Below are 43,310 nucleotides of genomic sequence, written 5' to 3'. Positions count from 1 at the left end.
GAGGGTTGGACGAGGATAATTTGGCATTTGACAAGTGCACGCTGTTGAGTTCTCAAGGATCGGACGCACCCGCACACCTACCCCATCAGGGCAAGAAGCGCAGGGCAACTTCACAATCGTATGTCTCCCCGACCAGGCAGTCAAATCCGACACGCCGAAAGGATCAAGGTGAAGACATCCACCGCCTCGCACGAGGCAGCCGCTCCAGCCTATCCCATCCGACGAGCTTGTCAAATCGACGAACCCGAACCGGGAACCACACTCCCCGGGCCTAACAGCCCCTCCAAACCAACAAGTGATCCGAAGCGGAGGTGGGTGGTTCGCTACTTGGAGGGGAGCCAGGCCCTTCAGGCCTTCCGCTCAACCGCTTGGGGCGAACAAGTAATAACTTACGCGCCACCCACCCACCCCGCAAATCCCCACCACACCCCGGGCGTGTCGCACCCCCGAGGCGGCAGCGCCCACCCCGGCAACGCAGAAACCCCCGCACCTCAGTGCGGGGGTTTCTGCTCACGGTGTGGACCTAAGGGGATTCGAACCCCTGACCTCCTCGATGCGAACGAGGCGCGCTACCAACTGCGCCATAGGCCCGTGAACAGGATTCAGGTTATCACGCTCAGCCGGCTGCTCGACGCGCGAGCAGCTGACGCACATGCGCCTCGATCTCCGCGTCGTCGACGACACCCATCCGAGAGTACGGCGAGGAGTCCGCCGCAGCGGGAGCCACCGGCAGCGGGGCAGGTGCGGCAGGTGCCAGCTCCTCCGCGCGGCGACGCAGCTCGGCGCGGCGGGCGGCGCGCTCGCGCTCGGTGCGGGCATCGATCTCCGCCTGCGCGGCCTGCGCCCGAGATCCGGACACGGTCACGAGCTGCTGCGGCACCGGACGCGGAGTCCAGACCGCGGGCCCCTGGTCGTGCAGCGGGGGCGACACCCGCTCGACGACCGGCTCGACCGCAGGTCGCGCGACCCGGGCGGCACCGCGGCGGGCGACACGTGCCATGCGCGAGAGCACCATGACGCTCAGCGTGCCGAGCACGAGACCGCCGGCGGCGAGCAGCCATCCGCCGGTCGTGACCAGGTCCCAGGCTCCGAATCCGAGCATCCCGAGGGCCACCACGATGGCACCCGTCGCAGACAGTCGCACTCGTCGGCGGGCACGCGCGCGACGGATCACCGGATCGCGGCGGGTGGCCGCGAGCTCTTCGCGGAGGCGCTCGAGCTGAGCACTCTCCTTCTCGGCCTGCACGCGCTTGGCGAGACGCTGCTGGGCGTGCGCGGTGCGCGTGGTCAGCTCGAGGCGCACCTCTTCGGGGGTCTCACTCGTCTCGGCGAGCACGCGAAGCGCCTGGTTGAGCCGCACGGCGTTGCGCTCGGCGGCGTAGTACTGGTGTCGACCGCGCCAGCTGGGCACGAAGTACAGCGCCCACAGCAGCACGGCGACGAGGGCGATCACGCCCCCACTCAGCACCGGCCCGTCCATGCACACCACGCTAGCGCGGCGCTGCACGTCGGCCCCGACAATCCGGCGCGTGTGTCGCCGCGGCGCTCAGCTCTGCATCGCGTCATGCGGGGGGATCACTGCGGCCTCGGCCGGCACCGCACCGCTCACCCAGCGCGCCAGCACGCCGTTCGGCACCTCTTCCTGTGTGAGGGCGAACGCGTAGTGGTCCCGCCAGTCGCCGTCGATGTGGATGTAGCGGCGTCGCAGCCCCTCGTACCGGAACCCGAGCTTCTGCACCACACGCAGACTGGCACGGTTCTCGGGACGGATGCAGATCTCCATCCGGTGCAATCCGAACTGGTCGAAGGCGGCATCCGTCGCCAGCGCCACCGCGGTCGGGGTGATGCCGCGCCCGGCGAAACGCTCGCTCACCCAGTACCCGATCGTCGCCGACGACAGCGATCCGCGGGCGATGCCCCAGATGTTGAGCTGTCCGGCGATCTCGCCGTCGTACTCCATCACGAAGGGGTACCCCGCTCCGTCACGATGCTGCTGCAGCAGCCGGCGGATGCTCGCGCGCATGTCGAATCCCGCGGTGCCGCCGGGGATCGTCGCCTCCCACGGCTGGAGCCATGGCCGGTTCATCAGCAGTTCGCGCTGCAGCACCCGCGCATCGCGCGGCTTGACCAGACGCAGGGCGACCGAGCCGTGGCGCATCACCGGCGGGGCGTCATTGGGCATCGCATCCCCCGGTCAGAGACCGGCCGCGAACTGCTTGAGCCACGGCCGCAGCTCACCGCCGAGATCGTCTCGGTCGGCGGCGAGCTGCACGATCGCCTTGATGTAGTCGGCGCGGTCGCCGGTGTCGTAGCGCCGGCCGCCGAACACGACGCCGACGACGCCGGGGCCGTCGGGGTCGGCGGCGAGCTCCTGCAGCGCGTCGGTCAGCTGGATCTCGCCGCCCTTGCCCGGTGCCGTGCGCTCGAGGATGTCGAAGATGGCAGCCGGAAGCACATAGCGTCCGATCACGGCGAGATTCGACGGGGCGTCCTCCGGCGCGGGCTTCTCGACCAGGGCGTCCACCCGAACCACGCCTTCGGCATCAGTCGGCTTCGCATCGGCCGCGCCGTACAGGTGGATCTGCGCGGGATCCACCTCCATCAGCGCGATGACGGCTGCGCCCGTGCGCTCGTGCGTCGCGATCATCTCGGTCAGCAGCGAATCGCGCTCATCGATCAGGTCATCACCGAGCAGCACCGCGAAGGCGCTGTCGCCGACGTGCGTCCGAGCCCGCAGCACCGCATGCCCGAGGCCCTTCGGCTCACCCTGGCGGACGAAGTGGATGTCGGCGAGGTCGCTGGACTTCACCACCCGCTCGAGCCGCCCGTGATCGCCCTTCGCCTGCAGTCGCACCTCGAGCTCGGGAACCGAGTCGAAATGGTCGGAGATGGCGTTCTTGTTGCGCCCGATGATCACCAGGATGTCGTGGATGCCTGCGGCGACGGCCTCTTCGACCACGTATTGAATCGCCGGCTTGTCGACGACGGGAAGCATCTCCTTCGGCATCGCCTTCGTCGCCGGCAGGAATCTCGTGCCGAGGCCTGCAGCGGGGATGACCGCCTTCATGGTGCTCATGCGGTTCAGCATAGTCTCGGGGCCTGCTCCCGACCCGGAACTCCGCGCACACCGGCCCCGTATGATCGGGGCATGCGGAGCGAAGCAGAACAGCAGAAGCGCGCACTGCGCGCCGAACTGCGCGAACGCCGACAGGTCCTCTCTCAGATGCAGCGCGACGAGGCGGCCGCGGGCATCGCTTCGCAGCTCGACGCTCTCCTCGACGCGCACGACGCGAGATCGGTGTCCTGCTTCCTCTCCACCACCACGGAGCCGGGGACGATGCCGTTCATCCAGGCGGCGGTGCGCCGGGGCATCCGGGTGCTGTTGCCGATCACCCGGGCCGACGGTCTGCTCGACTGGGCCGTCGCCGACGACTCCGGTGCGGTGGCCGAGGGGATGTTCGGGCTGCCCGAGCCGACGGGCGAGGTGCTCGGCCCCATCGCCGTCAACGACGTCGATCTGATGATCATCCCGGCCGCCGCCGTGGACAGAGACGGCACGCGCCTGGGCTGGGGGCGGGGGTACTTCGACAAGACCATCGGGTCGATGGAGGGATGCCCGCCGGTGTACGCGGTGATCTATGATTCCGAGGTACTCGATTCGCTGCCGCGCGAAGTGCACGACCAGCCGGTCGATGGCATCGTCACCCCGACGCAGACCATCACCCTGTCGCCCGCGCGGAACTGACAGGAGCATCCATGCCCACCTACGCCTACGCGTGCACCGCCTGCGACCACCGCTTCGACGCCGTGCAGTCGTTCTCGGAGGACTCTCTCACCCTGTGCCCGGAGTGCGGTGGAGCGCTGCGCAAGCAGTACGGATCGGTGGGCGTGACTTTCAACGGCTCGGGCTTCTATCGCACCGACTCGCGCGGAAATGTGGCGGGCACAGCCTCCACCTCGACATCATCGAAGACGGAATCCTCGACGGCCGCCACCCCGGCGCCCGCGAAGGCCCCGGCTTCGAACTGAGGCCGAAGCGAATGAAGGGCAAGTCCATGATCCAGGGGTTCAAAGAGTTCATCACCAAGGGCAACGTCATCGACCTCGCCGTCGCGGTGGTCATCGGCGGTGCGTTCACCGCCATCGTCAATGCGGTCGTGTCGAGCATCATCAATCCGCTCGTCGCTCTGTTCTACCAGCCGGGTGAGGACGGCAAGTTCGGTCCCACTCTGACCGGCCTGTACGGTCAGCAGGTCACCTTCCCGCTCGGCGATCTGATCAGTGCGGTCATCAGCTTCTTCGCAGTGGCGATCGTCGTGTACTTCGTGTTCGTCGTTCCGATGAACAAGTACAAGGAACGCCAGGCCGCGAAGAACCCCGCCGTCGAGGAGGAGACCCTGCCGACCGAGCAGGAGCTGCTCATCGAGATCCGCGACCTCATGCGTCGCGACGCCGACACCCGCTGATCGACCATCAGCCGCGAACGCCCTGTCCCTTCGGGGGCGGGGCGTTCTCGTCTGCGCGCACCTCCTCGGCGGATCAGTAGTGCGGCGGCACCTCACGCAGCATGCGCTCGTCGTTCGGCCCCCGCTCCTGCGGCGGAGGCGCGATGGGGTCATCCTTCACGTGCGGCTCCGATGTCGTCCCCGCCACGGGGGTGAGCTTCGCCCGGCGCGCGCCGGCGACGCGCACGATGCGCTGGCCCTCGTCACTCATCGAGTTCGAGCGGCTGCGTGTCGTTCTCGGCGCGCACGGTGTGCTCGTCGATGCCCAGCACCGTGGCGATCCGTCGCGCGACGGTCGCCGGGTCGCTGTACAGGTCGAAGGCGTGCACGCGCACGTAGTGCCACCCCAGCCGGCGCAGCACCTGGGGCCGCAGGCGCACGCTCTCGCGCAGCGATTCCCCTCGGGTCTCGGGGTCGCACTCGATGACGACTGCGCGCCCGTCGTGCTGCGCGACCAGCGGCAGCAGCCCCCGGTAGTCGACGTCGACCGACGCGCCGAGCCGGCGCAGCTCCCGCGCCAGCGCGAGGGTGAGCGGGTCCGCCAGGTCTTCCAGGCGCGCGTCGCGGCCGCGGGCGGCGAGTCCGCCGAGGATCGACATGAGCGTCGATGCGCCATGCTCGAGGCGGCCCTCGTCGAATGCCGACGGGCGGATGCACGAGACGATCACCATCGAGCGACGCGCCCTGGTCATGCCGACCGTCAGCAGCCGCTCGCCGTCCTGCTGCGACAGGTCGCCGAAGTCGCTGAGCACACGACCGTGCTTGGTCAGTCCGAAGCCCAGCGAGAAGATCACCCGATCCCGGCTCTCGGCGACGGACTCCTCGAGGGTGAGCACGGCGAACGGCTCGGCGGTGTCGCGCCCGACGAACTCGGCGACGTCCGAGCGCCCGGCGAACGCGGATGCCACGGCGGCGCGAACCCGCTCGGCGTGGCGGCGGCTCGCCGTGACCACCATGAGCGACTCGCTGGGACGGTGCACGGCGTGCTCGACCGCCAGGGTGACGACGCGCGCCACCTCGGCATCCGGGCTCTCGACCGCTCCCGAATCGGGGTCGGGTGCTCCCACTCCCCCCTCGACGTAGTCGACGGTGAGACTGCCGCGGCCGAGGTAGGACCCGGCCCAGGGCAGCGAGGAGATCTCGCCCCCGTAGAAGGCGTCGTTGATGAGCTCGGCGAGGTCCTCGCCGCCGGCGCGGTAGCTGCGGGTCAGTGTCGTCACCGGGAACAGCTCGGCGAGACGCTCGAAAACCGACACGTCGTCGAACTCCACCTCCGGCTCCCAGTCCGGGTCGGCCATCGTGGCGACGGCGAACGGGGTGGGACGCTGCGTCACCGGGTCGCCGAACGCGACGATCTGACGGGCGCGGCGGATCGCCGGCGCGGTCTCGGCGAGGTTCACGGCCGCGGCATCCACCAGCAGCACGGCGTCGAACTCGACCGAGTCCGGGATCAGGGGCACCTCGTACGGCGAGGCGATCCACACCGGCGCGAGAACCCGGACCAGATCGGGGGCGGCCGAGACGATCTCGGCCGTGCTCGCCTCGCCGCTCTTGAGCGCCTGACGCAGGTGAGCGGCCTGCTCGGGCTCATCGACGATCGCGATGCGCCACTGGCTGGCGAGATTCCACGCGAGCAGCGGCCCCGCCATCGCCGTGTGCGCCTCATCCACCAGCCGGAAGTCGCGCTCGAGCCGGTCGACGACCGCCGTGTTCGCGCCGAGCAGAGACCGGTCATCCTGCAGGGCGCGCTCGAGCAGCGACTGCCACCACGCGAACTCCAGCTCGGCGGAGACGCGCTCTTGCGGCACGTGCCGCACCGACAGGTCGGAGAGCAGCGGGCGAAGGCCCAGGGCCGCCAGCGCGTCGCGGATCTGCGTGCGCTCGACGAGGTTGTCGAACACGGCAGAGCGCGCGGCGAGACCGGAGAGAGTGCGCACGAGGCGCGCGACGGGAAGCGAACTCAGCGGCTCGCGACGGCCGAGCGCGCGATCGAGGTCGCCCAGCTCGGCCGAGACCCGCTCCCAGGCCACGTGCACATCGGAGAGGCCGAGGGGAACCTGAGGGGCGACGCCGGCTTCGACGTAGCGCTGCCACTGCGTGCGCTGCTGCTGGATGCGCAGCAGCGCCTCGTGCATCTCCGAGACGTGGGCGCCGGGCCGAACGTACTCACGGGCGAGTTTCTTGAGCCGGCGGCGGTTGGCCGACGACATGCCGGGGGCGTCGCGGCGTGAGCCGTGCGCCTGGATCAGCTCACCGAGCGGACGCTCGAAGACGGTCGGGCTGAATCGGTCGAGCGAATCGCGGATGCCCTGCAGCAGCCGCACGTACTCGCCGAGCTCGTCGATCGTGCCGAACGGACGCATGCTGGTCTGGGCGATGAGCTCGTAGCCGCGCTCGAGCAGAGACGGCACGGCGGTTCCGTGCAGACGCCCGGCCAGCTCATGAGCCTTCTGCGCCGCCTCAGCGGTGTCGAAGCTGACCCCGTACCACGGCGAGTCATCCGGCCCGAAGCGGAACTCCCCGAGCTTCGCGGCTCGGGTCAGCGCCTGTGCGGCGTCGCGGCGGTCGCCTGCGAGCTTCTCGAGGGTCTGCATCGACAGCCTGGCGCCGGTGGACGGCGGCACGGGCAGTGAGGCTAGACGGGTGAGTTCGCGGGTCGCGTCGAGCACGGATGCCCCGGTGCGCCCCACCGGATTCGCAAGCGCACTGCGGTAGTCGCGCAGCACTGTTCGCAGTCGGACCAGGGCCTCATCGAGCTCGGCGGCCTTGGGCTGCGTGGCCTTCTCGCTGCGGGCGATCGCCGTGATGAGGTCGCGGCGCGCGCGACTCGGTGAGACGGCGAGCGCGTCGAGCCCGACGCCGGCCAGGCGGTGCCGGACGCCATCGAGGGTGGAGCGGCGGGCCGAGACGACCAGCACCCGCCGCCCGGAGCGCACGAATCCGCCCAGCGCGTTGATGACGGTCTGCGTGCCCCCTGTACCCGGAAGGGTCGAGACGACGAGGGAGTGACCGGCCGCGATGCGGGCGAGCACCTCCTCCTGCTCGGAGTCGGCGTCGAGCAGGAGGCTCTCGGAGGCCGGCGCCCGGTCGTCTGGACCTGCGGCCGCGGGAAGATCTCGAGGTGCGGTCACCCGCTCACGGTCGCCGATGTGCCCGGCGAGGGCGTTCAGCACCGGGTGATCGAGGTCGACCATGTCGCGGACCATCGCGTCGGCGACATCGGCGAAGGTCGACACGACCAGCCGCGGGTGCACCGCGAACGTGTCGATCGAATGGGTGAGGGCGCGCAGCTGATCGATCACCGGCTGCGGTTTGAAGATGCCGCCGTCGTAGGCGAGGGATGCGAGGCCGGCCGGATCGATCTCGAGACCGAAGTGCTCACGGGCGACGCGCACGAGCTCGGGGTTGACCTCGAAGCGGCCGTGCAGCTTCAGCTCGAAGTCGGAGTGGTGCCGGCGGATTGCCAGCGGACGCAGCAGCACGGGCGCGGCGAACTGTGCGCCGCCGAGGCGCCAGCGCGCGATGCCGACGGCGAGGCGCACGGCGTCGATGCCGCGAACGGTGCGCAACTCGGTGTTGCGTGCAGTGATCCGCTCGGCGGCCATGCGCGCGGTGCGCAGCCCCACCTCGTCGCGGAAGAGGTTCGACAGCAGGGTGGAGCGGCCGGTGATGAACTGCGGCAGGCTGCCGGGGTGCGCCTTCGAGATGTCGATGACGGACTCGGGCGCGTCAACGAAGGTGGTCAGCGGCGACGCTCCGCCGAGATCGGCCGCCTGAGCCCGCAGACTGGTGCGCCGCTCCTCCGCGGCATGCGCGATGCCGACCCCGGTCGATGAGTCGCTGAGGTCGCCGAGCGTCACTGCGGCCTGCTGGTCCGCGCTCTCAGCATCCTTCGCCTCTCGTCGCCACACACCGCAAGCCTAGGCGCGACACGCGCGACGGGCGGTATTCCGGGCCGTTTCGCGTGGATTCGGCTCCGACCGCACGGGCATTCGTCCTGCACAGGAGGCGCGTCGCCGTCGGTTGTCCACCGTCTCGGCGATACCGGCATCCCGCCGGCGGGACGGGGAGCAGGATGGGGGCATGAGCTATCGCTACGACTTCGCGCCCACCCCCTTCGGCGACGCGCTCGCCGTCTTCTCGGATGCCGGGATCGTGAGCTTCGATCTGTCGGAGTCGACCGACCCCGGTGTGCCCTGGCTGCTCGAGGGCGTCAGTCGCCGTCTGGGTGCAGCACCGGAGAAGGCTCCAGGGGCCGCCGACGAGTTGACCGACGCACTGGCCGCGTACTTCGAGGGAGAGCCGGTGCGATTCGATGAGCGCTTCGCCTTCGACTGGCGTCTGGTCGACGGATTCACCCGGTCTGCACTTCAGGCGGTCTGCGACATCCCGTGGGCAGAGACGATGAGCTACGGGGAGGTCGCCGTGATCGCCGGCAGCCCGGGGGCGGCGCGCGCGGTGGGCACCGCGTGCCGACTGACTCCCCTGTCGGTGATCGTGCCCGTGCACCGGGTGATCCGCGCCGACGGAAGTCCGGGCCACTACGGCGCCCATCCCGAGCGCAAGCGCTACCTGCTGGATCTCGAGCGTGACGCATCGGCGTCACGAGCGTGAACGAAGCGGAGCCCGGCGTGTAGGCCGCCGGGCTCCGCTCCTGCCGCACTGGGGACGCGGCACTCGGGTATCCCTGGGGAGACCTAGTGATCCACCGCCTTCTCCGCACCGTAACCGGTGAGCGAGCGCACTTCCATCTCCGCGGCGAGAGCGCGCGACTCCGCCGTCTTGGCGGTGACCGTGCCGATCCAGCCGAGCAGGAATCCGAGCGGGATCGAGACGATTCCCGGGTTGTCCAGCGGGAAGATCGCGATGTCGATACCGGGGATCATCGACGTCTCACTGCCGGAGAACACCGGCGAGATCACGATCAAGCCGATCGCCGCGATCAGACCCCCGTACATGCTCCACACCGCGCCGCGGGTGTTGAAGCGCTTCCAGAACAGCGAGTAGAGGATGGTCGGCAGGTTCGCCGAAGCCGCGATCGCGAACGCGAGCGCGACGAGGAAGGCGATGTTCTGCCCCTGCGCTCCGATGCCGCCGACGATCGCGAGGATGCCGATGACGATCACCGTACGGCGAGCCACCTTCACCTCGCCGTTGGGGTCGACCACACCGGTGCCGTCCTTGCCTCGCTTGATCACGTTCGCGTAGATGTCGTGCGCGAACGACGCCGCCGCCGTGATGGTGAGCCCGGCGACGACCGCGAGGATCGTCGCGAAGGCGACCGCGGAGATGAAGCCCATGAGAATGGGTCCGCCCAGCGCCTGGGCCAGCAGCGGTGCCGCGGAATTGACGCCGCCCGGTGCGGCGGTGATGGTCTCGGGCCCCACCAGTGCGCCGGCGCCGTAGCCCAGCACGAGCGAGAGCAGGTAGAAGCCGCCGATGAGCCAGATGGCCCACACGACGGACTTGCGCGCCTCTTTGGCCGTGGGCACGGTGTAGAAGCGCATGAGCACATGCGGCAGCCCGGCCGTGCCGAGCACGAGGGCCATGCCCAGGGAGATGAAGTCGAGCGGGTTCGCCCCGTACTTCAGCCCGGGCCCGAGGATCTTGTCACCGGACGGCGACTCGGCCACGGCCGCCTCGAGCAGCGTGTTCAGGCTGAAGCCGTGCAGAGCGAGCACCCACAGCGTCATCGCGAGAGCGCCGGCGATCAGCAGTCCGGCCTTGACGATCTGCACCCAGGTGGTGCCCTTCATCCCGCCGATCAGCACGTACACGATCATCAGCACGCCGACCACGGCGATCACGATCGACTGCCCCAGCCTGCTGTCGATGCCGAGAAGCAGCGACACCAGGCCGCCGGCGCCCGACATCTGCGCGAGCAGATAGAAGAAGCACACGGCGAGGGTGGTGATGGCCGCCGCCATGCGCACCGGGCGCTGCGTGAGACGGAAGGCGAGCACGTCCGCCATGGTGAACTTGCCGGTGTTGCGCATCAGCTCGGCGACCAGGAGCAGAGCGACCAGCCAGGCGACGAGGAATCCGATCGAGTACAGGAACCCGTCGTACCCGTTCACCGCGATCGCGCCGCAGATGCCGAGGAACGACGCCGCCGACAGATAGTCGCCGGCGATCGCGAAGCCGTTCTGCGTGCCGCTGAAGGAGCGGCCCGCGGCGTAGTAGTCCGCGGCGGTCTTGTTGTTGCGGCTGGCGCGGATGACGATGAAGAGCGTCACCGCGACGAAGGCACCGAAGATGGCGATGTTCAGCACGGGGTCGTTGTCGGCCGTCGCAGCGGCCAGGGGAATCGTCGTCATGAGTGCGCGTCCGCCTTCTCGAGCTCGTCACGGATCTCGCTCGCGACAGGGTCGAGTCGACGATTCGCGAATGACACATAAGCCATCGTGATAACGAATGTCGTCACGAATTGCCCCAGCCCCATCAGCAGGCCGATGGTGATGTCGCCCCAGACGCGCTGACTCATGAAGTCCGGCGCGAAGGCGGCGAGAAGGACGTAGGCGAAATACCAGATGAGGAAGAACACGGCCATGGGGAAGACGAATGACCGCTGCATTCGTTTGAGCCCCTGGAAGGTGTCGGATTCCTCGACTGCCACATAGTCGATTCCGTGCACGGAATCACCGGTCGTCGGTCGTGTCATGGGGCCTCCTTGCCACATGTCCGTCATCCGCGTGACTGTTATCACGCGGTGGTATCGTCGACGCTACGAAATCGGTCGGCTCTGTCGTCACTCCCGAAAGTTGGTATCAGTGGACACGGACAAGCCGATCGGCACAGCCGAGGAACTCCTCGCCGATGGCGTGCGCGAGCTCGCCCGCCGCACCCGTTTCCCCGTCGCGTTCGGCGGGCTGATCGAAGACGGCGTGGTGCGGGTCACCAGCATCGTGGGCAACCGCACCCACAGCCTCGACGGATTGAACGTGCGTCCCGAACGCGGCCTCGGCGGGCGGGCGATGATCGAGCTTCGACCGCGGATGACGAACAACTACCGCACCTCGCAGCAGATCACCCACGACTATGACGTGTTCGTGCTCGGCGAGGGACTGCGCACGCTGCTCGCACTGCCGATCGTCGTGAACGGACGCCCACGCGGCGTGCTGTACGCGGGGGCATGGGAGGAATCGCAGATCGGCGGCGTGACGACCGCGCCGGCGATGAGCGTCGCACAGAGCATCGCCGACGAACTGCATATCCGCGACGAGGTCGAGAAGCGGATGCGCTCGATGAAGCCGGAGTCCGTGATCGCCGGCGCGCACCTGGAGGATCTGCGGGAGAGCTTCGCCGAGCTGCGCAGCATCGCCGCCTCAGTCGCCGACGAGACGCTGCGCGAGCGCATCGCGGCTGTGGAGCGCCGCCTGGTCGGCCATTCAGCCCCCGCGCCGTCGACCACAACCGGGTCGATCAGCACCGTGCGCCTTTCACCCCGCGAGACGGACGTGCTCGCCTGCGCCGCACTGGGCGCCACGAATGCCGAGATCGCCGCGCAGCTGGGATTGCGTGAAGGCACCGTGAAGGCTTATCTCAGCGCGGCCATGTCGAAACTCGATGCATCCACTCGTCTGGCCGCCGTCGCCCGCGCGCGCCGGGCGGGACTTCTTCCCTGAGCAGAAAATGGCATTCATGGCCGAAATCGCCTGAGGTCGATTGCGCGATATCAGAGCGATCAATTAATGTCTTCTTCATGGCTCGAAGAATTGTGCACCAGCTGGTCGACGATATCGACGGAACACTGCTCGACGTCGGCGAAGGAGAGACCGTACATTTCTCTCTGAATGGCGTCGCCTACGAGGTCGATCTGACGAATTCCCATGCACAGGAGCTGCGAGACGCCCTCGCTCCGTACATCGACGCCGGCCGTCGCGCCTCGGGTGCCACCGCGTCGCGCCCCGCTGCGCCGCGTCGTCGTGCAGCGCGCAGCTCGGAGACGGTCGAGATCCGCGAGTGGGCGAAGAAGCAGGGGATGAAGGTCTCGGAGCGCGGGCGGATCGCCGCCGACGTGCTCGAGGCGTACCACGCCGCGCACTGACATCCGCGGGGAAAGAGCGGGTCGTCCTCGGTGGCGGCCCGCTCTCTGCGTGTGTCCCCGCCCCATGCCCCCCGCTGCCGCGGACTGAGAGACGACGCAGGGAGCCACCCTTCGGGCGGCTCCCTGTGTCGTCGTGCCCTCGACAGGATTCGAACCTGCGACCTGCCCTTTAGGAGAGGGCTGCTCTATCCGACTGAGCTACGAAGGCGCCCGACAAGTCTAGTCGCCGCCCTGCGGCTACGCCGCCAGCGCCAGATAGCGCTCCCACACCGGGTCGCCGCGCTCGGCGCCGCGCACGATCCAGGTGCCCGCATGCGGGGCGCGCGGAGCGCGGCGCAGCTCCCAGCCCATCTCCTGGGGGGTTCGGTCGCTCTTGGAGTTGTTGCAGCGCAGACAGCAGGCGACGAGGTTTTCCCAGCTGTCCGCTCCCCCGCGCGACCTCGGCATCACGTGATCGATGGTCGACGCCGCTCGGCCGCAGTAGCCGCAGCGATGATCGTCCCGGCGCAGCACTCCGCGTCGGGTCACGGGCTGCCGGCGAGCGGTCGGAACGCGCACGTACCGAGTGAGCAGGATCACCACCGGCCGGTCGTACCGACGACGACCTGCCAGGACGGGATCGTCCTCGACGCGCTCGATCACGCTGGCCTTCTCGTTCATCACGAGCACCATCGCTCTCTTGAACGAGACCACCGTCAGCGGCTCGTATCCGGCGTTCAGGACCAGTGTGCGCATCGTCGTCATCCTCTCGATCCGCCGGGATGGCTTCCCGGCACTCTCGACTCACACGACGTCGGCGGAGCAGGAGGAGACGCGGATACACGAAAAGGCGCTGTCTACAGACAGCGCCTTTCGCGCTCGGTCAGACCGAGATGGATCTGCGGGCGTTGCCGAAGGACCAGACGACCGAGCGCATCCATGGTGCGGATGCCCGGTATCGGCTCCATCGGCTTCCTCCCGTCCGTTCGACGACGCGTTCAGGGTAACCCATCCACATGGACGGTGGACGCACCCCGACAGAACGGGAGGTATCGGTGTCGTTCAGCCGGCGTTCGCGCGCAGCCAGCCGATCGGCTCGACGAGCGATCCGTTGACGCGGACCTCGAAGTGCAGGTGCGCCCCGAAGGAGCGGCCGGTGTTGCCGACCTTGCCGATGAACTGGCCGGGCTCGACGGTCTGACCCGCCTGCACGGCGCGGGTGCCGTGCGTCATGTGCGCATAGGTGGTCGACACGCGCTTGCCTCCGACGACCGAGTCGATCACGACCGCGACGCCGTACGCGCCGAAGCTCTCCGACGACACGCGCACCACACCGCCGGTGGCGGCGAAGATCGGCGAGCCTGCTGGAGCGACCATGTCGGCGCCCTCGTGGCCGCCTCCGACCGTCCGGCTGACGTAGTAGGAGCCCTGCGCGAGCGGGTAGCGGATGGCGCCGGAGCCGGCGGAGATCAGGCGCAGATCCGCGTCGCTGACGCTTCCGCCACCCGTCCGGGTGCTGGCGGCCACGCGGGCTGCCGCTGCCGCTGCGGCGGCGCGCTTCTTGGCGGCCTCCTCGGCCTTCTTCTTCGCGATCTCATCGGGCGTGGTCGCGGAGTAGGTGCCGCGCTCCAGCGGAGCGCTGGTCGCCTTGGAGGCGACGACGAGCGACTGGGCATCGTCGAACGCCATCTGCTGCAGCGTGGCGGCCTGTGCCGGCGCGGGCTTCGAGGACGCCAGAGCCGGAAGGGCGACGCCGGCGACGAGGGCGCCCACGGCTCCCAGGATCGCGATGGTGCGCATCGGCTTGACGCTCGAACGAGCTCCGCGGTTCGGTGATCTGCGTCGAGCCGGCTTCGGGTTTCCGGCGGACTCGGTCGGGACGATTTCTTCGGCCAAAAGGGATTCCTCCTGCGCCTCCGCGCTTCGGGCAGCGCAGGCTCGTCAGCAATGTCGTTTATCGGGCACGTATGTCACACGGCACGTTGTGCGAACTCTTCGCGAAGACGACGAGCCAGGGAGGCGATCTTCGCGATTTCGTCATCGGCGGGCTTCTTCTCCGACGACCTCACCGACGTTACCCGAAGATAACGATTCTGTCACCCTGTGAACCTGGCAATCGCCCCGATGCCTCACAGAAGCGGCCCTGATCAGGTGTTCTCCCCGACGAGGAAAATATGCGACGCCAGCTCGACGGGGAGTTCGAGGCCCTCGTCGCGGCCGTCCATCTGAATGAGCACGTACCCCTCGCTGTACCGGTAGTCGCCGCTCGCGCCGGGCACCACGCCTGCATCGCGCAGCTGCTCGAGCAGGTCGGGGCTGACCTGAGCGGGCTCGGCGAGGCGTCGCACGGTGCCGGTGATGGGCCCGCCGGCGGCATCCAGCTTCTTGACCAGACCGACGACCCCCGTCTCGAAGGCCGGCGTCTCGATGTCGCCCAGCTGGTCGAGCCCCGGAATGGGGTTGCCGTAGGGCGATTCGGTCGGGTGGCCGAGCAACTCGACGAGGCGGCGCTCCACCTGCTCGCTCATGACGTGCTCCCAGCGGCACGCCTCCTCGTGCACGTAGGCCCAGTCCAGCCCGATCACGTCCGACAGCAGGCGCTCGGCGAGCCGGTGCTTGCGCATCACATCCACGGCCTTGCGGCGGCCGTCGTCGGTGAGCTCGAGACGGCGGTCCTCCGACACGACGACGAGTCCGTCTCGCTCCATGCGGCCGACGGTCTGCGACACAGTGGGCCCGGAGTGGCCCAGACGCTCGGAGATGCGCGCGCGCAGAGGAACGATGTTCTCCTCCTCGAGCTCGAGGATGGTGCGCAGATACATCTCAGTGGTGTCGATCAGATCGGTCATTCATGCCCTCCGGAGCTCTTAGGCAAGCCTACCTTCTCGGCCGACATCCAGTCCGTCACAGGACGCAGCGCACGGGCCGCGCGCCTTTACAATCGACCCATGTCGATCGAGATCCCCCGCGAACTGCTGCCCGCCGACGGACGCTTCGGCTGCGGCCCCTCGAAGGTGCGCCCCGAGCAGGTCGCCGCACTCGCCGCGGCGGGTGTCGAGCTGCTGGGCACGTCGCACCGGCAGGCGCCGGTGAAGAACCTCGTCGGAAGCGTCCGCGAGCGGCTGGCTGCGATGTTCCGGCTGCCGGACGGGTACGAGATCATCCTCGGCAACGGCGGATCGACGGCGTTCTGGGACGCCGCCGCATTCGGGCTGATCGAGCGTCGGAGCCAGAACCTGGTGTTCGGCGAGTTCGGCGGGAAGTTCGCCAAGGCGGCCGCGGCCCCGTGGCTGGAGGCACCGGACGTGCGCACCGCCGACGCGGGATCATTGACCGCAGCCGAGGTCGCCGACGGCATCGACGTGTACGCCTGGCCGCACAATGAGACTTCCACGGGCGTCTCCGCGCCCGTGCAGCGCGTCAAGGCCGACGGCGCCCTCACGGTGATCGACGCGACCAGCGCCGCCGGCGGCATCGACTTCGACGTCACGCAGGCCGACGTCTACTACTTCGCACCGCAGAAGAACCTGGGCTCGGACGGCGGGCTGTGGTTCGCGGCCGTGTCACCGGCGGCGATCGACCGGATCGAGCGCATCGCGGCGTCGGATCGCCACATCCCCGAATTCCTCGGTCTGAAGAACGCCGTAGACAACTCGCGCCTCAACCAGACGCTGAACACCCCGGCACTGGCCACGCTGCACCTGCTCGACAGTCAGCTGGAGTGGATCCTCGCGCAGGGCGGACTCAGCTGGGCGGCAGCGCGCACGGCCGAGTCGTCGGGGCTGCTCTACGACTGGGCGGCCGCGTCGGACGTCGCCACCCCATTCGTCAGCGACCCCGCCCATCGCTCGCCCGTGGTCGCCACCCTCGACTTCGACGACAGCGTCGACGCCGCCGCGGTGGCCAAGACCCTCCGCGCGAACGGGATCGTCGACACCGAGCCGTACCGGAAGCTCGGTCGCAACCAGCTGCGCATCGCGACGTTCGTGTCGATCGATCCCGACGACGTGCGGCAGCTGATCCGCTCGATAGAGCACGTCCTCGCGCACCAGGACTGACGACCCGCAAGAAGAGGCCCCGCCGTTCGGCGGGGCCTCTTCTTGCGTCCGGGTCAGGATGCCCGGCGCGGGTCGCTATTCGGAGTCGTCATCCTCGTCGGAGTCGTCATCCTCGTCAGAGTCGTCATCCTCGTCAGAGTCGTCGAGTTCGTCGATGTCCACGCCGTCGAGATCACCGGCGTGCAGGCGCGGCGAGACGTCGTCCTCGTCGGAGTCGTCATCCTCGTCGGAGTCGTCATCCTCGTCGGAGTCCTCGTCCGGCTCGTCTCCATCCTCACCGGCTCCGGCTTCGGCCTGGGCGGCGAGCTCGGCCTGGTGCGCGCGGTACTCGGCCAGACGCTCGGCCCACGGCACCCAGTCGGGGGCGAGCAGCGCCCCGTCGCCCGGCATGAGCTCGACCTCGAGAACGGTCGGCTCGGAGTCGTCGACCTGGGCGACCGTGACGGTCCAGAACCAGCCGGGATAGCCGGGCAGGCGATTCTCGAAGCGCAGCGAGACGGCGCCGCTCTCCTCGACGGTGTGACCGGCGGCAGGCCCCACGGTCGACGCGGGCGTGATCTCGTGCAGCGCCGCGAGCGCGAGATCACGGGTCGCGGCGGCGAGGTCGTCAGGCGTCGAGGTCATCAGCGACCTTGCGGAGAACGGCGGCGACCGTGCGGCTGCGGGCGGCCGACGGGTAGCGTCCGCGACGCAGGTCGCCGCCCATCTCGTCGAGCATGCGCACAAGGTCCTCAACGATCACGGCCATGTCGTCTGCGGGCTTGCGCGCGGCCTTGGCGAGGCTGGGCGGAGCGTCCAGCACGCGCACCGACAGCGCCTGCGGACCGCGGCGACCGTCGGCGAGACCGAACTCGACGCGCGCGTTCTTCTTCACGGAGACGCCTGCAGGAAGGGCAGAGGCGTGCAGGAAGACGTCCTGACCGTCATCGGATGCGATGAAGCCGAACCCCTTCTCGTCGTCGTAGAACCTGACCTTGCCGGTGGGCATGGGAGAACCTCACTGAAACACGAAGATGTAGACGTCGCGCGGCGGCGCGACCCCTCCAGCCTACCCGTCCGCCCGCGCGCACAGGGGATACGCTGAGACCGATGAGCAAGCACGACGACACCAGCGCGCCGACGAGCGGGCGACTCGAGCGATTCCTCGCCTTCACCGCCCTGGGCCTGGCCGCGGCCTCGGTGATCAGCTTCTTCTCGATCATCATCGGCACCGCGATCGGGATGGATCAGGCGTCGTTCGGACACGGGATCTGGCCGTTCGTCGCGGGCCTGCCTCTGTTCGGCCTGCCGATCGCCTTCCTGATGATCATCGCGCTGCTGGTGATCAGCTGGGTTCGCAAGGGGCGCGCGGACTCCGGGTCCTGACCATGAGCACGCACGCCCGTCCGCTTGCCGACAGGCTCGCCGCTGCGAGCGACGCGCAGCTGGAGCGGATGCTGCGCGAGCGGGGCGTGCGCCCGGATGCCGGGTGGACCGACTTCTTCGACGCGGCGGAGGCGCTGCTGGAGCCCGCGTCGATCGAACGCGCCCTCGCCGCTCTCACGCTCGTCGAGGCGCGTGCCGTTCGCGCCGCCGCCATCGCCGAGGCTCCCGTCGAGCTCGGCGATGCCGGGATGGGCCTGCTCGACCAGGACGGCCGGGTGCTGCCGCCCGTGCGTGCGCTCGTCGAGGCGCGCGACGAGCTCCCGGACGCCGACGGCGCAGAGCCGGCACGAGCATCCGCCGATGATTCGGCGCGGGCGGCCGAACGCGCTTTCGCGACCGTCGGCGGGCTCGCCGAGCTGCTGCTCGCCGCCCGCTCCGCCCCGCTGAGCCTGGTGGCCACGGGCGCGCTGAGCGCGACCGAGAAGCGCCGTCTGCCGCACGGCGGCGAGCTGGACGAGCTGCGCGATCTCGCCGAGCTCACCGGACTCGCTCGTCGGGTCGATCGCGAGCTGCGGCTGACCGCGGATGCCGAAGACTGGCTCGACGCCTCGTTCCCCGATCGGTGGACGATGGTGGCCACGGGACTGCGCGACGCTCTGCCGCCCGGGGTCGCGCAGGACGCGGCGGCCGACTGGCCGCTGGCGTATCCATGGGATCCGCATTGGCCCGGCCGGGCTGAGCGCCTGCGCACCCTCGCGTGGCGGATCGGCGTGCTCGCCGGAGGCGACGGCGTGTGGCCGGTGCCGGAGTGGGGGCTTCCTCTGCACACCGCTGAGAGGTTCGACAGCGCGGCGCTGCAGGCGCTGCTGCCGTCGGAGGTCGATCGCATCTTCCTGCAGAACGACCTCTCCGCCATCGCACCCGGCCCACTGCACCCCCTGCTCGACAATCGGCTGCGCGCGATGACCGAGCACGATGCCGCGCAGGCGTCGTCGTACCGCTTCACCGCCGAATCCGTGGCGCGGGCTCTGGTCGAGGGAGACACCGCGGAGGGCATCCTGAGCTTCCTGAGCGACATCTCGCTGACCGGCGTTCCCCAGCCGCTGGAGTACCTGGTGGGCCAGACCGCGGCGCGGCACGGTCTCGTGCGCGTGCGCCCGAACTCCGACGGGGTCACGACGGTGACCAGCGGCGACCCGCACCTGCTCGACGCCATGGCGATCGACCGGAATCTGCGCCCGCTCGGACTCATCCGAGAGGGCGACCGGCTCATCACCCGCGTGGGTGCTGAGGCGGTCGCGTGGGCGCTGGCGGATGCCCGGTATCCGGCGACTCTGATCGATGCGAGTGGCCGCAGCGTCGCCGCCGGACGCGCGCGGATCGCGGTCGACGCGCCTGCCGACGACGGCCGGTATGCCGCGCTGATCGCCCGGCTGCGTGCCAGTCACGGTCCGGATGCGGACGCCGCCTGGCTGGACCGGGAGCTCGAAGCCGCGGTGCGGGCGAAGGCGGTGCTGCTCGTCGAGGTCGCGATGCCCGACGGATCGCTGCGCGAACTCGCCCTCGAGGCCGCCGGACTGGGCGGCGGGCGGCTGCGCGGTCGTGACCGAGCCGCGGACGTCGAGCGGACCCTGCCCGTGCGCAGCATCGTGTCGGTGCGCGTGGTGCAGGACTGACCGGCATGCGACCGGTCGACCGAGCGGCCGCTAGACTGGTCTGCTATGTCTGATGGCCCGCTGATCGTCCAGAGCGACCGCACCGTGCTGCTCGAGGTCGCGCACTCCGACGCCGAGAGCGCCCGGCACGAGCTGGCGATCTTCGCCGAGCTGGAGCGCGCGCCGGAGCACATACACACCTATCGCATCACGCGGCTGGGCCTGTGGAACGCCCGCGCCGCCGGGCACACGGCAGACGACATGCTCGACACCCTCGACCGCTGGTCGCGGTTCCCGGTGCCGCCGTCGGTCGCCGTCGACCTGCGCGAGACGGTGAACCGCTACGGGCGGCTCGTGATCGAGCGCGATGATGAAGGCACGCTGGTGCTGCGTTCCACCGATCCCGCCGTGCTGGCGCAGGTGGCCAACAACAAGCGCATCCAGCCGCTGCTCATCGGGCATCCCTCCCCCGACAGCTACGTCGTCGACGCGTGGGCCCGTGGTCAGATCAAGCAGGAGCTGCTGAAGATCGGCTGGCCGGCCGAGGATCTCGCGGGGTACACGCCCGGTACGCCGCATGAGATCGAGCTCGACGAAGACGGCTGGTCGATGCGGCCGTACCAGCGCCAGGCGGTCGACGCCTTCTCGAAGGACGGCTCGGGCGTGGTGGTGCTGCCGTGCGGCGCGGGAAAGACGATCGTCGGCGCCGGGGCGATGGCCGCGACCGGCACGACCACTCTGATCCTGGTGACCAACACGGTCTCGGCGCGCCAGTGGCGTGACGAGCTGCTCAAGCGCACCTCGCTCACCCCGGAGGAGATCGGCGAGTACTCCGGGCAGGCGAAGGAGGTCAAGCCGGTCACCATCGCGACCTACCAGATCCTCACCGCGAAGCGGAAAGGGCAGTACGCGCACCTCTCCCTGCTCGACGAGATGGACTGGGGCCTCATCGTCTACGACGAGGTGCACCTGCTGCCGGCTCCCGTCTTCAAGCTGACCGCCGACCTGCAGGCGCGGCGCCGAATCGGCCTCACCGCGACGCTGGTCCGGGAGGACGGTCGCGAAGGCGACGTGTTCAGCCTGATCGGGCCCAAGCGCTTCGACGCGCCGTGGAAGCAGATCGAGGCGCAGGGCTTCATCTCCCCCGCCGCCTGCTACGAGGTGCGTGTCGATCTGCCGCCGAGCGACCGTCTCGAGTACGCCGCCGCCACCGACGACGAGCGGTATCGGCTCGCAGCCTCCGCCCCGGCGAAGATCACCGCGGTGCGCGAGCTGATCGCGAAGCACCCCGGCGAGCGCATCCTGGTGATCGGCCAGTACCTCGACCAGCTGGAGAGCCTGTCGCAGGCGCTGAACGCGCCGCAGATCACCGGCGCGACGCCGGTCGACGAGCGCGAGGAGCTGTACCGGCAGTTCCGGGAGGGCGAGATCTCACTGCTCGTGGTGTCGAAGGTCGCGAACTTCTCGATCGACCTGCCCGAAGCGTCGGTGGCGATCCAGGTGTCGGGCTCGTTCGGCTCGCGTCAGGAGGAGGCGCAGCGGCTGGGCCGCCTGCTGCGGCCCAAGCAGTCGAATCACACCGCGAGCTTCTACACGCTGATCGCCCGGGACACCGTCGACCAGGACTACGCGCAGAACCGCCAGCGGTTCCTCGCCGAGCAGGGGTACAGCTACACGATCATGGATGCCGTGGATCTGGCCGCCTGAGGTCGCGGTCTCACTCAGCCCGCTTCCTCGTCCGGCTTCCGGCCGCACCGCCAGCAGGGAGCGGCGAGGTCGTCGAGCAGCGCCCCGCACTCGGGGCAGACCTGCGCCAGCCAGCATGCGCTGTCGCCGCCCTGCTCCGAGTCGCTCATGCGGTCGACGCTACTCCCCCGCCCCGGAATCCTCACCGCCGCGAGCGAACCAGTTGAGGCAGAGGTCGGCGACCGCCTCGGGTGCGTCGTCGACGACGAAGTGCGCGGCGCCGTCGACGAAGGCGAGATCGAACCGATCGGCGTACCGATCCTGTCCCCGGCAGATCCGGCGAACCGTCCGCTCGGCGAACGGCCCGTCTCGGCGACCGAACACCGCCAACGTGGGCGGATGCAGCCGCCGCCGCTTGTAGTGCCCCGTCGACAGTCGGATCACCTCGGGGATGATCATGCCGCGGTAGAGCGCACGGACGGCGGCGTCGAATCCGGGCCGCGCCTGCACACGCAGGTATCCGTCGACGATGTCGTGCGTCATCGGCTGAGCCGCGTAGTCGGTGCCGAACAGCCAGGCGAGCGACTGCCCATGCCGATGTCGCAGCAATGGCGGCATGTGCTTGAAGGCCGGGAGGAGCTTCGGACTGAAGGTCATGAATCCGGGCGGCACGGCGAGCTGCACGGCCGTGCGCACCCGGGCCGGATGCTCATAGGCGAGCTGACCGGCGACCACGGCGCCGAGGTCGTGGCTCACGATGTGCGCGCTGTCGACGCCCAGGGCATCCATCATCGCCACGAGGTCGGCGAGCATCGACGTGCGGCGGATCTCGGGATCGTCGACCTCGGTCCATCCCGAACCGCGCAGATCAGGGCAGATCACGCGGAAGCCGTGCGCGACGAGCCGCGGCGCGACGAGCCGCCATTCCCACCAGTGCTGCGGGAAGCCGTGCAGCATCATCACCGGCTCGCCCGCTCCCATGACGGCGACGTGGCTGCGCGCACCCGGGGTCTCGACGACGATGTGCTCGAAGCCCGGCGCGGCCGGAAGCGGAGGAGACCAGTCGTGCTCGAGCGGTGTCTTCGTCGATGCCGGTTCGTCCATGATGAGCCTCCCAGTCGCGTCAGCGGGTCAGCATCGGCCCTGCGCATACGCTACTACTTTCATAGTATTTTGTCACTATGGAACTAGTAACGATTAGGCTCGGCACGTGAGCAGCACACGTCGACGCGCCCTGGATGCGGCCGTCGACCTCATCGGCGCCGAGGGCATCCGCGCACTCACGCACGGAAGGGTCGACACGGCGGCATCCCTGCCCCCGGGCTCGACGTCGAACCATTTCCGCACCAGGGCGGCCCTGCTCTCCGGCGTCATCGAATGGATGGCCGCCGCCGAGCGGGAGGATGCCGGGCCCTCGGCCATCCATTCCCGCGACGAGCTCGTCGCCGCCCTCAGCCGGATGATCGAGCTGCAGTCAGGGCGCCTCGCCGGTCGCACCAGGGCGAGGTACGCGCTGTTCCTCGAAGCGGATGCCGACGCCGCGAGGCCGCTGCGCGAGCAGCGCCGCGGCATGGAGACGTGGATCCGCGGCATCCTGCTCGAGCTCGGCGGCGACCGGGCGGCCGCGCGTGCGCCCTTCCTGATGGCCGCCGCCGACGGGCTGCTGCTGCACCGGATCACGGTCGACCCCGAGGCGCCCATCACCGACGTCGTCGCGCGCGCGGTCGACGCGGCACTGGCCCCCTGAGGCCCGCACGCCGAAGCCAATCAGGCGGCGCAGGGCCGCAGTCACCATAATGGGGACATGACTGATGCGCGAATCCTGGTCGTCGACGACGAGCCGAACATCCGCGACCTGCTCTCCCGGGGTCTCACCTTCGCCGGGTTCACGGTGAGGACGGTGGCCAACGGCGCCGCCACCATCTCGGCCGTCCTCGAAGAGGAACCCGACCTCATCATCCTCGATGTGATGCTGCCCGACATGAACGGGTTCAGTGTGACCAAGCGCCTGCGCGGCGCCGGCTTCACCGCCCCCATCCTCTTCCTCACCGCGAAGGACGACACGCAGGACAAGATCGAGGGCCTCAACGCCGGCGGCGACGACTACGTGACCAAGCCGTTCGCCCTCGACGAGATCGTCGCGCGCGCCCAGGCGATCCTCCGCCGAACCATGCAGGCCGATGAGGAGTCGCTGATCCGCGCCGGCGAGCTGTCGATGGATCAGGACACGCACGACGTGTTCGTCGGCAAGATCCCCATCGAGCTGAGCCCAACCGAGTTCAAGCTGCTGAAGTACCTCATGCTGAACCCGAACCGTGTGCTGTCGAAGGCGCAGATCCTCGACCACGTCTGGGAGTACGACTTCAACGGGGACGCGGGCATCGTCGAGAGCTACATCTCGTACCTGCGCCGCAAGATCGACCCGCACACCGAGGAATCGGTGATCCAGACCAAGCGCGGCTTCGGCTACATGCTGAAGGTCGGCAAGTCCGCCTAGCGGACCTGTCGAGAGGCGGATCGTGACGCGCGAGGCCGACTCCGTCACCCGGTGGTGGCGGCGCATCAGCCTGCGCGCCAAGGTCACCGGCGTCACGGTCGCGGTGCTCGCCCTCGGGCTGATGCTCGCCGGGATCGGCACGGTTCCCATCCTGCGCGGGGCGATGATCAACAACATCGACGCCCAGCTGCCGGCGCTGGCGACCACCGGGCAGGCCGAGCGCTTCTTCGACGTCTCCGCCGACGGCGGGCGGCTCGTGTTCGGGCCCGCGGAGATACCGCCGCGCGCCAGCGACTTCATGGTGGCCTTCTACACCGCCGACGGCGAGTTCATCGCCGAGGCGGGCGGACAGGCATCCGCCCCTCGCCCCGACTTCCCCGAGACCTTCACCCTGCAGGACGCCATCAGCCAGGGCGACCGGGTGGTCACCCTCGACGGCGAGGACGGCGAAACGTACAGCTCGGTCGCCTCGCCCCAGTCGGCACAGGACCCGCAGGGTCTCACCTACGTGCAGATCGTCGCGCTGCCGCTCGACGAGGCCGACCGGATCGTCGCGACCTACGTCGCGGTGTACACGACAGTGGCCCTGGTCACGATCCTGCTGGCCGCGCTGCTCACGCGCGGGCTGGTGACGCTCACGTTCCGCCGGCTGGGCCAGGTCGAGTCCACCGCCATGGCGATCGCGGCAGGGGACTTCAGCCAGCGCCTGACCGACCTCGAGCCGACCACCGAGGTGGGGCGGCTGAACTCGGCCATCAACACCATGCTCGACCGGGTGGACCGATCGCTCGCCCAGCGCGACCGCACGGTGCAGAACATGCGGCGCTTCATCGGCGACGCCAGCCACGAGCTGCGCACTCCGCTGGTCAGCGTGCGCGGCTACGCGGAGCTGTACCGGATGGGGGCGATCACCGGCGAGGAGGACACGGCTCGGGCCATGGAGCGCATCGAGAAGGAGGCGATTCGAATGGGCGTGCTCGTCGAGGACCTGCTCGCGCTCGCGCGCCTCGACGAGGAGCGCTCCCGCGAACTGCAGATCCAACCGCTGGATCTGCGCCCGATCGCCCGGGACGCCGCCCTCGACCTGCGGGTCGCCGCGCCGGGGCGCACCATCACGGTGATCGACACCACGGCCGACGACCCGGACGAGCCGCGCCTGCACGGCCTGCCGAGCACGAAACCCGCGCCGCCCGCGACCCGCCAGGCCCCGTCGCGCCCGGCGAATGCGCTGGCCCGGCTGCGACGACGCCCGCGCAGCGCCGCCCCGGTTCCCGCGATCGATTTCACCGAGGCGACGGATGCACCAGTGCGCACTCCCCCGATCGTTCTGGGCGAGGACAACAAGGTTCGGCAGGTGATCACGAACCTGCTGGGCAACGCCCGCCGCTTCTCGCCGAACGACAGCCCCATCGAGCTGGTGGTGGGCGCGGATCGCCGCGCAGGCGTGGGCACGATCTCGATCGTCGACCACGGCGAGGGGATCCCCCCGCAGATCCGGGAGCAGATCTTCGAGCGCTTCTGGCGTGCCGACACCTCGCGGGCCAGGGAGACCGGCGGGTCCGGGCTGGGACTGGCCATCGTGGCATCCATCGTCGAGGCGCTGCACGGCTCGGTGCGCGTCGACGAGACACCGGGCGGCGGCGCGACGTTCATCGTCTCGCTGCCGCTGGCTCCGGCGCAGGCGACGCCGGCGCATCTGCTCGAGGAGACGCAGCCGATCGATCGTCTCGAGCTCTGACCCGGATCTGTCCTGCACATCCGCCGCGTCAGGCGTCTTGTGCACGGATGCCGTGAACCGGCATCCCCTCGCGATACCGCGGCTTCTAGGGTCGGAAGCCCATCGAGAGGAGATCCCATGTCCGTCTTCACCGTCGACACCGACGCGGTCCAGGCCGCCAACGGCGCCGCCTACGCCACCATGGAGCGTCTGCAGGGCGAGTCGGCCGCGCTCATGGCGCAGCTGAACCAGCTGCAGTCGTCGTGGACCGGTGCCGCGGCGGCCGCCTTCCAGCAGTGCAGCGAGCAGTGGCGCAGTGCGCAGATGCACGTCGAGCAGGTGCTCGGCTCGATCAGCGCGGCGCTCGGCTCTGCTGCCGCGCAGTACGCGGACGCCGACCAGTACTCGGCCAGCCTGTTCCGCTGACCCGGGTGGTGCGGGCGCACGCAGAACGCCCCCTGCCGCAGGGCAGGGGGCGTTCGAAGCGGTGCTTCAGATCCTCGGGATCAGAAGTCCATACCGCCCGACGGGTCAGCCGGCATGGCCGGAGCCTTCTCGGGCTTGTCGGCGACGACCGCCTCGGTGGTCAGGAACAGACCGGCGATCGACGCGGCGTTCTGCAGCGCCGATCGGGTGACCTTGGCCGGGTCGATGATGCCCTGTGCGAACATGTCGCCGTACTCGCCGGTGGCCGCGTTCAGGCCCTGGCCGGCGGGGAGCTCGGCGACCTTGTGCGAGACGACGCCGGGCTCGAGGCCGGCGTTGATGGCGATCTGCTTCAGCGGGGCCTCGATGGCGACGCGCACGATGTTCGCGCCGGTCGCCTCGTCGCCCTCGAGCGAGAGCGTGTCGAGCACCTTGGCCGACTGCAGCAGTGCGACGCCACCACCGGGGACGATGCCCTCCTCGACCGCGGCCTTCGCGTTGCGGACGGCGTCCTCGATGCGGTGCTTGCGCTCCTTGAGCTCGACCTCGGTCGCAGCCCCCGCCTTGATGACGGCGACGCCACCGGCCAGCTTCGCGAGGCGCTCCTGCAGCTTCTCACGGTCGTAGTCGCTGTCGGTGTTCTCGATCTCGCGACGGATCTGCGTGACGCGACCCTCGATGGCGGACTGCTCGCCCGCGCCCTCGACGATCGTGGTCTCGTCCTTGGTGACGATGACCTTGCGCGCACGGCCGAGCAGGTCGAGCGTGGTGTTCTCGAGCTTGAGGCCGACCTCTTCGGTGATGACCTGGCCGCCGGTCAGGATCGCGATGTCCTGCAGCTGAGCCTTGCGACGGTCGCCGAAGCCGGGAGCCTTGACGGCGACCGACTTGAAGATGCCGCGGATCTTGTTGAGCACGAGCGTCGCGAGAGCCTCGCCCTCGACGTCCTCGGCGATGATGACGAGCTCCTTGCCGTCCTGGATCACCTTGTCGACGACCGGCAGCAGGTCCTTGATGTTGCCGATCTTCTGGTTGGCGATGAGGATGTACGGGTCCTCGAAGACCGCCTCCTGGCGCTCCGGGTCCGTGACGAAGTACGGGTTCAGGTAGCCCTTGTCGAAGCGCATGCCCTCGGTGAGCTCGAGCTCGGTGCCAAAGGTCTGCGACTCCTCGACGGTGACGACACCCTCCTTGCCGACCTTGTCGATGGCCTCGGCGATGAGCTCGCCGATGGCGGGGTCGGCGGCGGAGATCGACGCGGTGGCGGCGATCTGCTCCTTCGACTCGATCTCCTTGGCGCTGTTCAGCAGGTCCTCGGTGATGGCCGCGACCGCCTTCTCGATGCCGCGCTTGAGCGAGATGGGGTCGGCGCCGGCCGCGACGTTGCGCAGACCCTCGCGGACCAGTGCCTGGGCGAGGACGGTCGCGGTGGTGGTTCCGTCACCGGCGACGTCATCGGTCTTCTTGGCGACCTCCTTGACGAGCTCCGCGCCGATCTTCTCGTACGGGTCGTCGAGCTCGATCTCCTTGGCGATCGACACACCGTCGTTCGTGATCGTGGGGGCGCCCCACTTCTTCTCGAGCACGACGTTGCGACCGCGCGGGCCGAGGGTCACCTTGACGGCGTCGGCCAGGATGTTCAGGCCGCGCTCGAGGCCGCGACGGGCCTCCTCATCGAAAGCGATGATCTTTGCCATGAGTCTTTCGTCCCTCCCGGACGTAGGCGATGGGGTATTAGCACTCCGACAGTTCGAGTGCTAAATCCCAGTCTGGCACTCGACCCATGAGAGTGCAAGCCGCGAGTGACCGCCGGCGATCAGGGCGCGGGCGTCTCGGTGGCCGGAGCGTTCCCGGCGACTCGGTCGAGACCGATCACCACCGTCAGCTGCGGCTCGTCCGTGTCGTTGAGCGCGGCGTAGAAGTCACTCTGCTCGACCTCGGCGCCGCCGAGCAGATCCGCAAGACCCAGCGCCGCCCCCTCGTCGGCGTCCGCCACGTAGAACACGGTCGTCTTCGAGAACTCCTGCGACGAGCCGTCGCTTCCGAACACATCGCCGGTCGCCCATCCCTCGGCGAGCAGCTTCTCGCGCACCTCGGCGACGAGGCCCTCCTCCGGCGTGGCGTTGAGGATCAGCACCCGGTAGGAGGTGTCCAGCTCCGCCACGACACCCGCGCCGGTCTGCACCGGAGTGGGATCGTCACCGGCGAACAGCGAGATGCGATCCATCATCACCAGCGACACGAAGATGCCGCACACGATCAGCACGAGAGCGACCGCGGCCGACCACAGCAGCACGACGAGGCCGTTCATGCCCGGCTGCTCGGCGCGGTGCGCACCGACCCGCCCGGTGGCGCGCGGAACGTCGTCGAATCGATCGCGGGGGTACTTCTGCACCCCTCGATGCTAGCGGCCGGCTCCCGTGAGTCCGCACGGAGGCGCCGGTGGGCGGATGCCGGGTGCGCCGGGAGCTCAGCCGACGAAACCGCGCATGCGGGCGGTGCGCTGCGACGCGCGTGCGTCACGGAGCCGCCGCAGTCTGCGCACCAGCAGCGGATCGAACTCCAGGGCCGCCTCGGTCTCGATCAGCCGCCCGAGCAGCTGGTAGTACCGCGCCGGGCTCATGCCCAGCTTCGCCCGGATCGTCTCCTCCTTCATACCGCCATGACGCGGCCAGGCCGCCTCCAGCGTGAGGATCGCACGGTCGCGATCGGAGAGGTCACCGAGCATGTGCTCAGGCTACGCGGCATCCGACCCGATGCCCGCACGCCACTCCCACCACCGGCCCAGCGGGTCGGCATCGGCCACCACCCGTCCGTCGAGGGCGACCGCGAAGCCCCGGAACCCGGCGGGATCGATCGCGGGACGCCAGGCATCGTGCAGGGTGGGCGCGTCGATCGTGATCCACCGCGCATCGAGCGCGCGGACGCGATCGATGAGCTCGATCCGCCTGTGCCGCGGGAGGTACACCAGCATGCCCGGGGTGGAGACGACGAGCGTGGCGCCCGCAGGCGCGGCCGCGGCCACCGCCTCGAGCTGCTCGATCGCATCCCCGGCGCGGAGCAGGGGCGGATCGGCGGCGACGATCGTCATCGCCGCGGCGATCCGCTCGCCGCGCTCGTGCTCACCCGGCCAGATGAGCGATTCGAGCCAGGCGCGGTCGGCCGCGTCCCGCACATCGATCGGGTCGAGGTCGATGCCGGCGCGCCAGACGATCTCGGGCACGCGCAACGGCGGCAGATCCCCTGCCACCGTGCTCGTGAGCAGCACCGATGACCGACCATCAGTGGGGTCGAGCCGGCGTCTCGGGAGGCCGTCGGCTCCGTTCACGAGGAAGGAGAACCGGTCGGGGTACAGGCACAGTCCGGCCGCCGCCCCCAGTTCGAGCAGGGCGACCGGCCCCTCGATCAGGCTGAGCGCGGGCAGAAGCGCCGCCAGGCGAAGCGGCTCGTTGATCTGCACGCCGCGCCGAGCGCACTGCGCGACCAGCTCGTCTGCATTCGCGAGCACGAACCTCCGCCACTGCCGGTAGTCGCCGACGGTCGCGCCGAGCAGGCGTGACACGGCGAACACCAGCGGCGGCTGCCTGTGCTGCGGCGACAGCCGCTCGAGCACCGCCTGCACCTCCGCGTCGTCTGCCACCCCCGCCGCCCACTCGGCATACACGTCACTGCGGCCCGGCGCCTCCTCGCGCGCGAAGCGGTCGTAGCGCTCGGCGACAGCATCCGTCATGCCCCCATCATCTCAGCGCCCCGTCGGCGAGGCGGGACGAGGTCGCGCCGCGGCCGACCCGCACCGGCTTCGGAAGGGGGAGAATGGATGCATGGGTTACAGCGTGAACAAGACGGATGCGGAATGGCGGGCTGAGCTCGGCGCGGATCAGTATGCGGTGCTGCGCACCGCGGCGACCGAGCGCCCCTGGACCGGTGAGCTGCTCGACGAGGAGCGCGCCGGCGTGTACACCTGCGGGGCGTGCAACGCCGAGCTGTTCCGCAGCGGCACCAAGTTCGATTCGGGATGCGGCTGGCCGAGCTTCTACGAGTCGGTGCGCCCCGAGGCGGTCGAGCTCATCGAGGACCGCTCGCTCGGCATGGTGCGCACGGAGGTGCGCTGCGCCGCCTGCGGCTCGCACCTCGGTCACGTGTTCCCGGACGGCTTCGGCACGCCCACCGGCGACCGCTACTGCATGAACTCGGTCGCACTGTCGTTCACGCCCGAACAGTCGTGAGCGCGCTCGACGCCGTCCGGCGCCGCACGTCGTGGTCTCGCGTCACCGATGACGCGCCCACCCGCGAGGAGCTTCTGCCCCTCGTCGCTGCAGCCGGACGCGTCGCCGACCACTCATCGCTGCGCCCGTGGCGGCTGATCGAGCTGCGCGGCGACGACCGACTGGCCCTCGGCGCGGCCCTCGCGCGGGCCGGCGGAGACGACGAGCCGTCGACCAAGCCGCTGCGCGCCTCGCTGCTGATCGCGATCGTGGCCACGTACCGCACCAGCGACAAGGTGCCGCGGTGGGAGCAGGAGGCCGTCGCCTCCGGCGTCGCGCACACGCTCAGCCTGCTGCTCGACGAGGCGGGGTGGGGCGTGATCTGGCGCACCGGCGGCCTCACGCGCACGAAGGCGGTCGCCGAGGCGCACGGCCTGAAGAAGAACGAGGAGCTGCTCGGCTGGCTCTACGTCGGCGGGAAGCCCGAGGGCAGGGACGCCGGTCGCCGAAAGCCCGTGGATGCCGAGGCGCTGCTCACGCGCATGCCGCCCGCAGACCCCGAGTCGTGCGGCGATTCGGAGGCCGAGCGGGACACGAAGCGCGCCGAGAAGGAGCGCAGACGCGAGAAGAAGAAGCGCAAGCGCGAGAAGAAGCGTGTGAAGAAGGAGCGCAAGCGCGCGAAGAAGGCGCAGAAGCGCCTCGGATGAGTCAGCGCCGTCTTGGCAGCGCGACGACGACGGATGCCGCCGCCACGACGATCATCGCCATCAGCTGCCACAGGGCGGGGCCTCGATCGACCGGCCAAAGCAGGTCGATCGCCACGGAGGTGACCAGCTGGCCCAGCACGCTGCCGAGGCCGAGCAGCAGCACACCGGTGTACGGCACCAGCCACGCGCCGAGCAGGATGTAGGCGAAGCCCAGCAGACCGCCGAGGTACAGCCACGGCTCGGCCGGCAGCGTCTCGGGCATCCCCCGGCCGGCGACGCTGACCGCCGCCCCCGCCAGCAGCACCACGGTGCCAGCGATGAAGCTCATCAGCGTCGCGGTCAGCGGAGACGCGACCCGGCGCGCGAGGCGTCCGTTCGCCGCCGCCTGCCAGGCGATCCCCGCACCGGCGGCGAAGGGCAGCAGCAGCAGCCACAGGGGCGCCGTCGCGAGCACGTCGCCGCTCAGAGAGATGCCGACCGCGACGAGCGCCAGCGCGCCGCCGATGACCCGCCCGGCGGTGACGGCCACGACTCCCGAGGGCCCCACGCCGATGCGATCGAGCAGCAGTCCGTGCAGTGTCTGGCCGGCGACGACCCCCACGGTGAACAGCGAGACGCCGAGCACTCCGGCGACGAGTCCCTGCGTGGTGACGGTGAGCGCACCGCAGGTGCCGCCGAGCAGCATCCAGAAGGGGATCGTACGCGAGCGGATGCCGGCGAGGAGCCGTCCGACTCCCGCCCGACCGGACGGCACGGCGAGGATCACGACGACGAGGATGACCAGGCCGACGGCGAAGGAGATGAGGCCGGCGACGATGCCGTCGTCGATGCGCACGCCGAGCACGCCGTTGATGCGGGCCTGCACCGCCGTCATGGCGCCGATGGTCACGGCACCTCCCAGGGCGATCCAGGTCGGGAGCGAGCGGGTGCGGGTCACTCGCTCCAGGCTACCGGCGCGCCGGCGCCCCGACGTCAGACCGGCTGGATCACCGTCGGGTCGTCGGCGTCGACGGTGCGGGAGTTGTTGACCTTCCGGTCGACGACGTGCTGCTCGATCGTGGACGCCACGGCCGCTGACGAGCCGTCGAGGGTCGCCAGCATGTCCTCCCGGCCCCCACGGTCGAGCTTCACCGGCTCGAGCCACGCGTCCATGGCCTCGGGGGTGAGGAACGCCGGCATCCGGTCATGGATCTCACCGCCGGCGTCTCGCGCCTCACGGGTGACGACGACGAAGCAGCGCACGTGCTCGCCGCGCACCTCCATCGACCAGGTCAGTCCGGCGGCGGCGAGCAGACCGTCGCCGTGAAGGAAGTGCGGGGTCTTGTCGCCCTTCTCGCCGGTCCACTCGAAGTAGCCGCGCATCGGCACGACGCAGCGCGCAGCGGTGAAAGCCGGCGCCCAGTAGCCGGTGGCCAGCTTCTCGATGCGGGCGTTGATGATCGGCGGACCCTTGGGCCGGTTGGCGGGCTTCTGCCAGTCCCAGCGCACCAGCTCCAGGAATCGGCCGTCGCCGCGGTCGCGGACGATGGGCGCGTCGTCGGTGGGAGCGATGGAGTAGGAGCCGTGCCACGACAGCCACCACTCCTCCGGCTTGCCGCCGTCGGCGACGAAGTCGCGCACCAGCTCGTCCGTCGTGGCATCCATCGCGAATCGACCGCACATGGTGGTCACCCTACGCCGCATCGCAGACGTCGAGGCCCGTGTCCTCGTGGACACGGGCCTCGATGCGGAGCCGACTACGGGACTCGAACCCGTAACCCCCGTATTACAAGTACGGTGCGCTACCAATTGCGCCAAGTCGGCGGACCGTCCACCAGCATACCGAGGGTGTGCTCGGCGGCCGCACCGGGTCAGGACGCGGGGACGGTGGTTGTGCTCGGCGTGGGCACCGGGGTCGGCGTGGGCTTGGTCGAGCCGAAGTACTCGTCGCTGGCGATCGTGAGCACGAACTGCGAGAACTCAGCCGGGTCGCCCAGCGCACCGACGTACGACTTGCCGCCGACGAGGATCAGCGCCTCGTTGTTCAGCTTCATGTCATCGGTGCCGGGAAGCGGCCCCTCGAGGGCGCGGTCGGTGGCGTCCTTCGCCCACGACACGAAGTCCTGCTTCTCGATGCACGAGCGCACCTTCTTGGCATCCGACACCCCGACGGCGACCGCGAGGTCGGCCAGGTCGACATCGGTGCGCCCGTCGCTGTCGGCCTTCGGCTGGTCGGTGAGCAGCTCGTGGTTGTAGTCGTAGAAGCTGTCGGGCGCGTAGGTGGCGACGCAGGCGGCCGCGGCCGCCGCGCGCAGCGAGTACTTGGTGCCGTTCGAGCTCGCGGTGAGCAGGGCGACGGGGTGGTACGTCACGGTGACGGCCCCCTCGGAGATCCAGCCGGCCAGCTGGCGCGCGTTGGCGCGCTCGAACTCCGCCGCCCCCGCCGAGAGGTAGTCGACGTAGATGTGGATCTCGGTGGGCTTCGCGCCGGCCGTCGACGTCGGCGTGGGCGTGGGAGACGCCTCCTGCCCCGCCTCGGTCGCGCTCGCCGACGGTGCGGGAGCCGCCGCGGCGCCGGACGGGGTCGTCGAGATGTCGCTCACCGTGACGCCGTCACCGGGCATCCCGCTCGGGCTGAGCTGCGGCTTTGAGATCGATGAGCTGACCGCGTACGCCACGGCGGCGCCGATCGAGCCGACCGCGACGAGCGCGACGAGTCCGATGATGAGGCGTCGCATCAGGCGGGCTCGCGTCTGCTGCGCGTGCACCTGCTGTGCCTTCTCCCGCACCGCTTCACGCGAGTTGCGAGCGGCGGGGACGTTCGGCGTTTCGTCGCTCGACATCGTTCCTCTGGGTAGGTCTTGAAGCATCGGGTGGGACCGGGGATCCCGCGGCCGCGGAGAGCGCGGCGCCGGGTTCGATGTTAACGAGGCAGTCTGGGAAATACCCAGACGCGCCAGGTCATGCCATACTGAACGCGACCCGATGGCGGGTCACGGCGGGCGGAGTCCGCCGCTTCCATCACGAAGGATCGTCCGGCACGTACCTGCCGGTGAAGGAGAAACCATGGCCACCGTTACGTTCGACGATGCCACCCGCCTGTACCCCGGCGGAACCCGTCCGGCCGTCGACAAGCTGAACATCGAGATCGCCGACGGCGAGTTCCTCGTTCTCGTCGGCCCCTCCGGCTGCGGCAAGTCCACCTCGCTGCGCATGCTCGCCGGCCTCGAAGAGGTCAACGGCGGCCGCATCCTGATCGGCGACCGCGACGTCACCGACGTGCCGCCGAAGGACCGCGACATCGCGATGGTGTTCCAGAACTACGCGCTGTACCCGCACATGACCGTCGCCGAGAACATGGGCTTCGCGCTCAAGATCGCGGGCGTCGGCAAAGAGGAGCGCGCCAGCCGCGTGCTCGAGGCCGCCAAGCTGCTCGACCTCGAGGAGTACCTGAACCGCAAGCCGAAGGCTCTCTCGGGTGGTCAGCGTCAGCGCGTCGCGATGGGCCGTGCCATCGTCCGCCAGCCGCAGGTGTTCCTCATGGACGAGCCGCTGTCGAACCTCGACGCGAAGCTGCGTGTGCAGACCCGCACCCAGATCGCGTCGCTGCAGCGTCGCCTCGGCGTCACCACGGTGTACGTCACCCACGACCAGACCGAGGCCCTCACCATGGGCGACCGCATCGCCGTGCTGAAGGACGGTCTGCTGCAGCAGGTCGGCACCCCGCGCGACCTGTACGAGAAGCCGAACAACGTGTTCGTCGCCGGCTTCATCGGCTCGCCTGCGATGAACCTGTTCACCACCGACCTCGCCGAAGGCGGCGTCCGCTTCGGCAGCGAGGTCGTGCCGCTCGACCGTGACACCGTCGGTCGCGCCACCGGCAGCCAGGTCACCGTGGGCGTGCGCCCCGAGGACATCACCGTCGGTCCCGCCGACGGCAAGGGCCTCTCGGTCGTCGTCGACCTCGTCGAGGAGCTCGGCGCCGACGGCTACCTCTACGGCCACGCCGACATCAACGGCAAGCGCACCGACATCGTCGCGCGCGTCGACGGCCGCAGCCACCCCAACGCGGGCGAGACGGTCACTCTGGCAGCGAACCCCGGTCACGTGCACGCCTTCGACCTCGAGTCGGGCGAGCGTCTCAACGACAAGCCGGTCGTCTCGGCCTGACGAATCAGCACACGCGGCGCGGGCGGACCTTCTCGGTCTCCCGCGCCGCGGTGTTTCCGGAGGAATCATGCAGGACTCGCTGCGCATCACCGCAAGCTCCATCGACCCGGGTCTGCTGAGCCTCCCCTGGTCGACTCCGCTGGGCAGGTGGCCGTCGGAGCACATCGTGTCGCTGCCGAAGGGCCTCTCCCGCCACCTCGTGCGCTTCGCCGACCTGTCGGGCAGGGTCGTCGCCGTCAAGGAGACCACCGCCGAGATGGCCCAGCGCGAGTACGAGATGCTCGGCAACCTCGGCCGCCTGGACGTACCGTGCGTCAGCAGGGTCGCGGTGATCGCCGGGCGGACGGATGCCGAGGGCAAGGCGCTTCCCGCGGCGCTCGTCACCTCGCACCTGCGCTTCTCGATGCCCTACCGCGCGCTGTTCACCCAGGTGCTGCGCCCCGACACCGCCACCCGCCTGGTCGACGCGCTGGCGCTGCTGCTCGTCCGGCTGCACAACGTGGGCTTCTACTGGGGAGACGTGTCGCTGTCGAACACGCTGTTCCGTCGCGACGCGGGGGCGTTCGCCGCGTACCTGGTGGATGCCGAGACCGGTGAGCTGCACGAGGAGGGCCTGACCGACGGGCAGCGGGCCTACGACCTCGACCTCGCGCGCACGAACATCGCAGGAGAGATCATGGACCTCGCCGCCGGCGGGCGGCTCGAACGCGGCGTGGACGCGCTCGAGATCGCCGACGGCATCGTCTCGTCGTACCGGTCGCTGTGGGCGGAACTCACCGACGAGGAGTCGTTCTCGACCGGTGAGACCTGGCGGATCACCGAGCGCGTCGAGCGGCTCAACGCGCTCGGCTTCGACATCGACGAGATGTCGATGGTGACCACCGCCGACGGCACGGCGGTGCGCATCCAGCCGAAGGTCGTCGACGCGGGGCACCATCAGCGCCGCCTGATCCGGCTCACCGGCCTCGACGTCGAAGAGAACCAGGCACGCCGTCTGCTCAACGATCTCGACGAGTTCCGCGTGCGATCGACGAAGGTGCTGGCCGACGAGGAGATGTACGCGCACGAGTGGCTCACCCGCGTGTTCGAGCCGGTGGTGCGTGCGATCCCCTACGACCTGCGTGCGAAGCTCGAGCCCGCGGAGGTGTACCACCAGGTGCTCGAGCACCGCTGGTACCTGTCGCAGGCGCAGTCGCGCGCCGTGCCGCTCGCCGAGGTGCTCACGAGCTACATCAACGACGTGCTGCGGCACCGCCGCGACGAGGCCACCATCATGGGCCCGCCGACCGAGACCATGGGTCTGCCGGTCGTCACCGGCTCGGTCGAGGTGTCGTCCGACACGGCCGCGATCGACTGGCGCGACCTGGTCTAGTGTCGCGCCAGCCGTCGGGCGCGGGGATCAGTAGCCGACGGTGAAGCGGCCACGGCGGTGCTTCGGCTGCTCGATCTCATCGACGACGGCGATCGCGAAGTCGGCGCCGGAGATGGTGGAGTTGCCGTCGGCATCCCGCACGAGCACGTCGCCGCCGTCGCGGTACTGACCGGTGCGCTCGCCCGCAGCCCACGGGCCGAAGACCTCGGCCGGGTGGATGAAGAACCAGTCGAGGCCCTCGTCGGTGCCCTGCAGCAGCTCGAGCGAATCGATGCCGACCTGCGCCTCGTGCTTGTACTCCTCGGGGAAGCCCTGATCGAACAGGCGCGGGCCGCCGGGGGCGACGAGGCTGCCGCCGGCGCCGCCCACGACGCCGAGGCGCGTGGGGGTGCCGGTCAGCTTGTCGGCGAGGGCGCGCAGCGCCGGGATGACCGCGTTCTCCATGTCACCGCGCGGCGAGAGCGCAGAGACCACGGCGTCCGCGCCGTCGAACACGTCGCCGAGCCCGTCGAGGTCGAGCACGGAGCCCTGCACGTACTGCGCGCCGTCGAGAGGGGCATCCGGAGCCGAGCGCGAGATCACGGTCACCTCATGACCGCGACTCACCGCCTCACGGGCGATGTGCGATCCGGCGTAGCCGGTTCCTCCGATGACGACGATGCGAGACATGCGCTTCCTTCCGGTTGCCTGACGGTACGTCCGGTACAAGTCGCGCAGGGCCGCCTGTTATTCCGCAGACCCCCGAACGGTCGCGACCTGATAGAGCGCGACCGACGCCGCGATGCCCGCGTTCAGCGACTCGGTGGCAGACGAGATCGGGATCGACACGATCTGGTCGCACGTCTCGGTGACGAGGCGCGACAGGCCCTTGCCCTCGGATCCGACGACGATGACGACGGGACGGTCGGCGAGCTCGAGCGCCGGAAGCGCGACGTCTCCCCCGCCGTCGAGCCCGAGCACGAAGACGCCCTGCTTCTTGAACTCCTTGAGCAGCGTGGTCAGGTTCGCGGCGAGCGCCACGGGCAGCCGGGCCGCGGCTCCGGCGCTGGTCTTCCAGGCGGCGGAGTTCACGCTCGCCGAGCGACGCTGCGGCAGGATGATGCCGTGACCGCCGAAAGCAGCCGTCGAGCGGATGATCGCACCGAGGTTGCGGGGGTCGGTGATGCCGTCGAGGGCGACGAACAGCGGCGTCTGACCGCGGTCGATGACCTGCTCGAGCAGGTCCTGCGGGTGCGCGTACTCGTACGGCGGCACCTTCAGGGCGACGCCCTGGTGCACGCCGTCGAACCCTGCCATGCGGTCGAGCTCCTGGCGGGTGACCTCGAGCACGGGGATCTCGCGGTTGCGCGCGATCGCCAGCATCTCCTTGACGCGGTCGTCCATCTCGACGCGCTGCGCGATGTAGAACGTCGTCGCGGGGATCTTGGTGCGCAGCGCCTCGAGCACCGAGTTGCGTCCGGTGACGGTCTCGGTGTCGTCGGTCGACTTGCTGCGGGCCTGACGGTTCATGTCGCGGCCCTGAGGCTTCTGCCCGCCCGGCTTTCCCTTGCCGCCGGCCGCGGCGAAGCGCTCCAGAGCGGCCTTGCGCTTGCCGGCGACGTGCCAGCTGCGGTCTTCGGCCTTGGGCGTGGGGCCGCGGCCCTCGAGCGCCTTGCGACCGAGGCCGCCGGTGCCCTTGGAGGCACCCTTCTTCTTGCTGTTGCCCGCTCCGGGGCGGCCAGGCTTAGCCATCGATACTCCAATGCGTTCCGTCCGGAGTGTCCTCCAGAGTGATTCCTGCCGCAGCGATCGCATCGCGGATGCGATCGGCTGCGGCCCAGTCCTTGTCAGCGCGCGCCTGCGCGCGCTGCGCGATCATCGTCTGCACGAGTGCGTCGAGCGCGGATGCCTCGGCTCCCCGCGCCGGCGACGCACCGGAGGCCGAGATGCCGAGCACCTCGGTCATCGCGATCACCGCACCGAGTGCCTCGGCCGCACCGGCTAGATCGCCGTGGTCGACCTTCGCATTGCCGACTCGCACGGTCTCGTGCAGCACGGCCAGCGCCTGCGGCACCCCGAGGTCGTCATCCATCGCCTCGGCGAACGCCTCGGGAAGACGAGCCGGCGCATCGGGCGCCTCGGGCGCCTCGCCGCCGCCGAGCGCCCGCGCCGCCCGGGCGCGGAAGGCCTCGATGCGTCCGAGCGCGCTCTCGGCCTCGGCGAGAGTCGACGTCGTGATGTCGAGGCTCGAGCGGTAGTGCGCCGCCGCGAGCGCGTAGCGCGCCACCATCGGGTCGACGCCATCGAGGAAGTCCGCGGCGAGCGTGAAATTGCCGAGCGACTTCGACATCTTCTGGCCGCCCACGGTGACGAGCCCGTTGTGCACCCAGTAGCGTGCGAACGCGTCACCGGCCGCCGTCGACTGGGCGAGCTCGTTCTCGTGGTGCGGGAAGCGCAGGTCGAGTCCGCCGCCGTGGATGTCGAACTCCGCGCCGAGGTAGCGCTTCGACATCGCAGAGCACTCGATGTGCCAGCCCGGTCGGCCGCGGCCCCAGGGCGACGCCCAGACGGCATCCGCCTGCTCGGAGCTCTTCGCCCCCTTCCACAGCGCGAAGTCCTGCGGGTTGCGCTTGCCGCGCGGGTCGGCGTCGGCCGCCGCCTCCATCGCGTCCACCGACTGGTGGGTGAGCGAGCCGTACTGCGGCCAGGAGCGCACGTCGAAGTACACGTCGCCCGAGCCGTCCGGAGCCGCGTAGGCGTGTCCGCCCTCGATCAGGGTGGCGATCAGCTCCTGCATCTGCGGCACCGACCCCGTCGCCCGCGGCTCGTAGGTCGGCGGGAGGATGCCGACCGCGGCATACGCCTGCGAGAACTCCTGCTCCATGCGGTAGGCGAGCGCCCACCACGGCTCGGCCTCGGTCGCGCCCGCCAGCACCTTGTCGTCGATGTCGGTGACGTTGCGCACGAACGTGACACGGCCGTAGCGGTGCTCGAGCCAGCGGCGCAGCAGATCGAAGCTGAGCGCCGCGCGGACGTGCCCGATGTGCGGGCCGGACTGCACGGTGGGTCCGCAGACGTACATCGTCACGTTCGAGGGGTCGAGCGGAGCGAAGTCGCGCAGCCGCTGCTCGCGAGTGTCGTACAGGCGGATCGTCACTGCACAAGACTACCGGGGCGGCGCAGTCGCCGCCTGGGCGTCGCCCGGCCGGTCAGAGCTGATGGATCAGCGCCACCGCGGTCACCGCGATGCCCTCGCCGCGACCGGGGAAGCCGAGACCGTCGGTGGTGGTCGCGGAGACCGTCACCGGTGCTCCGCCGAGCGCATCCGAGAGCACCCGCTCGGCTTCGGCGCGACGCGCGCTGAAGCGCGGGCGGTTGCCCTGGAACTGCACCGACACGTTGCCGATCGCGAACCCCGCCTCGGCGAGAAGCTCGGCGGTGCGGGCGAGGAAGACCTCGGCGTGCGCGCCGGCGTACTGGGGATGCGCGGTGCCGAAGTGCTGGCCGATGTCGCCCAGTCCTGCGGCGCCGAGCAGTGCGTCGACGATCGCGTGCGCGACGGCGTCACCGTCGGAGTGCCCGGACAGCGGGGTCTCCCCCGGCCATTCCAGACCCGCCAGCCACAGGGCGCCCTCGCCGCCGAAGGCGTGCACATCCGTGCCGACGCCGATGCGCGGCAGCACGGATGCCGGACCGCCGGCGCCGAGCAGCAGTCGCGCCCGCTCGAGGTCGGCGGGCGTGGTGATCTTGAAGGCGAGCTCCGATCCGGGGATGCGCCGGACGGCGCCGCCGGCCGCCGCGAAGACCGCCGCGTCGTCGGTGTGCTCCTCGCCGGACGCCAGGGCGCGGGCGTACGCCTCCTGAAGCGCCGCGCGGGGAAAGCCCTGCGGTGTCTGCGCGGCCGCGAGCTGGGAGCGGTCGACGGGTCCGGTGATGTCGTCGCCGTCCACGCGCTTGAGCGTGTCGACGACGGGCAGCGCGGGGATCACCCCGGCATCGGTCACGGCGGCCGCGACCGCCGTGATCTGCGCGGACGGGGTGAGGGCGCGCGCGGCGTCGTGCACCAGCACGACCCGCACGTCGGCTTCGAGCGCACGCAGCCCTGCGGCGACCGACTCCTGGCGGGTGGCGCCGCCCACGACGACGGTGACCGACTCGTCGTCCGACGACGCGGTCGCGCGCAGCTCGGTCTCGGCGAGCCGCTCGAATCCCGGCGGTGCAACGACGATGACCTGCATGGGCCCGGCCGCCCGCACGCCTTCGAGGGCGTGGCGCAGCAGCGTGCGCCCGGCGAGCTCGACGAACGCCTTGGGCTCGGAGGCGCCGAGGCGGGTTCCCGACCCGGCGGCGACGATGATGATCGCGATGGCGGGGGCGGAGAGCGCAGTCACGCTCTCACGCTACCGCGGTGGCACTCGGGTGACGGGACGCGAAGAGGGTGGATGCCGTGGCATCCACCCTCTTCGGACTCCGGTCGTCGCTCGTCAGGAGGCGAGCACCTCGTCGAGGAGTGCGCCGGCCTTGTCCTCGTCGATCTTCTCGGCCAGAGCGAGCTCCGACACGAGGATCTGGCGGGCCTTGGCGAGCATGCGCTTCTCGCCCGCGGACAGACCGCGGTCCTGATCACGGCGCCACAGGTCGCGCACGACCTCGCTCACCTTGATCACGTCACCCGATGCGAGCTTCTCCAGGTTCGCCTTGTAGCGGCGCGACCAGTTCGTGGGCTCTTCGGTGAACGGCGCGCGCAGCACCTCGAAGACGTTCTCGAGACCTTCCTTGCCGATCACGTCGCGAACGCCGACCAGGTCGACATTCTCGGCAGGAACCTCGATGATGAGATCACCCTGCGTGACGTTGAGCTTCAGGTACTTCTTGGTCTCCCCCTTGATCACGCGGTCCTTGACCTCGATGATCGTCGCGGCTCCGTGGTGCGGATAGACGACGGTTTCGCCAACCTCAAAAAGCATAAAAACGTGTCCTTTCGGCAATCTCCAGGATACCACAGCCGTTATGCAGTAAGGTTCGCGCCGATCCGCCGCGCGGTGGCATCCGTCATCGCCGACAGCCCTCGACCCACTACACTGATCCAGGACACCCGTCGCACCTCAGGAGGATCCGTGAACTCGCGCTCTGCTGCGTCCATCGCTCCGCGTCTCGTCGCCGTCGTCGCCCTGGGCTCGGCGCTCGCGCTCGGAACGACCGGATGCACCTTCATCACGCATCAGGCGACCACGATCCCCTACTCGGCGTCCGACGGCGTGAACATCGACAAGACCGGCGGCGACGTCGTCGCCCGCAACGTGTTCGTCGTCACCACCGAGGACGGCGGCGTCGGCAACCTCGTCGGCGCGTTCGTGAACGAGGGCTCCAAGACCACGACCGTCGACATCGACGTCGCCGGTGAGCAGCTCACCCTGCGGGTGCCCAGCGAGGACCGCGTCAGCCTCGGGGCCGACGAGATGCCGCTGCGCATCGAGAACCTCGACGTCAAGCCCGGCGCCACGGTCGAGGTGCTCATCGTGGCCGGCGACGGTGAGGCCGTGCCCGCCGAGGTCCCCGTGCTCGACGGCTCGCTGCCCCAGTACGCCGACCTCGTGCCGGCCGCTGAGCCGTTCGACGCGGCATCCTGACTTCCGCGGCGGCAGCCGCGACGCAGAAGAGGCCGGTTCCCCGCGGAACCGGCCTCTTCCGCGTTCGGAGCGCTCAGCCCTCGAAGCGGTAGCCGAGCCCGCGCACGGTGACGAGCATGACCGGCTCCCCGGGGTTCTGCTCGATGCGGGAGCGGATGCGCTTGATGTGCACGTCGAGGGTCTTCGTGTCGCCGAAGTAGTCGCTGCCCCAGACACGGTCGATCAGCTGGCCCCTGGTCAGCACCCGACCGGCGTTGCGCATCAGCAGCTCGAGCAGCTCGAACTCCTTCAGAGGCATGTTGATCTCGGAGCCGTCGACCGAGACCGTGTGCCGGTCGATGTCGAGCGTGACCCGGCCCCCCTCCAGCACGCTCTCGTCGATCGCGGTGTCGGCCTGCCCGACGCGCCGCAGCACAGCGCGCATGCGGGCCAGCAGCTCGCGCGACGAGTACGGCTTGGTGATGTAGTCGTCGGCGCCGAGCTCGAGGCCCACCACGATGTCGACTTCGGAGTCCTTCGCCGTGAGCATGATGATCGGCACGCTCGAGCTCTGCCGCACCCGGCGGCACACCTCGGTGCCGGCCATGCCGGGCAGCATGAGATCGAGCAGGATGATGTCGGCCCCGCGCTCGCGGAACGCCGTCAGCGCGCCAGGACCGTCCTCGCAGATCTCGACCTCGTAGCCCTCGCGCCGCAGCAGGTAGGCGAGCGGATCGGCCAGATCGGGCTCATCCTCGACGAGCAGGATGCGGGTCATGCGAACTCTCCGTTCCGGGTGTCGCGGGTGCGGGCATCCCCGCTCGCACGCTTCTTCTTGGTCTTCCTCTTGGGCTTCCTGTCAGAGGCCTTCTCGGGCCCCTCGGCTCGCGGCAGTCGCATGGTGAACGTCGAGCCGCGGCCCAGCCGCGACCACACCCGCACCTCGCCGCCGTGCCGCTGGGTCGCATGCTTCACGATCGACAGGCCCAGCCCGGTGCCACCGGTGCGGCGCGAGCGCGCCTCATCCGCACGGTAGAAGCGCTCGAAGATCCGCTCGCGATCGGCATCCGAGATCCCGATCCCCTGATCGGTCACGGCGATCTCGACGACTTCCCCGTCGAGCTTCACCCCGACGCCGACTCGCGAGCCGCTCGGCGAGTACACGATCGCGTTGGCGATGAGATTGCCGACCGCCTCGACGAGCACCTGGGCGTCTCCGCGCACCCACAGCCCGCGCTCACCGCCACGACTGAGCTCGACGCCCGCCGACTCGGCCTGCACCGAGTGCGCGTCGATTGACGCGGCGACGACCTCGTCGATGGAGACCGGCTCGATCTGCGACAGGCTCTCCGCC

At 69.8% G+C, this 43,310-nt stretch carries 46 protein-coding genes, 3 tRNA genes and 1 pseudogene (1 of these 50 cut by a window edge); 19 read left to right on the top strand and 31 right to left on the bottom strand.

Going from position 1 to position 43,310, the window contains the following annotated elements:
- Positions 1-518: 518 nt before the first annotated feature.
- From V2S04_RS04645 to galU, 4 genes are all read right to left on the bottom strand, one after another.
- Positions 519-591 (bottom strand) — tRNA-Ala (locus V2S04_RS04645).
- Positions 592-616: 25 nt separating this feature from the next.
- Complete coding sequence (locus tag V2S04_RS04640; RefSeq protein ID WP_413637265.1) at positions 617-1,480, bottom strand: hypothetical protein; 864 nt, start codon at positions 1,478-1,480, stop codon at positions 617-619.
- Between the two features lie 66 nt (positions 1,481-1,546).
- Complete coding sequence (locus V2S04_RS04635) at positions 1,547-2,182, bottom strand: GNAT family N-acetyltransferase (protein ID WP_413637264.1); 636 nt, start codon at positions 2,180-2,182, stop codon at positions 1,547-1,549.
- A gap of 12 nt (positions 2,183-2,194) precedes the next feature.
- A complete protein-coding gene (gene galU, locus V2S04_RS04630) occupies positions 2,195-3,067 on the bottom strand; it encodes a UTP--glucose-1-phosphate uridylyltransferase GalU (protein ID WP_413637287.1) in 873 nt (290 codons plus the stop codon).
- A gap of 81 nt (positions 3,068-3,148) precedes the next feature.
- Between galU and V2S04_RS04625 the strand changes: the two genes are divergently transcribed.
- Genes V2S04_RS04625 through mscL form a run of 3 tightly spaced genes read left to right on the top strand, consistent with a single transcriptional unit; the run spans position 3,149 to position 4,466 of the window.
- Positions 3,149-3,745 carry a 5-formyltetrahydrofolate cyclo-ligase gene (locus tag V2S04_RS04625; protein WP_413637263.1) on the top strand — a complete coding sequence of 199 codons (597 nt, stop codon included), beginning with the start codon at positions 3,149-3,151 and terminating at the stop codon, positions 3,743-3,745.
- Positions 3,746-3,756: 11 nt separating this feature from the next.
- The gene (locus V2S04_RS04620; protein ID WP_413637262.1) at positions 3,757-4,029 is read left to right on the top strand and encodes an FmdB family zinc ribbon protein; all 273 of its coding nucleotides are present in this window, start codon (positions 3,757-3,759) and stop codon (positions 4,027-4,029) included.
- A gap of 26 nt (positions 4,030-4,055) precedes the next feature.
- Complete coding sequence (gene mscL / locus V2S04_RS04615) at positions 4,056-4,466, top strand: large conductance mechanosensitive channel protein MscL (RefSeq protein ID WP_413637286.1); 411 nt, start codon at positions 4,056-4,058, stop codon at positions 4,464-4,466.
- A gap of 73 nt (positions 4,467-4,539) precedes the next feature.
- Here mscL and V2S04_RS04610 read toward each other — a convergent pair whose 3' ends face one another.
- Both V2S04_RS04610 and V2S04_RS04605 read right to left on the bottom strand, forming a co-directional pair.
- Entirely contained in the window at positions 4,540-4,716 is a 177-nt protein-coding gene (locus V2S04_RS04610) for a hypothetical protein (protein ID WP_413637261.1), read from the bottom strand.
- Positions 4,709-8,416, bottom strand: a complete 3,708-nt coding sequence (locus V2S04_RS04605; RefSeq protein ID WP_413637260.1) for an AAA family ATPase — start codon at positions 8,414-8,416, stop codon at positions 4,709-4,711. Before V2S04_RS04605 ends, V2S04_RS04610 begins: the two co-directional genes overlap by 8 nt.
- Positions 8,417-8,588: 172 nt before the next feature.
- Here V2S04_RS04605 and V2S04_RS04600 point away from each other — a divergent pair, with 172 nt between their 5' ends.
- Positions 8,589-9,119, top strand: a complete 531-nt coding sequence (locus V2S04_RS04600) for a methylated-DNA--[protein]-cysteine S-methyltransferase (protein WP_413637259.1) — start codon at positions 8,589-8,591, stop codon at positions 9,117-9,119.
- A gap of 83 nt (positions 9,120-9,202) precedes the next feature.
- Here the strand turns inward: V2S04_RS04600 and V2S04_RS04595 are convergent, their stop codons facing one another.
- Positions 9,203-10,822, bottom strand: coding sequence for a cation acetate symporter (locus V2S04_RS04595; RefSeq protein WP_413637258.1), 1,620 nt, complete (start codon positions 10,820-10,822; stop codon positions 9,203-9,205).
- Positions 10,819-11,166: a DUF485 domain-containing protein gene (locus V2S04_RS04590; protein WP_413637257.1), complete on the bottom strand. Its 348-nt coding sequence runs from the start codon at positions 11,164-11,166 to the stop codon at positions 10,819-10,821. The genes V2S04_RS04595 and V2S04_RS04590 overlap by 4 nt, the downstream gene beginning before the upstream one ends.
- A 109-nt stretch (positions 11,167-11,275) precedes the next feature.
- On the opposite strand from V2S04_RS04590, the gene V2S04_RS04585 reads away from it, so the two are divergent.
- Positions 11,276-12,130 (top strand): LuxR C-terminal-related transcriptional regulator, encoded by an 855-nt coding sequence (locus V2S04_RS04585; RefSeq protein WP_413637256.1) that lies wholly within the window; start codon positions 11,276-11,278, stop codon positions 12,128-12,130.
- 77 nt (positions 12,131-12,207) lie between these two features.
- Entirely contained in the window at positions 12,208-12,552 is a 345-nt protein-coding gene (locus V2S04_RS04580) for a histone-like nucleoid-structuring protein Lsr2 (RefSeq protein ID WP_413637255.1), read from the top strand.
- 134 nt (positions 12,553-12,686) lie between these two features.
- On the opposite strand, the gene V2S04_RS04575 is transcribed toward V2S04_RS04580, so the two are convergent.
- The 4 genes from V2S04_RS04575 to V2S04_RS04560 form a co-directional block, all read right to left on the bottom strand.
- Positions 12,687-12,760: transfer RNA gene (locus V2S04_RS04575), tRNA-Arg, on the bottom strand.
- Between the two features lie 29 nt (positions 12,761-12,789).
- Positions 12,790-13,287, bottom strand: coding sequence for an HNH endonuclease (locus tag V2S04_RS04570; protein WP_099197146.1), 498 nt, complete (start codon positions 13,285-13,287; stop codon positions 12,790-12,792).
- A gap of 306 nt (positions 13,288-13,593) precedes the next feature.
- Positions 13,594-14,331: a M23 family metallopeptidase gene (locus V2S04_RS04565; protein WP_413637254.1), complete on the bottom strand. Its 738-nt coding sequence runs from the start codon at positions 14,329-14,331 to the stop codon at positions 13,594-13,596.
- 347 nt (positions 14,332-14,678) lie between these two features.
- Complete coding sequence (locus V2S04_RS04560) at positions 14,679-15,380, bottom strand: metal-dependent transcriptional regulator (RefSeq protein WP_413637253.1); 702 nt, start codon at positions 15,378-15,380, stop codon at positions 14,679-14,681.
- Positions 15,381-15,479: 99 nt separating this feature from the next.
- Between V2S04_RS04560 and serC the strand changes: the two genes are divergently transcribed.
- The gene (gene serC / locus V2S04_RS04555) at positions 15,480-16,589 is read left to right on the top strand and encodes a phosphoserine transaminase (protein ID WP_413637252.1); all 1,110 of its coding nucleotides are present in this window, start codon (positions 15,480-15,482) and stop codon (positions 16,587-16,589) included.
- A gap of 75 nt (positions 16,590-16,664) precedes the next feature.
- Here the strand turns inward: serC and V2S04_RS04550 are convergent, their stop codons facing one another.
- Together V2S04_RS04550 and V2S04_RS04545 are read right to left on the bottom strand one after the other, a co-directional pair.
- A complete protein-coding gene (locus tag V2S04_RS04550; protein WP_413637251.1) occupies positions 16,665-17,213 on the bottom strand; it encodes a DUF3027 domain-containing protein in 549 nt (182 codons plus the stop codon).
- Positions 17,197-17,577: a cold-shock protein gene (locus tag V2S04_RS04545; protein ID WP_099195731.1), complete on the bottom strand. Its 381-nt coding sequence runs from the start codon at positions 17,575-17,577 to the stop codon at positions 17,197-17,199. Before V2S04_RS04545 ends, V2S04_RS04550 begins: the two co-directional genes overlap by 17 nt.
- A 101-nt stretch (positions 17,578-17,678) precedes the next feature.
- Here V2S04_RS04545 and V2S04_RS04540 point away from each other — a divergent pair, with 101 nt between their 5' ends.
- Genes V2S04_RS04540 through V2S04_RS04530 form a run of 3 tightly spaced genes read left to right on the top strand, consistent with a single transcriptional unit; the run spans position 17,679 to position 21,316 of the window.
- Positions 17,679-17,954, top strand: a complete 276-nt coding sequence (locus tag V2S04_RS04540; RefSeq protein ID WP_099195730.1) for a multidrug ABC transporter ATPase — start codon at positions 17,679-17,681, stop codon at positions 17,952-17,954.
- A gap of 2 nt (positions 17,955-17,956) precedes the next feature.
- On the top strand, positions 17,957-19,630 hold the full coding sequence (locus V2S04_RS04535) for a helicase-associated domain-containing protein (protein WP_413637250.1): 1,674 nt from the start codon (positions 17,957-17,959) through the stop codon (positions 19,628-19,630).
- A gap of 45 nt (positions 19,631-19,675) precedes the next feature.
- Positions 19,676-21,316 (top strand): DNA repair helicase XPB, encoded by a 1,641-nt coding sequence (locus V2S04_RS04530; RefSeq protein ID WP_099195728.1) that lies wholly within the window; start codon positions 19,676-19,678, stop codon positions 21,314-21,316.
- Positions 21,317-21,330: 14 nt separating this feature from the next.
- Here the strand turns inward: V2S04_RS04530 and V2S04_RS04525 are convergent, their stop codons facing one another.
- Together V2S04_RS04525 and V2S04_RS04520 are read right to left on the bottom strand one after the other, a co-directional pair.
- Complete coding sequence (locus tag V2S04_RS04525; protein ID WP_340086434.1) at positions 21,331-21,465, bottom strand: hypothetical protein; 135 nt, start codon at positions 21,463-21,465, stop codon at positions 21,331-21,333.
- A 10-nt stretch (positions 21,466-21,475) separates the two neighbouring features.
- Positions 21,476-22,399, bottom strand: coding sequence for an alpha/beta fold hydrolase (locus V2S04_RS04520; RefSeq protein ID WP_413637249.1), 924 nt, complete (start codon positions 22,397-22,399; stop codon positions 21,476-21,478).
- Between the two features lie 106 nt (positions 22,400-22,505).
- Here V2S04_RS04520 and V2S04_RS04515 point away from each other — a divergent pair, with 106 nt between their 5' ends.
- From V2S04_RS04515 to V2S04_RS04500, 4 genes are all read left to right on the top strand, one after another.
- Positions 22,506-23,042: a TetR/AcrR family transcriptional regulator gene (locus V2S04_RS04515; RefSeq protein WP_413637248.1), complete on the top strand. Its 537-nt coding sequence runs from the start codon at positions 22,506-22,508 to the stop codon at positions 23,040-23,042.
- A gap of 57 nt (positions 23,043-23,099) precedes the next feature.
- Positions 23,100-23,792 (top strand): response regulator transcription factor, encoded by a 693-nt coding sequence (locus tag V2S04_RS04510; RefSeq protein WP_099195725.1) that lies wholly within the window; start codon positions 23,100-23,102, stop codon positions 23,790-23,792.
- Positions 23,793-23,913: 121 nt separating this feature from the next.
- Positions 23,914-25,530, top strand: coding sequence for a sensor histidine kinase (locus tag V2S04_RS04505; RefSeq protein WP_413637285.1), 1,617 nt, complete (start codon positions 23,914-23,916; stop codon positions 25,528-25,530).
- Between the two features lie 117 nt (positions 25,531-25,647).
- On the top strand, positions 25,648-25,935 hold the full coding sequence (locus V2S04_RS04500; protein WP_413637247.1) for a WXG100 family type VII secretion target: 288 nt from the start codon (positions 25,648-25,650) through the stop codon (positions 25,933-25,935).
- 80 nt (positions 25,936-26,015) lie between these two features.
- Here the strand turns inward: V2S04_RS04500 and groL are convergent, their stop codons facing one another.
- The 4 genes from groL to V2S04_RS04480 form a co-directional block, all read right to left on the bottom strand.
- Positions 26,016-27,632 carry a chaperonin GroEL gene (gene groL / locus V2S04_RS04495; protein WP_413637246.1) on the bottom strand — a complete coding sequence of 539 codons (1,617 nt, stop codon included), beginning with the start codon at positions 27,630-27,632 and terminating at the stop codon, positions 26,016-26,018.
- Between the two features lie 119 nt (positions 27,633-27,751).
- Entirely contained in the window at positions 27,752-28,330 is a 579-nt protein-coding gene (locus tag V2S04_RS04490; RefSeq protein WP_413637245.1) for a LytR C-terminal domain-containing protein, read from the bottom strand.
- A 75-nt stretch (positions 28,331-28,405) separates the two neighbouring features.
- On the bottom strand, positions 28,406-28,663 hold the full coding sequence (locus tag V2S04_RS04485; RefSeq protein ID WP_099195722.1) for a DUF3263 domain-containing protein: 258 nt from the start codon (positions 28,661-28,663) through the stop codon (positions 28,406-28,408).
- Positions 28,664-28,672: 9 nt separating this feature from the next.
- On the bottom strand, positions 28,673-29,665 hold the full coding sequence (locus tag V2S04_RS04480) for a DUF2332 family protein (protein ID WP_413637244.1): 993 nt from the start codon (positions 29,663-29,665) through the stop codon (positions 28,673-28,675).
- A gap of 91 nt (positions 29,666-29,756) precedes the next feature.
- Between V2S04_RS04480 and msrB the strand changes: the two genes are divergently transcribed.
- Positions 29,757-30,161: a peptide-methionine (R)-S-oxide reductase MsrB gene (msrB, locus tag V2S04_RS04475; protein ID WP_099195720.1), complete on the top strand. Its 405-nt coding sequence runs from the start codon at positions 29,757-29,759 to the stop codon at positions 30,159-30,161.
- A pseudogene (locus V2S04_RS04470) lies at positions 30,158-30,691 on the top strand (nitroreductase family protein); the annotation flags it as partial. The gene msrB and the pseudogene V2S04_RS04470, both read left to right, overlap by 4 nt.
- Positions 30,692-30,848: 157 nt before the next feature.
- On the opposite strand, the gene V2S04_RS04465 reads toward V2S04_RS04470, so the two are convergent.
- The 4 genes from V2S04_RS04465 to V2S04_RS04450 form a co-directional block, all read right to left on the bottom strand.
- On the bottom strand, positions 30,849-31,754 hold the full coding sequence (locus V2S04_RS04465; protein ID WP_413637284.1) for a DMT family transporter: 906 nt from the start codon (positions 31,752-31,754) through the stop codon (positions 30,849-30,851).
- Positions 31,755-31,819: 65 nt separating this feature from the next.
- Positions 31,820-32,509 (bottom strand): SOS response-associated peptidase, encoded by a 690-nt coding sequence (locus tag V2S04_RS04460; protein WP_413637243.1) that lies wholly within the window; start codon positions 32,507-32,509, stop codon positions 31,820-31,822.
- A gap of 68 nt (positions 32,510-32,577) precedes the next feature.
- Positions 32,578-32,650: transfer RNA gene (locus V2S04_RS04455), tRNA-Thr, on the bottom strand.
- Positions 32,651-32,697: 47 nt separating this feature from the next.
- Positions 32,698-33,669, bottom strand: a complete 972-nt coding sequence (locus V2S04_RS04450; protein ID WP_413637242.1) for a DsbA family protein — start codon at positions 33,667-33,669, stop codon at positions 32,698-32,700.
- Positions 33,670-33,892: 223 nt separating this feature from the next.
- Between V2S04_RS04450 and V2S04_RS04445 the strand changes: the two genes are divergently transcribed.
- Positions 33,893-34,996, top strand: coding sequence for an ABC transporter ATP-binding protein (locus V2S04_RS04445; protein WP_099196333.1), 1,104 nt, complete (start codon positions 33,893-33,895; stop codon positions 34,994-34,996).
- 67 nt (positions 34,997-35,063) lie between these two features.
- Positions 35,064-36,368 (top strand): DUF4032 domain-containing protein, encoded by a 1,305-nt coding sequence (locus V2S04_RS04440; protein ID WP_413637241.1) that lies wholly within the window; start codon positions 35,064-35,066, stop codon positions 36,366-36,368.
- A gap of 27 nt (positions 36,369-36,395) precedes the next feature.
- Here V2S04_RS04440 and V2S04_RS04435 read toward each other — a convergent pair whose 3' ends face one another.
- The 5 genes from V2S04_RS04435 to V2S04_RS04415 all read right to left on the bottom strand — a co-directional run bounded on the left by V2S04_RS04435 (position 36,396) and on the right by V2S04_RS04415 (position 41,314).
- On the bottom strand, positions 36,396-37,037 hold the full coding sequence (locus V2S04_RS04435) for an NAD(P)-dependent oxidoreductase (protein WP_413637240.1): 642 nt from the start codon (positions 37,035-37,037) through the stop codon (positions 36,396-36,398).
- A 57-nt stretch (positions 37,038-37,094) separates the two neighbouring features.
- The gene (gene rlmB / locus V2S04_RS04430) at positions 37,095-38,099 is read right to left on the bottom strand and encodes a 23S rRNA (guanosine(2251)-2'-O)-methyltransferase RlmB (RefSeq protein ID WP_413637239.1); all 1,005 of its coding nucleotides are present in this window, start codon (positions 38,097-38,099) and stop codon (positions 37,095-37,097) included.
- On the bottom strand, positions 38,092-39,504 hold the full coding sequence (gene cysS, locus V2S04_RS04425; RefSeq protein ID WP_413637238.1) for a cysteine--tRNA ligase: 1,413 nt from the start codon (positions 39,502-39,504) through the stop codon (positions 38,092-38,094). The genes rlmB and cysS overlap by 8 nt, the downstream gene beginning before the upstream one ends.
- Before the next feature lie 52 nt (positions 39,505-39,556).
- On the bottom strand, positions 39,557-40,738 hold the full coding sequence (ispD, locus tag V2S04_RS04420) for a 2-C-methyl-D-erythritol 4-phosphate cytidylyltransferase (protein ID WP_413637237.1): 1,182 nt from the start codon (positions 40,736-40,738) through the stop codon (positions 39,557-39,559).
- 93 nt (positions 40,739-40,831) lie between these two features.
- Complete coding sequence (locus V2S04_RS04415) at positions 40,832-41,314, bottom strand: CarD family transcriptional regulator (protein WP_071640539.1); 483 nt, start codon at positions 41,312-41,314, stop codon at positions 40,832-40,834.
- 150 nt (positions 41,315-41,464) lie between these two features.
- Between V2S04_RS04415 and V2S04_RS04410 the strand changes: the two genes are divergently transcribed.
- On the top strand, positions 41,465-41,977 hold the full coding sequence (locus V2S04_RS04410; protein WP_413637236.1) for a DNA modification methylase: 513 nt from the start codon (positions 41,465-41,467) through the stop codon (positions 41,975-41,977).
- 73 nt (positions 41,978-42,050) lie between these two features.
- Here the strand turns inward: V2S04_RS04410 and V2S04_RS04405 are convergent, their stop codons facing one another.
- Together V2S04_RS04405 and V2S04_RS04400 are read right to left on the bottom strand one after the other, a co-directional pair.
- Positions 42,051-42,734, bottom strand: a complete 684-nt coding sequence (locus V2S04_RS04405; protein WP_340086349.1) for a response regulator transcription factor — start codon at positions 42,732-42,734, stop codon at positions 42,051-42,053.
- On the bottom strand, positions 42,731-43,310 hold the final stretch of the coding sequence (locus V2S04_RS04400) for a sensor histidine kinase (protein WP_340086348.1). 641 nt of this gene lie beyond the right edge of the window; 580 of the gene's 1,221 nt are visible here — the last part of the coding sequence; its start codon lies beyond the right edge, outside the window — the gene reads right to left on this strand; it ends in the stop codon at positions 42,731-42,733. The genes V2S04_RS04405 and V2S04_RS04400 overlap by 4 nt, the downstream gene beginning before the upstream one ends.

The organism is Microbacterium sp. OR21 (assembly GCF_047306785.1).
Taxonomy (GTDB): domain Bacteria; phylum Actinomycetota; class Actinomycetes; order Actinomycetales; family Microbacteriaceae; genus Microbacterium; species Microbacterium esteraromaticum_E.
The sequence above is the reverse complement of the archived record's forward strand: the minus strand, read 5'-3'. Positions and strand labels throughout refer to the sequence as shown.

What these genes read in the sequence shown, in the direction of transcription:
- V2S04_RS04550 (WP_413637251.1), bottom strand. Translation starts at nt 17,213, where the DNA reads ATGACCTCGACGCCTGACGACCTCGCCGCCGCGACCCGTGATCTCGCG.
- V2S04_RS04560 (WP_413637253.1), bottom strand. Translation starts at nt 15,380, where the DNA reads ATGACCGATCTGATCGACACCACTGAGATGTATCTGCGCACCATCCTC.
- V2S04_RS04610 (WP_413637261.1), bottom strand. Translation starts at nt 4,716, where the DNA reads ATGAGTGACGAGGGCCAGCGCATCGTGCGCGTCGCCGGCGCGCGCCGG.
- V2S04_RS04520 (WP_413637249.1), bottom strand. Translation starts at nt 22,399, where the DNA reads ATGGACGAACCGGCATCGACGAAGACACCGCTCGAGCACGACTGGTCT.
- V2S04_RS04625 (WP_413637263.1), top strand. Translation starts at nt 3,149, where the DNA reads ATGCGGAGCGAAGCAGAACAGCAGAAGCGCGCACTGCGCGCCGAACTG.
- V2S04_RS04635 (WP_413637264.1), bottom strand. Translation starts at nt 2,182, where the DNA reads ATGCCCAATGACGCCCCGCCGGTGATGCGCCACGGCTCGGTCGCCCTG.
- V2S04_RS04485 (WP_099195722.1), bottom strand. Translation starts at nt 28,663, where the DNA reads ATGCTCGGTGACCTCTCCGATCGCGACCGTGCGATCCTCACGCTGGAG.
- rlmB (WP_413637239.1), bottom strand. Translation starts at nt 38,099, where the DNA reads ATGGCTAAGCCTGGCCGCCCCGGAGCGGGCAACAGCAAGAAGAAGGGT.
- V2S04_RS04535 (WP_413637250.1), top strand. Translation starts at nt 17,957, where the DNA reads ATGAGCACGCACGCCCGTCCGCTTGCCGACAGGCTCGCCGCTGCGAGC.
- serC (WP_413637252.1), top strand. Translation starts at nt 15,480, where the DNA reads ATGTCGATCGAGATCCCCCGCGAACTGCTGCCCGCCGACGGACGCTTC.
- V2S04_RS04525 (WP_340086434.1), bottom strand. Translation starts at nt 21,465, where the DNA reads ATGAGCGACTCGGAGCAGGGCGGCGACAGCGCATGCTGGCTGGCGCAG.
- mscL (WP_413637286.1), top strand. Translation starts at nt 4,056, where the DNA reads ATGATCCAGGGGTTCAAAGAGTTCATCACCAAGGGCAACGTCATCGAC.
- V2S04_RS04600 (WP_413637259.1), top strand. Translation starts at nt 8,589, where the DNA reads ATGAGCTATCGCTACGACTTCGCGCCCACCCCCTTCGGCGACGCGCTC.
- V2S04_RS04445 (WP_099196333.1), top strand. Translation starts at nt 33,893, where the DNA reads ATGGCCACCGTTACGTTCGACGATGCCACCCGCCTGTACCCCGGCGGA.
- V2S04_RS04505 (WP_413637285.1), top strand. Translation starts at nt 23,914, where the DNA reads ATGCTCGCCGGGATCGGCACGGTTCCCATCCTGCGCGGGGCGATGATC.
- V2S04_RS04405 (WP_340086349.1), bottom strand. Translation starts at nt 42,734, where the DNA reads ATGACCCGCATCCTGCTCGTCGAGGATGAGCCCGATCTGGCCGATCCG.
- V2S04_RS04435 (WP_413637240.1), bottom strand. Translation starts at nt 37,037, where the DNA reads ATGTCTCGCATCGTCGTCATCGGAGGAACCGGCTACGCCGGATCGCAC.
- V2S04_RS04460 (WP_413637243.1), bottom strand. Translation starts at nt 32,509, where the DNA reads ATGTGCGGTCGATTCGCGATGGATGCCACGACGGACGAGCTGGTGCGC.
- V2S04_RS04500 (WP_413637247.1), top strand. Translation starts at nt 25,648, where the DNA reads ATGTCCGTCTTCACCGTCGACACCGACGCGGTCCAGGCCGCCAACGGC.
- msrB (WP_099195720.1), top strand. Translation starts at nt 29,757, where the DNA reads ATGGGTTACAGCGTGAACAAGACGGATGCGGAATGGCGGGCTGAGCTC.
- V2S04_RS04590 (WP_413637257.1), bottom strand. Translation starts at nt 11,166, where the DNA reads ATGACACGACCGACGACCGGTGATTCCGTGCACGGAATCGACTATGTG.
- V2S04_RS04530 (WP_099195728.1), top strand. Translation starts at nt 19,676, where the DNA reads ATGTCTGATGGCCCGCTGATCGTCCAGAGCGACCGCACCGTGCTGCTC.
- V2S04_RS04540 (WP_099195730.1), top strand. Translation starts at nt 17,679, where the DNA reads ATGAGCAAGCACGACGACACCAGCGCGCCGACGAGCGGGCGACTCGAG.
- V2S04_RS04570 (WP_099197146.1), bottom strand. Translation starts at nt 13,287, where the DNA reads ATGCGCACACTGGTCCTGAACGCCGGATACGAGCCGCTGACGGTGGTC.
- V2S04_RS04640 (WP_413637265.1), bottom strand. Translation starts at nt 1,480, where the DNA reads ATGGACGGGCCGGTGCTGAGTGGGGGCGTGATCGCCCTCGTCGCCGTG.
- V2S04_RS04620 (WP_413637262.1), top strand. Translation starts at nt 3,757, where the DNA reads ATGCCCACCTACGCCTACGCGTGCACCGCCTGCGACCACCGCTTCGAC.
- V2S04_RS04415 (WP_071640539.1), bottom strand. Translation starts at nt 41,314, where the DNA reads ATGCTTTTTGAGGTTGGCGAAACCGTCGTCTATCCGCACCACGGAGCC.
- V2S04_RS04440 (WP_413637241.1), top strand. Translation starts at nt 35,064, where the DNA reads ATGCAGGACTCGCTGCGCATCACCGCAAGCTCCATCGACCCGGGTCTG.
- V2S04_RS04580 (WP_413637255.1), top strand. Translation starts at nt 12,208, where the DNA reads ATGGCTCGAAGAATTGTGCACCAGCTGGTCGACGATATCGACGGAACA.
- V2S04_RS04450 (WP_413637242.1), bottom strand. Translation starts at nt 33,669, where the DNA reads ATGTCGAGCGACGAAACGCCGAACGTCCCCGCCGCTCGCAACTCGCGT.
- V2S04_RS04565 (WP_413637254.1), bottom strand. Translation starts at nt 14,331, where the DNA reads ATGCGCACCATCGCGATCCTGGGAGCCGTGGGCGCCCTCGTCGCCGGC.
- V2S04_RS04510 (WP_099195725.1), top strand. Translation starts at nt 23,100, where the DNA reads ATGACTGATGCGCGAATCCTGGTCGTCGACGACGAGCCGAACATCCGC.
- groL (WP_413637246.1), bottom strand. Translation starts at nt 27,632, where the DNA reads ATGGCAAAGATCATCGCTTTCGATGAGGAGGCCCGTCGCGGCCTCGAG.
- galU (WP_413637287.1), bottom strand. Translation starts at nt 3,067, where the DNA reads ATGAAGGCGGTCATCCCCGCTGCAGGCCTCGGCACGAGATTCCTGCCG.
- V2S04_RS04480 (WP_413637244.1), bottom strand. Translation starts at nt 29,665, where the DNA reads ATGACGGATGCTGTCGCCGAGCGCTACGACCGCTTCGCGCGCGAGGAG.
- V2S04_RS04545 (WP_099195731.1), bottom strand. Translation starts at nt 17,577, where the DNA reads ATGCCCACCGGCAAGGTCAGGTTCTACGACGACGAGAAGGGGTTCGGC.
- V2S04_RS04595 (WP_413637258.1), bottom strand. Translation starts at nt 10,822, where the DNA reads ATGACGACGATTCCCCTGGCCGCTGCGACGGCCGACAACGACCCCGTG.